Source organism: Kitasatospora sp. NPDC088779 (assembly GCF_040685395.1).
In the GTDB taxonomy this organism is placed as follows: domain Bacteria; phylum Actinomycetota; class Actinomycetes; order Streptomycetales; family Streptomycetaceae; genus Kitasatospora.
On sequence record NZ_JBFBHW010000060.1, the window covers coordinates 1 to 51,593 of the forward strand.

Consider the following 51,593-nt stretch of genomic DNA (forward strand, 5'->3'; position numbering starts at 1 on the left):
TGTTTTCCGCTCCGTTTCCGGCGCTTCGTTCATCCAACTCGCTGGTGTCTTCTGCGGCTTGACGCCCCGTCCGACGTTTCAAACTCTAGCCGATCTCCACTCCGAAAAGCGAATCGACCGCAATCCAATAAAACGAGCACACCGATATACACACCGGGCCTCGCTCGCACATGGCAAGCCGACCCGGCCCGAACCCGGGACGTGGTGTTTCGAAAGGATTGGCCGCCCCGGGACCGTCCGCGCCGATGCGTGTCCGGTGCTCCCTGCCGAGCGACTGGCTGACAGTACCCCTACTCAGCGCCCGAAACAAATGCCCAGCCCAGGGCGCGCCCGCCAAGGCGAGCACGGACAGACCGTGCTCGACCTCGGCGGACGCACCCCCTACGAAACGCGACGCGCAGGGTCAGCCGACGGCGCCGAGGATCGGCGCCCAGGCGGCACCGGTGAGTGCGGCCACCGCCTGCTGCTCGGAGAGCGGAGGAGCGGCACGGGTCGGCTTCGGCGTCTCGGCGCCGGTGCCGCCGCCGGTGCTGTTCCACTGCACCATCTGAAGCTGCGCGCCGGTCGACTTCAGGGTCACCGTCACCGTCCAGCGGCGGGCGGTGTCGGGACGGACCGGGTGCGCGGCCGCGTTCTGCTGGAACATCACCAGGGCCCCGCCGGGAATCTCGGCGCTGCTCGGCAGCTCGCTCATCTTGCAGGTGTCACCGTCACGCTTGGGCTGCCACTCGCAGCTCAGCCCGTCGCCGTCCTTGAGCGGCAGCTGGAGCCGCACGGCCGAGACACCGACGAAGGCGGCGCCGTGCCCGTCGTCGAGGACCAGTCCGCCGTTGGCGACGCGCCCGTTGGACGGATCCGAGGGGTTGTTGCTCTGCCCGCTCTCCGCGCTGAACCGGCCGCCGGGGAACGTCGCCTCCAGAGCCTGGATCATCTGGGTGTCGGTGATCGCGGAACGCGGCATCGCCATCGCCGCCACCCTGATGTCGGATCCTTCGGAGTGCATCCCGGCGAGCACGTCGGGGATCACCAGGCCGGCCGCCGCGATCACGGTGCAGGCGCCGACCCCGGCGATGACGCCGGCCGTGCGCCGACGCCGGCGGCTTCGCCCGCGCTGGACGGCTCCGCGCATGAGCGTGGTGAGGTCTGGTTCGAGGGAGTCGGTCGTGCGGTCCAGGGCGTGTGCGAGGTCTGCTTCGAACGGCATGCTGGCGTCACCTATTTCTGTCGCTGATGGGGGCTTCGTGGCGATTTCGACCTGCGCGCACCGATGTTCAGTGCGGAACCAGGTCGGACAGGCTGTCGCCGAGCAGGGCACGCACCCTGCCGAGCGCCCGGGTGCCCTGGGAGCGGACCGCGCTGCTGCTCAGCTTGAGCATCCGGGCGGTCTCCTCGATGCTGCGGTCCTCCCAGTAGCGCAGCAGCAGCACCGCCCGGTCGCGGGGCGGAAGTTGGCCGAGCGCGTCCAACAGGGTGAGTCGCAGTGCGGTGTCGGGGCCGGCCGCCGCGCTGTCGGGCATGTTCCCGATGGGGCGCTCGCCGCTGCTCCGTCGACGCCGCAGGCTGAGGAAGGTGCGGACCAGGACCGTCTGGGCGTAGGCGGCCGGGTTGTCCGCCTTGGCCACCCGCTTCCAGTGCACGTACACCCGGCTGAGGGTCTCCTGGACCAGGTCCTCGGCAAGATGCGCGTCGCCGGCCGCGAGGACGTACGCGGAGCGGTACAGCGCCTTCGCCCTCGCCGCCACGAACGCCAGGTACTCATCCTCCTGTGCTGATTTCACTCGGTTCCCGCCTGTTCCCTTGTCCTGTGATCCCCGTGCATACCCCTCATGACTACGTAAGGCGTCAGCATGTCGCGCGGGCGGGGCACCTTCTTTTTTTTCACCGCTGCCGCGTCGGCCGCCCTCTACGGACACCTTCGTCTCCCCTTCGTCTCCCCGCGGCCGACCCCGCGAGAAGCAGCCCCGGCCAGCGGTGATGCGGTCGGTATCATGCGCCCGGGGGTTCGTTTGCAGGCAGAGGGGAACGGTCGGTGGGTGGGTTGCGGTTCACGGTGCTGGGACCGATACGGGGGTGGCGGGACGGCGGCGAGCTCGCACTCGGGTCGCCGCAGCAGCGGAACCTGCTGCTCTCGCTGCTGCTGAGGGCCAACCACCCCGTGTCGACCGGTCAGCTCGTCGACGACCTGTGGGGCGAGGAGCCGCCCGCCAAGCCCGTAGCCGTGATCCGGACGTACGTCCACCGCCTGCGCCGCGTCCTCGGGCCCGCCCCGCTGACCTCGCTCAGCGGGGGCTACCTGCTCACCGTGGATCCCGGGGAGCTGGACACCCACCGCTGCGAGGAGCTCGTCGGCGCGGCGAAGGAGCTCAGCGGCGCCGGGGAGCACGCCCGCGCCGCCGCGACGCTGCGCCTGGCACTGGCCCTCTGGCAGGGCGAGCCGATGTCCGGACTCTCCGGCCCCTATGCCGAGCGGCAGCGCGGCGAGTGGACCGAACGCCGGGTGACCGTCCTGGAGTCGTGTCTGGAGGCCGAGATCGAGGCCGGACCGTCCGGCGAGGCCGTCGCCGAACTGACCGCGGTCGCGGCCGAGCACCCGCTCAGGGAACGGTTCTCCGAGCTGCTGATGCTCGCCCTCTACCGGGCCGGGCGGCAGGCCGAGGCCCTGAGCGTGTACCGCGACACGGACCGGCGGCTGCGGGCGCAGCTCGGCGTCGCCGCCGGGCCCGGTCTGCGCGAGTTGCAGCGCCGGATCCTGGTGGCCGACACCGCCCTCGTGGCGCCCGCGCCGCCCCGGCCCGACACCACCACCACGGCCCGCCCGCCGTACCACGCGCCGATCCGGCCGACCCAGGTACCGGCCGACCTCGCCGACTTCACCGGCCGCGAGGCGCAGACGGAAGCGGTGCGGGCCGTCCTGCTCGCGCCCCGCACCGTGCCCGTGGCGACGGTGTCGGGCCTGGGCGGCATGGGCAAGACGGCCCTGGCCGTCCATGTCGCGCACGGCCTGGCCGCCGACTTCCCCGACGGCCAGCTCTACGTCGACCTGCACGGGGCCGACGGCCGCCCGACCCCTCCCGAGGAGGTGCTGGGCGCCTTCCTCCGCGCCCTCGGCGTGCCGGCGGAGGCGCTGCCCGCCGGGCTCGCCGAACGCTCCGCCCAGTTCCGCTCGCTGCTCTCCGGCCGACGCGTGCTGATGGTCCTCGACAACGCCCGGGACGCCGAACAGATCAGGCCGCTGCTGCCCGGCCGGCCCGGTTGCGCCGTGCTCGTCACCAGCCGGGCCAGGCTCGGTTCACTTCCCAACGCGCACGTCGTCGAGCTGCCGGCCTTCGCCCCGGAGGAGGCCCTCGACCTGCTCGGCCAGGTGGTCGGCGGGCAGCGGTTGCGGGCCGAGGCGGACACGGCCCGGGAGCTCGTGCGGCTCTGCGGTCACCTCCCGTTGGCCGTGCGCATCCTCGCCGCCCGCCTCTCCTGCCGGCCGGGCTGGACCATGGCCCGGCTGCTCGACAAGCTGTCCGAGAATCGTCGCCGGCTGGACGTGCTGCGCACCGAGGACCTCGCCGTCGAGTCGGCGTTCCGCTTCGGCTACGACCAGCTGACGCCCGACCAGGCCCGGGCCTTCTGTCTGTTGGCGGTGCCGGACGTGCCCGACCTGTCGCCGGGCGCGGTCGCGGCGGTGCTCGACCTGCCCGAGCACGAGGCCGAGGAGCTGGCCGAGTCGCTGGTCGACTGCTCGATGCTGGAGACCGCGCCGCCGGACCGCTACCGGTACCACGACCTGCTGCGTGCCTTCGCCCAGCGGCTCGTCCCGGAGACAGCGGCCGACGTCGAGGCCGGCACGGGCTCGGCCCCGGAGGCGGACCGCCCGGCCGCCGTCCTCACCCGCCTGGTGATCCGCCAGCACGCCGAGACCGTCGCGGCCCTCGGCCCGGCCGCCACCCGCGCGGCCCTGACCGGCGCCGGTGCACCGTACGCTCCCGACTGCCGCGCGGTGGCCCGCGGTCGCGGCGAGTACCACGGCATCGGCGCTCTGGTCGGCCAGTACGCCGGGCTCCCCCGGCCACCCCGGCTCGATCTGGTGGCCGAACTGCTGCTCGGGGGCAGCCTGTTGTGCGAGACCGGCCAGGCCGCCCGGCCGCTGGGGCACGCGGCCAAGGTCCTGCTCCAGGCCGCCGTCCGGCAGGGCGACCGAACGGCCGAGGTCAGGGCCCGGCTGGTGCTCGGTCGGCTGCTGACCGAGGTCGGCTCCGAACCCGCGGCCCTCGGCGAGCTGATCAGGTCCCGCGACCTGTGCATCGCCCACGGCCTGCCGGGGCCGCTGCTCGCCCTGGCCCACGCCTCGCTGGCCGCCCTGTTCCTCCAGGTCGGTCGGCCGGGCGACGCGGTCGACGGCTTCGCGGCGGCGATCGCGGTCTGGGAACGGCTCGGCGACCGGCGCTCGGTGGCGGGCGAACTGCTCAACCTGGCCGGTGCGTTCACCGAGCTCGGCCGGCCCGAGGCGGCGGTCCGCGTCGTCGACCAGTCCCTGCTGATCTGCCACCAGCTCGCCGACCACGAGCTCCAGGCGCTCGCCCTCGACTCGTTGGGGACGATCGCCCACGATCGCGGCGAGTTCGAGCAGGCCCTGCGCCACCACCGCGGCGCCCTCGCCCTGCTGCGGCCGGACGACCGGCGCCGGACGGGCCGCATGCTCCTGCGGCTCACCGAGTCGCTGCGGGCCGTCGGCCGCGGCGACGAGGCGGTGGAGGCGGCCGACCGGGCGGTCGAGGTGCTGACGCTCGACGGCGACCGCCGCGGGCGGGGGCTGGCCCTGGCGGCGCTCGGTGACGCGCTCGCCGACCGCGGCGCCGCCGAGGACGCGGCCCGGGCGTGCCGGTCGGAGGCCTACGACATCCTGGCCTCCATCGGCTCCCCCGAAGCCGACCGGCTGCGCGCCCTGATCGGCCTCGGCGGGGCCGCCGACCGGCCCCGCCGGCAGTGGCCGTCCTGGCTGCCGGCGTGATCCTCCCCTCGCCCCGGGGGTGTTCGGCTGGCGGGCCGACGGCTCAGCGCAGCTCCCACACCTGGTTCTCCGCGTTCGAGCAGGCCGCCACCCTGACGTAGTAACCGGCTCCGTCGGACGTCAGGCAGCCCTTGGTGGCGCCGTTGACGATCTGGTAGCCGCCCCGAACCTGCGTGAAGGACCAGAGCTGGTTGTCGGTGAACGGCGGGCTCGTCCAGATCTGCACGCGCCCGTCGCCCGTGTCCAGGTCCAGCACCTTGGTGTAGTTGCTGGAGGCGTTGCGCAGGAAGTACTTCCCCTCGAAGACCTTCTCCAGCCGCCACACCTGGGCCGACGTGCCGTTGACGCTGAAGGTGCCGACTCGGTTGCCGTTCTGGTCTCCGGAGTAGGAGTTGTCCAGCGCGCCGCCGACGCTGGCGATCTGTGCCTGGGAGGGCAGCTGTGGCTGCGGTTTCGGCTCCGGTGTGGGCGGCGTGGGCGGCGCCGACGTCGCGGACGGTGTGGGCGTGGGCGGTTCGTGGGAAGCGGGCGGGGACGGGACGGCGGAGGTCGGCGCGGGCGGGGCGGGGTTCTGGCCGGCGGTGGGCCCCGTGGAGGCCGGAGCCGGCACACCGGGCTGGGACGGGGAGGCGGAGGTCGGCGCGGGCGGGGCCGGGTTCTGGCCGGCGGTGGGCGCGCCGGAGGCCGGAACCGGCACACCGGGCCGGACGGGCCCGGCGGAGGTCCGCCCGGCGACCGGCTCGGGCTCGGCGCCGGGCGTGGGGCTCCCGCCCGCTTCCGGTCCGGCCGACGGCACCGGGGCCGTCGGCTCGGCGGGCTGCTGTCCGGCGGGTTGGCGGTCGGCTGCCACCGCCGCGGGAACGGCCGGGCCCGAGAGGCCGGCCACCGGGCCCGCGACGGCGGCGGCGTCCGGCGCGCCGTCCTCGTCGGACCGGATCACCGTCGCGCCGGAGGCCCCGACCACGCAGAGCAGCGACAGCGCCGTCACCCCGATCAGCCCGCGCAGGCGGAACCTGGCCCACGGTGCGCGTCCGGCGACCGGCCGGGGCCCGACCGGAGCCGGCGGCGCCGTCTCCTCGGCCGGTGCGAGGGCGTCCCGTACCGCCGCGGCCATCGCCGCCGCGTCGGGCCAGCGCTCGCCGGGATCCTTGGCCATCGCCCGCTCGACCAGCGCCCACACCGGCGCGGGCACGTCCTCCGGAAGCGGCGGCACGGGCTCCGTCAGGTGCTTGAGGATCAGTTCGAGGGCGGTCTCCCCGTCGAAGGGGAGCTTGCCGGCGAGGCATTCGTAGAGGACGACGCCGAGCGCGTAGAGGTCCGCCGAGGCCGTGACCGTCCCGGTGGAGGCCTGTTCGGGCGCCTGGTAGGCGGCGGTGCCGAGCACCATGCCCGGTACGGTCAGCCGGGCGTCGCAGCCGGGCCGGGCGATGCCGAAGTCCGCGATCACCGTCCGGTCGCCGCGGACCATCAGGTTGGCCGGTTTGATGTCCCGGTGGACCACCCCGGACTCGTGCGCGGCCTCCAGCGCCTCCAGCACCTGGAGTGCCATCCGGAGGGTCTCCTCCACCGGCAGCGCGCCGCGGCGTTCCAGCACGGCGCTCAGCGGTTCCCCGTCGATCAGCTCCATGACCAGGTAGCCGACCGAGGGCCGCCCGTCCACGGCGCTGTGCCCGTAGTCGTAGACGCCGACGATGCCCGGGTGGCGCAGCTGCGCCATGACGCGGGCCTCGGCGTGGAAGCGTTCGGCGAAGCCGGATTCGTCCAGCAGGGCCGGCTTCACCACCTTGACCGCGACCCGGCGGCCCAGGACCTCGTCCTCGGCGAGCCACACGTCGCCCATCGACCCGCCGCCCAGCAGGTCCACCAGCCGGTAGCGGTCGGCGAGCACGGTGCCGCGCATGATACTCCCTGAATCAAGCCCGAGGACCGGAGCGAATCCGGAGACCGGCCCGGTTCCATGGGCGCACCTTGGTCCGGGGCGCCCTCCGAGGATCATGACACCGGCAAAACAACTACTGGCTGTCCATCATATGAATCACGATCGACTCAAGCCATTCCCGCCCCATGCCCCACCCCACGCCCCCGCGTCTCGACGGCCGCATTGACGCAGCCGACCGGGTGGGGTGTCAGGCACACTCCCCCGGCTGCGACCGGTCACCGGTCACCGGTCCACTCGAAGGAACGCCGTCGTCGAGCCTCGCGGAAGCCGTCGGCGGGGAGGCGGCTCGTCCTCGGTCCCGGACGGCCGCGGAGCAGGCCGTCAAGGCCTCCCGAAGCGCCGGACCGACTTCTCGCGCTTCTCGCGCCAAAGGTTCGTAGCAAAATTACCTGTCACTGGAATGCAGGTCACCAGGCCTTTTCGCATCGCGCCCCCGGACCGGCCGACCTAGCGTGGTTCGCGGCGCTCCTCCCCGACATTCCTCGCCGCACGCGAGCCATGGGACTGAGCCGCAGATCCGCCCGAGCACAGCTTCGGCGGCACACGAACAGATGAATTCAGAAAGGCTCACGCATGGGCTTCAACCGTGTCGACGCGGTGATGGCCGTTCCCGACAAGCCGAACCAGCTCTGGGTGTTCTCCAACACCGACTACCGGCGCGTCGAAATCACCGTGACGAGCAGCCACCCGTACCCGGACAAGCTCATCCTCAAGGGCACCATCCGCGAGGACTGGCCCAGCCTGTCGGACTTCGCGAAGATCGACGCCGTCATGAAGGTCCCGGACGGCAGCAACGAGTACTGGGTCTTCTCCGGCGACCGGTTCGTGCGGATCAACGTCGCCAACGGGGAGCCGCACAAGGACACCAAGACCTACGGTCCGGCGCCGCTGAGCGAGTGGGAAGGCCTCACCAAGGGCTGACGGCCGCCTCGGGTGCCCGGACCGCACCGGACCCGCCGCATCCCAGCGCTGGACGCCCGGCCGGGCCGCCCCCGGCCGGGCGTCTCACGTACCCGTACGTGCCCCGAGCCGTCGGTCCCTTCGTCCACCCCACCTCCCCCGCCCACGTTCGCCCGCTCCGATCGGAGACCTGCCCATGGGTCAGTTCGTCACAGACGTCAACGTCCTGGTCGCCTACGACGACCCGGTGCGAAGTCCGTTCCACACACCCACCGGGTGGGAGTGGATCGACGTCGACCTGAACAAGGGCGCGCACGGCGCCTACCTGTACCTCGTCTTCGAACGGTCCGCCGACGACCGGCCCGTCACCGGCATCCGCGTCCTGAAGGACGACGAGAAGCCGCCCGCCGGCTACCAGAAGCTGCCGGTCGACCTCAACAGGGGGACGCCCGTACACGGCACGGCCCTGTTCCTGGCCGTCACCCGCCAGGAAGGCGCAGGCCGGCCCGTCGTCGACCTCACCGTCACGCACTGGAAGGACGGATCGCAGGAGATCCCTCCCGAGACGGGCTACACCCGCGTCGACACCGATCTCAACAAGGGCGCCAAGGGCGACCTCATCTACCTCGACTACCTCCGGGCCACCGAGACCGCACCCTCCGGTTCGCCCGCCACGCCGGACCAGGAGAACGCGTGAACACTCCCCACTCCCCGCAGAGCGCTCCGTCGCTGCCGGACTCGCTGCTGAAGGCCCTCAAGCGCAAACCCCGCCCCGGCGGTCTGAAGGCCATCCGACACGTGGTCTTCCTGATGCAGGAGAACCGTTCCTTCGACCACTACTTCGGCAGCAACTTCCGAGGAGTGCGCGGGTACGACGACCGCAACCTCGTCACGTTCCCCGGGACCGACGGCCGCACCGTCCTCGACCAGCCCGACCCGGACCACCCGTCCACGCCCCGGAGGCCCTACCAGCTCAGACCGGACCAGGGTACGGCCGAGCCGGCGGCCCACACCTGGCCCACCGGCCACCAGGCGTGGAACAACGGCCGCTACGACCAGTGGATCAAGGCCAAGGGGACCGTCACGATGGGCTACTTCGACCAGCCGGAGGTCGTCGGCACCTACCGGGCGCTGGCCGAGCGGTTCACCGTGTGCGACGCCTACCACTGCTCGGTGATGAGCGAGACCACCTCGAACCGCAACTACCTCTTCAGCGGATTCGGCGGCTGGGAGCCCGACGGGTCGCGGGTCACCGGATCGGCCGCGCACGACCGCGAGAACCCCGATGCGACCTACGCGGGGGACCGGACGCCGGGCTACAACTGGTCCAGTTACCCCGAGATCCTGGAGGGCAACAACGACCCCTTCGGCTCCGACGGGATCAGCTGGCGCGTCTACCAGGGCTGGGACAACTACTACGACAACAACCTGGACTTCCACGCCGAGTTCAAGCGGATCTTCCAGACCGTGCTGAAGACGGCCAAGCTCGACTACCTGAGCCTGTACGACTTCTACAAGGATCCGAAGCGCGTGCGCCCGGAGGACGTGGAGGCCCTCGCCAAGGCGGTCGCCGACCTGCCGCCGGCCGACCGGAGCCTCTACGACCGCGGGCTCTTCCGCTGCCCGCCCCCGCCGGACTCGAAGCAGAACCCGAAGAACTACCGCGACTTCGTCTACGCGTTCGCCCAGGACGTGGCGGCGAAGAGGGTCCCCCGGGTCTCGTACCTGGTGCCCTCGGACGCGGACTCGGAGCACCCGGGCGACGGCGGTTCGGCCCCCATGACCGGCGAGGAGGTCGTCGCCCAGGTCCTGGACGTCATCGCCTCCGACGAGGACATGTGGGACTCCACCGTGCTGTTCATCAGCTACGACGAGAACGACGGCTTCTTCGACCACGTGCCGCCGCCGGTGCCCCCGCAGGGCGTCGACGACGAGTACGTCGGCAAGGAGCCCATCGGCCTGGGCATGCGCGTGCCGATGATCGTCGTCTCCCCGTGGACCGTGGGCGGCTACGTCAACTCCCAGGTCTTCGACCACACCTCACAAATCCGGTTCCTGGAGGAGTGGTTGGGCGTACGGCAGCCCGCCATCAGCCGCTGGCGGCGCACCGTGGCCGGCAACCTCACCTCGGTCTTCGACTTCGACCGCACCGGCGACCCGCCACCGCAACCCACCGACCCCACCCGGCGTCTGGCCCGCCCGCTGCCGTACCAGCCGGACGCCCACGGCGCCCTGGACCAGAAGCAGGGCGCGTTCGTCCTCCAGCCGACCAACACCGGCGCCGCCGCCGTCCACCTGACCCTGTACGACAACGTCGGCACGTCCGGCGCCTACGACGCCCCTCGGCACTTCGACGTGCTCGGCACCACCACGCCCGCCACCAAAGTGCCGGTGCGCGGAGGAAGTTACGACTTCTACCTCACCGGCCCCAACGGATTCCGCCGAGAGTTCGCCGGGAAGGCCGCCGGGGCCGCAGCCGAAACCTCCGTGGCCACCGCCATCGCCACCGCCCCGAAGCGCGTTCTCACCCTGACGATCACGTCGCCGAGCGCCACGCCGCAGACCGTCACCGTGGCGCCCCGGCACTACAGCACCGCGAAGGCGCTGACCGGGACCGTCGTCACGGGCAAACCCCTCGTCCTCGTCTGGGACACCGATGCCGCCGACGGCTGGTACGACCTGGACCTCGCGATCGCCGAGGACGCGTCCTTCCGCCGCCGCCTCATGGGCCACGTCGAGAACGGCCGGCCGAGCATCAGCGGCTGAACGGCGAAGAGGCCGGCGCCGGGGCGCGGCGCCGGCCTCTTCGGGTGTGAGGCGTCCTACCGGCGGCCGCGGGCCGGTGCGGGGTTGAGCTTGGCACTGAGCACCGACAGGAAGGTCGGGAGCCTGTCCACCGCGGTCTTGGGGACGGGGGTGACCTGGACGGTGTCCCGGACCACGTCCTGCACGACGAGCTTGTAGGTGCCGCCCTCCTCGACGAGTTCGGCGGCGTAGAGCAGTGTTTCTTCCACCAGTGATCCTCCGGTTGTCTGTCGTACGGCGGGTCAGGAGCCGTTGAGCCAGGCGTTCCACGCCTTGGTCGCCTGCTCCTCGTCCGCTCCCTCGGCGAACAGGTGGTGGCCCAGCCAGATCGGCCAGTTCCAGGTGCCGCCGTTGAAGAACCGGTACAGCGCGTCCGGGCCGCGCAGGCCGATGAAGTCGGGGCTGAGCCAGTCCACGACGACCGCCTCCGGGCCGCCGTCCGTACCGGGGACGTGGAGTTCGAGCCGGTCGCCGACGGCAGCGTCCTCGGCGAGGCCGAGGCGTCGGCGCAGGGCGGCGAAGTCGGCCGGGTCGGCGGTGGGTTCGGGGCGCTGGGCCTTGACGTAGACGGCGGGGCGGCCGCCGAAGTGCCGCAGGTACTCGGCGAGGCCGTGCTGGTAGAAGTGGACGTGCTTCTCGGCCGCGTCCGCCTTGGTGTCCCAGGTCGCGTCCCAGACGCCCTCGTGCACCCAGTGGATTCCCATCCGCAGGTGGCTCGTTCCGCTGTCCACCGGCTCGATCCGGTAGCTGAGCGTGTTGGAGAACTCGTCGCCCAGGGTCGCCCGGACGGCGAAGTGGCTCGGCGGCTCCCACACCACGACGGTGCTGTCGGACCGGGTGGCCTTTCCGCCGACGCGCGGCTCGACCTCCATCGGGTACAGCCAGCCCAGGTTGCCGGCGCCGGTGGCGACCGCGGCCCAGACCTGTTCGGGTGTCGCGGGCAGGTCCTGTTCCTTGCGGACCTCGAACTCTCGGGTCATGGTCGGTTCTCCTTCGTCGTCGGTCGGGTGTCAGTAGGTGAGCGGGAGGGCGCTCAGCCGCCGTTGCAGCGGGTTGGGCCGCCATTCGAGGGCCGCCCCGCCGGCGGCTTCGTCGGCCAGCCGCAGCTGCGGGAGCCGGCGGACCAGCGTGCTGACGGCCACCTCCACCTGGAGCTTGGCCAGCGGGCCGCCGAGGCAGAAGTGCGGTCCGTGGCCGAAGCTCAGGTGCCGGTTGCCGGGGCGGGTCAGGTCGAGCCGGTCGGGGTCCTCGAAGCGCTCGGGGTCGCGGTTGGTCGCGGCGAGGAACAGGTACACCAGCTCGCCCTCGCGCAGCGTCCGCCCGCCGATCTCGACGTCCTCCGCGACGACCCGGACGATCGCCTGGGTCGGCGTGTCGTAACGGGCCAGTTCGTCCACGGCGGTGCGGATCAGCGCCGGGTCCTCGCGCAGCCGGGCCAGCTGGCCGGGGTGGCGCAGCAGGGCGAGCACGCCGTTGCCGACCAGGTGGGTGGTGGTCTCGTCGCCCGCGGTGATCAGGACGAAGCAGGTGGACAGCAGTTCGGAGTCGGTGAGCCGGTCGTCCTGCGCCTGCGTCGCGACCAGGGCGCTGATCAGGTCGTCGCCCGGTTCGCGCCGGCGCTGCCGGATGAGCCCGGACAGGTACTCCTCGTACTGCCCGATCGCCTCCTCGGACTTGTCGATGTCCTCGCCCAGCCGGCCGAAGCGGCGGAACCAGGTCTTGACCTGCGGGCGGTCCTCGGGCGGGATGCCGAAGAGCTCACAGACGACGGACATCGGCAGTGGGGAGGCGACCGCCTCGATCAGGTCCATGGCCGGGCCCGCCGCGAGCGCCTCGTCGATGAGCCGGTCGACGATCCGCTGGATGCCGTCGCGCAGGGCTTCGACCCGCCGGGCGGTGAACGCGCGGTTGGCGAGCTTGCGCAGCCGGGCATGGTCCGGCGGGTCGGTGTTGGTCATCACCCGGCCGAGCCGGTCGGTGAGCCGGCTGAAGGCCTTCAGGTCGCCGCCGAGCGCGCCGTAGGCGCGGGTCATCCGGTCCCGGTCGTTGGACAGCCGCAGGTCTCCCAGGGCCGCCTCGACGTCGGCGTACCGGGTGAGGTGCCAGATGCCCTCGGCGCTGCGGTGGACCGGGCTCTCGCGCCGCATGCGGGCGTAGAACGGGTACGGGTCCCGCCGGGCCTCGGGGGTGAGCAGGTCCGCGGCGAAGTCGTGGGGCGGGGCGAGGCCCGCCGCGGGGCGGGCCTCGTCCGTGGTGTCGGTCGCATTCACAACGGGCCGCGTTACCGCTGGGCGTCCATGGCGTCGGCGAGGCTCCTGGGCCGCATGTCGGTCCAGGACTTCTCGACGTGCTCCAGGCAGGCGGCGTTGGTGTCGGGGCCGTGGGCGACGGTCCAGCCGTCGGGGACGTCCGCGAACTGGGGCCAGAGCGAGTGCTGGTTCTCGTCGTTGACGAGCACGAGGAAGGTGCCGTCCTGGTCGTCGAAGGGGTTGGTCATGGGTCAGTCCTCCTGGTGGGAAAGGGTGGTGGTGCCGTCGGTGTCGCCGGTCGTCTCGGTGATCCTGGCGGCCAGGATCGGCCCGATCTGGGCGAGCGAGCCGGCTTGGGTCATCCGGTCGTGCCGGGTGGTGATCTCGTGGGATTCGATCCGGCCGGCGACGTACGGGCGCCAGATTGCGGGCCCCGCGTTGTCCTCGGCCCGGTCGATCGTGGAGTTGAACAGCAGCAGGTCTCCGCCGAACCTGCCGGGGACGAAGTCGACCGCCAGCTTGGCGTTGTTGATCATGATCTCGACGATCACCTCGATCTGTCGCTCGTTCAGGCCGGCCAGCGCGCTGCCCCGCCGGTTCAGGACCTCGGCAACCTCGGCGTAGGTGATCTCCTGGTCGCCCAGCTCGTCCGGGTCGACGTCGAGCACCCCGACGAGCACGTCGCGCACGGTGGGCACCGGCACCTCCGCGAACTGCACGTCCTTCACCGGGTAGGCGTCGAGGATCGCCAGCAGTGCGGTCCGTTCGCCGCGCGACTGCAGCTCGCAGGCGAGCGCGTGGGCGATCAGCCCGCCGGCGGACCAACCGAGGAGCAGGTACGGGCCCTCCGGCTGGATCTTCTGGATCTGGTCGGCGTAGTCGGCCGCCATCTCCTCATAGGACGTCGGCAGGGGTTCGGGCCGGCCGAGGCCGCGTGCCTGGATGGCGTAGACCGGGTGCTGCGGGCCGAGGTGGTTCAGCAGTCCGCTGTACGACCAGCTGATGCCGCCGCCGGGGTGGACGCAGAACAGCGGTGTGCCGGTCCCGGTCGAACGCAGCGGCAGCACCACGTCCAACGCGTCGTCGGGATTGTCCATGACCAGGCGCTCGGTGAGACCGGCCACGGTCGGCGCCTCGAACAGCATGCGCAGGCCCAACTCCAGGCCGAGCGTCTCGCGGACGCGGGAGGCCAGGCGGGCGGCCAGCAGCGAGTGCCCGCCCAGGTCGAAGAAGTTGTCGTCGATGCTCACCTGCTCCCGGCCGAGGACCTCGGCGACGAGACCGCACAGCAGCTGCTCCTGCGGCGTCCGGGGTCCGCGCCCGGCATCCGAGGCCCCGTACTCGGGGGCGGGCAGGGCGGCCCGGTCGAGCTTGCCGTTGGCGGTCAGCGGCAGCGCGTCCAGGGTGACGAACGCCGCCGGCACCATGTAGTCGGGCAGGTCGCGGCGCAGCCGGCCGGACAGCTCGGCCGCCTCGGGCGCGCCCTCGGGGGCGGGCACCAGGTAGGCGACCAGGCGCTTGTCGCCCGGCCGGTCCTCGCGGGCGACCACGGCCGCCTGGACGACGCCCGGGCAGCCCGCCAGGACGGCCTCGATCTCGCCGGGCTCGATCCGCAGGCCGCGCAGCTTGACCTGGTGGTCGGCGCGTCCGGCGAAGTCCAGCGCGCCGTCGGTCCGCCACGACGCGAGGTCGCCGGTGCGGTACATCCGGCTGCCGGACGGCCCGTACGGGTCGGCGGTGAAGCGCTCCGCCGTCAGGCCGGCCCGCCCGAGGTAGCCGCGGGCCACGCCCGTCCCCGCGAGGTACAGCTCGCCGACCATGCCGGTCGGCATCGGGCGCAGCCGGTCGTCGAGCACGTAGGCGCGCGTGTTCGCCATCGGCCGGCCGATCGGCACGGTCGCGGCGTGTTCGGGGAGGTCGCCCACCGGGTGCCAGGTGGCCAGGGTGGTGGCCTCGGTGGGCCCGTAGCCGTTGACCACCGCGATGCCGGGGCAGGCCGCCAGCACCCGGGCGACGGCGGCCGGGGAGACCACGTCGCCGCCGGTCCACACCTCGCGCACCCCGGCGAGCAGGCCCGGGCGCTCCTCGGCGACCAGGCGGAACAGTCCGGCCGTGAGCCACAGTCCGGTCACCCCGTTCGAGGTGATCGTGTGCTGGAGCAGGTCGAGGTCGAGCTGCTCCGGCGGCGCCACCACGACCCGGCCGCCGTTGAGCAGCGGGACCCACAGCTCGTAGGTGGAGAGGTCGAAGGCCGTCGGGGAGTGCATCAGCACCCGCTCGTGTCCACCGCCCCGCCATTCGGGGGTGAGCGCGAGGCCCGCCACGTCACGGTGGGTGACGGCCACGCCCTTCGGTCGGCCGGTCGAGCCGGAGGTGTACATGATGTACGCCAACTGCCCGGGTTCACAGGGGACTTCGACGTCGGACGGATCGGCGGCCTCGGACTGCACCAGTGCGGTGAGCACCTCCCGGGTGAGCACCAGGGCGGCCCCGCTCTCCCGCAGGATCAGGTCGATCCGGGAGGAGGGGAAGCGCGAGTCCAGCGGCACGTAGGCGCCGCCGGCCTTGATGATCGCCAGGATCGCCACGACCAGCTCCGCCGAGCGGTCCAGCATGACCGCGACCGGCGTCTCCGGCCGTACGCCCTGGCGGATCAGCGCCCGCGCCAGGCGGCCGGCCCGCTGGTCGAGCTCCGCGTAGGTCAGCTCGGTGCCGCCGGCCACGACCGCGACCGCCTCCGGGGTGGCCCGCACCTGGCGGGCGAACAGCTCCGGCACCGCGGCCCGGGGCAGCTCGGCCGCGGCGCCGTTGGAGCCGGCGAGCAGTCGGCGGCGTTCCTCGACGGGCATGATGTCGATCCGGCTGATCGGCCGGTCGGGGTCGGCGACGGCCGCGCGCAGCAGACGGGCCAGGCGCTCGAACAGCAGCTCCACGGTGGGCGCGTCGAACAGGTCGGTGGCGTACTCCACGGCACCGACCAGGCCGTCGGGGGCCCCGTCCGGGCGGAACTGCTCGGCCAGGCTGAAGGTCAGGTCGACCCGCGCGGTCCCGGTCTGCGCCTCCAGGTGGCCGGTCTCCAGCCCCGGCAGCGCGAACTCGCCGAGCGGCGCGTTCTGCAGGGCCAGCATGATCTGGAACAGCGGGTGGTGGGCCAGCGACCGCGCGGGGTTGACCACCTCGACCAGGTACTCGAACGGCACGTCCTGGTGGTCGTACGCGGCGAGCGCCTTCTGCCGGACCCGGCCGAGCAGTTCGGCGAAGCCGGGGTCGCCGGTCGTGTCGGTGCGCAGCACCAGGGTGTTGACGAAGAAGCCGACGAGCTCGTCCAGCGCCTCGTCGGTACGGCCGGCGATCGGACTGCCGACCGGGATGTCCGTGCCGGCGCCGAGCCGGGTGAGCAGGGCCGCGAGTCCGGCCTGGAGCACCATGAACATGCTGGCGCCGCGCGCGGCGGCCAGGTCCCGCAGGGCCTGGTGCAGGTCGGCGTCCAGCCGGACCGCGACCCGGTCGCCCCGCTGGGAGGCCACCGGCGGACGCGGCCGGTCGGCGGGCAGCTGCAGCTGTTGCGGGACGCCGGCCAGCTCGTCCTTCCAGTAGGCCAGTTGCCGGGCGAACAGGCTGTCCGGGTCGGCGGCGTCCCCGAGCAGGTCGCGCTGCCAGGCGCTGTAGTCGGCGTACTGCACCGGCAACGGGGACCACTGCGGGGCCTCGCCCCGGCAGCGGGCCGCGTAGGCCGCGGCGAGGTCACCGGAGAGCGGGCCCATCGACCAGCCGTCGGCGGCGATGTGGTGCACCACGACCAGCAGCGCGTGCCGGTCGGGGGCGAGCGCGTACAGCTCCGCCCGGACGGGCGGCTCCGCGGCCAGGTCGAAGCCGCGCCGGGCCGTCTCCGCCAGCCGTTCGGCCAGTGCGCTCTCGTCGATCTCCATCACCGGCAGTGCGGGGCGCGCCTGAGCGGCGCTCAGCACGACCTGGTACGGCACGCCGTCGATCTCGCGGAAGACCGTCCGCAGGCTCTCGTGCCGGGCGACCACGTCCGCGAGCGCGGCGTGCAGGGCCGGGCGGTCCAGTTCGCCGGTCAGGCTGAGCGCGAGCGGCATGTTGTAGGTGGCGCTCGGCCCGTCCATCCGGTGCAGGAACCACAGGCGGCGCTGGGCGAAGGAGAGCGGCACCCGGTCGGGGCGGGCCTGGGCGGTCAGTGCGGGCCGCGCAGCTCCGGAGCCCTCCAGGCCGGCGGCCAGCCCGGCCACGGTCGGGGTCTCGAACAGCGTCCGGACCTCCAGCTCCGCGCCGAGGACCGCCCGGACCCGGGAGGCCAGGCGGGTCGCCAGCAGCGAGTGCCCGCCCAGGTCGAAGAAGCTGTCGTCGACGCCGACCTGGGCCAGGCCGAGCACCTCGGCGAACAGCTCGGCGAGGAGTTGCTCCTGCGGGGTGCGCGGCGCCCGTCCGGCCGCGACCGGGCCGAGGTCCGGTGCGGGCAGCGCGCGGCGGTCGAGCTTGCCGTTGGCCGTCAGCGGCAGCGCCTCCAGCGCCACGAACGCCGAGGGGACCAGGTAGTCGGGCAGCCGGTCCCGCAGCCAGTCGCGGAGTTCGCCCAGGAGGGCGCCGGCGCCCCGGTTGCCGGTCGGGCGGTTGGTCAGCGAGGACAGCGACGATCCCGTGGCCCGGGCCGGCCGGTACGCCTCGACCGGGGAGCCGTGGAGCGCCCGGGGGTCGGTGAAGACGACGTCCACGGCGTCCGCCGCGGTGGCCGACCAGGTGACGGCCGTCGAGCGGCCGAACTCCGACCCGAGGACGTGGAAGTCCTCCGGATCGGGGAGGCCGCCGTCCTCCGGGGCGTGCATCCGTTCCAGCAGCTCGGCGAGCGAGCCGTCCCCGTTCTGCACGGCCCGGGCCAGAGCGGCCTCCCGCGTCACGCGGCGGTTCGGCACCCCCGTGATCCGCAGCACGCCGCCGGACGGCCGGGCGAGCAGCTCGCGCAGTTCGGCCGGCCCGGCGACCTGCCGCCCCCACGCCAGCTCGACGGACCGCTCCGGAGCCGTCGGGGTGACCGGCGGCTTGTGCAGCGTCACGTCGTAGCGGTAGCGGGTCAGCTCGTTGTGGTGGCGGCCGCGCTTGACCTCGACGGCCGTCGTACCGATGTCCGTACCGTGCTCCCGCAGGGCGGTGAAGAAGTCCGGGTCGACCAGGAGCTCCTTCTCCACCCGCAGGGCCTGCTCCACCGTGCGGCGCACCGCCGTGAGGTCCGCACCTTCGCCGACCCGGTGGAGCTGGACGGCGGTGGCCAGCGGACGCAGCAGCCGCAGGTTGCGGACGTCGCCGACGAAGAGCGCGCCGCCGGGGGCGAGCAGCCCCATCAGCTTCCCGATCACGTCGGCCAGGTACTCGGCGGACGGGAAGTACTGCACCACCGAGTTGATCACGATGGTGTCGAACTCCCCGGCCGGGAGCCCGTCGGTGTCGTGCGCCGGGCGGGTCTGCAGCACCACGCGCCCGGCCAGGTCCTCCTGCCCGGCCACCTGGGCGGTGAGCGCCTCGATCGCGGTGGCGGAGAAGTCGGTCGCCCAGTACGTCTCGCAGTGCGGTGCGATCTGCGAGAGCAGCAGACCGGTGCCGACGCCGACCTCCAGCACCCGGCGGGGGCGCAGGGCCAGGATGCGGGCGACGGTCGCGTCCCGCCACTCCCGCATCTGCTCGACGGGGATCGGGCTCGCGTCGTAACTGCTGTTCCAGCCCACGAAGTTCTGGCCGAAGCCGGCGTCCTCGGGAGCGATGGGCAGGGCGTCGTAGATGTCCTGCCACTCGCCCACATGGTCCGCTTCCAGGGCGCTGTCGCGGGCCTCCTCCTGGCGGGGGACGACGTAGCCGATGAGCCGGTCGTCCTGGGCGAGGACCGCGGCCCGGGCGACGGCCGGGTGCTCGGCCAGGGCCGTCTCGACCTCGCCGGGCTCGACCCGGAAGCCGCGCACCTTCACCTGGTCGTCCGCACGGCCGACGTACTCCAGCTGCCCGTCGCCGAGCCAGCGGACCAGGTCGCCGGTGCGGTACATCTGAGCACCGGCTGGGCCGAACGGGCAGGCGACGAACCGTCCGGCCGTCAGGCGCGGCCGGTTCAGGTAACCGCGGGCCAGACCCGCGCCCGCGACGTAGAGCTCGCCGGGAACGCCGGGCGGTACCGGCCGCAGCCGGTCGTCCAGCACGTACACCCGGGCGTTGGCGATCGGCCGACCGATCGGCGGTACGCCCGCCCCCGGGGACAGCGGATCGCTCATGGTCGCGCACACCGTCGTCTCGGTCGGACCGTACGCGTTGATCATCCGCCGGCCCGGCGCCCACCGGGCCACCAGCTCCGGCGGGCAGGCCTCCCCCGCCACGACCAGTGTCGACACCGCCACCGAGCGTTCCGGCACGGCGGCCAGGACGGACGGCGGCACGGTCGCGTGGGTGGCCGCCAGGCCCGGGTCGGTCAGCGCGGCCACCGGGTCCGCCGCCGGGGGCAGTACCAGGGCCGCGCCGCGCAGCAGCGCGGTGTAGATCTCCGACACCGAGGCGTCGAAGCTGGGCGAGGCGAACTGGAGCACCCTGCTGCCGGGTTCGATCGCGAACCGCTCGATCTGGGCGGCGACCAGGCTCGCGACACCGCCGTGGGGGACCACGACACCCTTGGGGCGGCCGGTCGAGCCCGAGGTGTAGATCACGTAGGCCGGGTGCCGGACGTCGAGTGCGACGTCGGGGTCGGTGTCCGGCCAGTCGCCCTCGGCCACCATGGCGGCGTCGTCGACCATCAGCGCCGGGCGGGCGTCCGCCAGCATGAAGTCGATCCGCGCCTGCGGGTACACCGGATCCACCGGCAGGTACGCCGCCCCGGCCTTCAGGACGCCCAGGACCGCGACCACCGCCTCCACCGAGCGCGGCAGGGCCACCGCCACCAGCTGCTCCGGGCCCACCCCCCGGGCGATCAGCGCGTGAGCGAACCGGTTCGCCCGCGCGTTCAACTCCCGGTACGTCAACTCGACGTCGCCGCGGACGAGGGCGACCGCGTTCGGCGTCGCCGCCACCTGCGCCGCGAAGGCCTGCGGCACCGGGACGGCGCCCACCTCGCGGGCGGTCGCGTTGCCCCGTTCCAGCAGCCGGTGCCGCTCGTCGGAGTCGAGGAGGTCGATCCCCCCGATCGACCGGTCCGGGTCGGCGGTGACCGCCTCCAGCAGGAGCGTCCAGCGCCGCACGAGGGCCTCGACCGTCGAGCGGTCGAACAGGTCGGTGGCGTACTCCGCCGCGCCGACGATCCCGTCCGGGCTGCCGTCGGGGCCGAACCGCTCGACGAGGCTCACCCCGAGGTCGAACTTGGCGGTTCCGGTGGCCACCGCGTAGGTGGCCACCTCCAGGCCCGGCAGCGAGAACCGGCCCATCGGGGCGTTCTGCACGGCCAGGATGGTCTGGAACAGGGGGTGGTGGGACAGCGAGCGGGACGGGTTCAGCGCCTCCACCAGGTGCTCGAAGGGCACGTCCTGGTGGGCGTACGCCGACAGCGCCGTCTCCCGCACCCGCCCGAGCAGTTCGGCGAAGCTCGGATCACCGCTGGTGTCGGTGCGCAGCACCAGCGTGTTCACGAAGAACCCGACCAGGTCGTCCAACCCCTCGTCGGTACGGCCCGCGATCGGACTCCCGATCGGGATGTCCGTCCCCGCACCCAGCCGCGTGTACAGCGCCGCCAGCGCCGCCTGCAGCACCATGAACAGACTGGTGCCGGTGTTCCGCGCCAGCTCGGTCAGAGCGGCGTGCAGTTCGGGGCTCAGCTCCAGGCCGACGTGGTCCCCGTGCCAGCCCGCGACGGCCGGCCGCGGCCGGTCGGCGGGCAGCCGGAGCAGCTCCGGCAGGTCGGACAGCTGGCGCTTCCAGTAGCCGAGCTGCTCGGCGAACCGGCTCTGCGGGTCGGCTGCGTCGCCGAGCAGGTCGCGCTGCCAGAGCGTGTAGTCGGCGTACTGCACCGGCAGGTTCGACCGACTCGGCGCGCGGCCCTCGCTCCGGGCGGCGTACGCCTCGGCCAGGTCGCGGGCCAGCGGGCCGGTCGACCAGCCGTCACCGGCGATGTGGTGCATCACCAGCAGCAGCACGTGCTCGTCCGGCGCCACCGCGAACAGCTCCGCCCGCAGCGGCGGCTCCGCCGCCAGGTCGAAGGGCCGCCGGGCGAACTCGGCGAGCCGGTGGTGCAGCTCGGCCTGCGAGACCTCGGTCAACCCGGCCCGGGGCCGGGCCTCGGCCGGGTCCAGGACCCGCTGGCACGGGACGCCGCCCACCTCCGGGAACACCGTCCGCAGGCTCTCGTGCCGGGCCACCACGTCGGCCAGCGCCTCGTCCAGCGCCGCCCGGTCGAGCGTCCCGGTCAGCTGGAGCGCCAGCGGGATGTGGTAGGTCGCGGCCGCACCGTCCATGCGGTGCAGGAACCAGAGCCGACGCTGGGCGAAGGACAGCGGTACGGCCTCCGGCCGCTCCCGCGCGGTCAGCGCCGGGCGGGCGTTGCCGGCCTCCATCAACGACCCGGCCAGACCCGCCACCGTGGGCTCCTGGAACAGCGCGCGCAGCCCCAGCTCCACGCCGAGCACCGAGCGCACCCTGGCGGCCAGCCGGGTGGCGAGCAGCGAGTGCCCGCCGAGGTCGAAGAAGTCGTCGTCGACCCCGACCTGCGGGCGACCCAGCACCTCGGCGAACAGCTCGCACAGGATCTGCTCCTGCGGGGTGCGCGGTGCCCGTCCCACAGCCGTGGTCACGTCCTCGGGCGCGGGCAGCGCGGCCCGGTCCAACTTCCCGTTCGGCGTCAGCGGCAGCGCCTCCAGCAGCACGAACGCCGACGGCACCAGGTAGTCCGGCAGGCGCTCACGCAGGTACGCCGCCAACTCCGCCGGACGGACGGTCGTGTCCGGACGAGCCGTGACGTAGCCGACGAGCCGGTCGTCCTGGGCCAGGACCGCGGACCGCGCGACGGCGGAGTGCCCCGCCAGCTCCGCCTCGATCTCGCCGAGCTCGACCCGGAAGCCGCGCACCTTCACCTGGTCGTCGGCGCGGCCGACGTACTCCAGCTCACCGTCGGCGCGCCGGCGCACCACGTCCCCGGTGCGGTACATCCGCTCGCCGACCGCCCCGAACGGGCAGGCGACGAACCGCCCCGCCGTCAGGCCCGGCCGGTCCAGATAGCCGCGCGCCAGCCCCGGCCCCGCGACGTACAGCTCCCCCGCCACGCCCGGCGGCACCAGGCAGAGCCGCTCGTCCAGCACGTACACCCGGAAGCCCGCGACCGGCCGGCCGATCGGCGGCACGCCCGAGCCCGCCGCCAGCGGGGCGCTCATCGTCGCGCACACCGTCGTCTCCGTCGGACCGTACGCGTTGACCATCCGCCGGCCGGGCGCCCACCGCGCCACCAGCTCCGGCGGGCAGGCCTCGCCCGCCACCACCAGGGTGGTGGCCGTGAGGTCGGCGCCGTCCAGCGCGGCCAGGGCCGAGGGCGGCAGCGTCACATGGGTGACGTCGAGCCGGCGGTCCGTCAGGGCCTCCAGCGGGGCCTCGGCCGGGGCCAGGACGAGGGTGGCGCCGGTCAGCAGGGCGCTGCACAGGTCCCAGAACGACGCGTCGAAGCTGGGCGAGGCGAACTGGAGCACCCGGCTGCCGGGCACCACGCCGAGCCGCTCGACCTGCGCCGCCACCAGGCCCGACACGCCGCTGTGGCTCACCACCACGCCCTTGGGGCGGCCGGTCGAGCCCGAGGTGTAGATCACGTACGCCGGGTGCCGGACGTCGGGCACGACCACCGGATCGGTGTCCGGCCAGTCGCCCTCGGCCACCAGGGCCGGATCGTCGACCACCAGCGCCGGACGGGCGTCCTCCAGCATGAACGCGATCCGCGCCTTCGGGTACGTCGGATCCACCGGCAGGTACGCCGCCCCGGCCTTCAGCACGCCCAGGACGGCCACCACCGACTCCACCGACCGCGGCAGCGCCACCGCCACCAGCTGCTCCGCACCCACACCCCGGGCGATCAGGGCATGCGCGAACCGGTTCGCCCGGGAGTCCAACTGACGATACGTCAGTTCGGTACCGCCGGAGACCAGCGCGACCGCGTCCGGTGCCGCCGCCACCCGCGCCGCGAACAGCGCCGGCAGGCTCGCCGCGGCCTCCCCTTCCTCCACGGCGGGGAGCAGGTCACCGCTCTCCTCGGCGGACAGCAGGTCGATCCCGCCGATCCGCCGGTCCGGAGCCGCGGCGACCGCGGCCAGCAACCTGGTCCAGCGGGCGACCAACGTCTCGACCGTCGCGCGGTCGAACAGGTCGGTGCTGTACTCGACCGCGCCGCTGAGCCCGGCCGGCGCACCGCCGGGCCCGTACTCCTCCGCGAGGCCGAAGGTCAGGTCGAGCCGCGAAGTCCCGGTGGGCACCGCCACTCCGGAGACCCGGAGGCCGGGGAGTTCGAAGTCGCCGCCCGGTGCGTTCTGCACGACCAGCCCGGTCTGGAACAGCGGGTGGTACGACAGCGACCGGGACGGGTTCAGTGCCTCCACCAGGTGCTCGAACGGCACGTCCTGGTGCCCGAACGCCTCCAGCGCCGCCTCCCGCACCCGCCCCACCAGCTCGGCGAACGACGGATCACCGCCGGTGTCCGTGCGCAGCACCAGCGTGTTGACGAAGAACCCGACGAGGTCGTCCAGCGCCTCGTCCGTACGCCCCGCGATCGGGCTCCCGATCGCGATGTCCGTCCCCGCGCCCAACCGCGTGTACAGCGCGGCGAGCGCCGCCTGCAGCACCATGAACAGCGTCGCACCCGATCGCCGCGCCAACTCCACCAGGGCGGCGTGCAGTTCGGCGTCGATCCGGATGTCCAGCAGGTCGCCGCCGTACGACATGGCGGCCGGGCGCGGCCGGTCGGCGGGCAGTTGCAGCTGGTCGGGCAGCCCGGCCAGCGCCTCGGTCCAGTAGCCGATCTGGCGGGCGAACACGCTGCCCGCGTCGTGCTCGTCGCCGAGGATCTCGCGCTGCCACAGGGTGTAGTCGCCGTAGGTCACCGGCAGCGGCGGCCACGCGGGTGTCCCGCCGCGCTGCCGGGTGGCGTAGGCGGTGGCGAGGTCGTGGGCCAGCGGGTCCATCGACCAGCCGTCGCCGGCGATGTGGTGCATCACCAGCAGCAGCACGTGCTCGTCCGGCGCCACCGCGAACAGCTCGGCCCGCAGCGGCACGTCCGAGGTCAGGTCGAAGCCGCGCACCGCCGCCTCGCGCAGCAGGGCCGGCAGCTCCGCCTCGCCGGCCGCGCGCGCCGTCAGCGGGACGACGGCCTCGGCGGCCTCCAGCACCCGCTGGTGCGGGACTCCGCCGGTGTGCGGGAAGACCGTACGCAGGGTCTCGTGCCGGGCCACCACGTCCACCAGCGCGGCGCTCAGGGCGGCCCGGTCGAGGCGGCCGGACAGCCGCAGGGCCAGCGGCAGGTGGTAGGTGGCACTCGGTGCGCCGAACTGCTGGAGGAACCAGAGCCGGCGCTGGGCGAACGACAGCGGCATCGGCTCACGGCGCGGCCGGGGCACCAGGGCCTGCCGCGCGGTGCCCGCGCCGTTCAGCCCGGCCGCGAGCCCGGCGGGCGTCGGCGTCCGGAACAGGCTGCGCAGCTCCAGCTCGACGCCGAGGGTCGCCCGGACCCGCGACATCAGGCGGGTGGCGAGCAGGGAGTGCCCGCCCAGGTCGAAGAAGTCGTCGTCGACCCCGACCCGCGGCACGCCCAGGACCTCGGCGAACAGCTCGCACAGGATCTGCTCCTGCGGGGTGCGCGGCGCGCGCCCGGCTCCGGCCGGGCCGAGGTCGGGGGCGGGCAGCGCCGCGCGGTCCAGCTTCCCGTTCGGCGTCAGCGGCAGTGCGTCCAGGAGCACGAAGGCCGACGGCACCAGGTGCTCCGGCAGCCGCTCGCGCAGGTACGCCGCCAGTGCCGCCGCGGTGGCCGGGTCCTGCGTCGAGGCCACCGCGTACGCGACGATCCGGGTCTCGCCCGGCCGGTCCTCGCGGGCGATCACCGCGACCTGGGCCACGCCCGGGTGCGCGGCCAGCTCCGCCTCGATCTCGCCGGGCTCGACCCGGAAGCCGCGCACCTTCACCTGGTGGTCCACCCGGCCCGCGAACTCCAGCTCGCCGTCGGCCGACCACCTGACCAGGTCACCGGTGCGGTACATCAGCGCGCCCGCCGGGCCGTACGGGTTCGCGACGAACCGCGTGGCGGTGAGCCCGGGCCGGTTCAGGTAGCCGCGGGCCAGCCCCGCCCCGGCCAGGTACAGCTCACCCGTCACGCCGGGGGCGACCGGCCGCAGGGCCGGATCCAGCACGTACGCCCGGCAGTTGTCGATCGGACGGCCGATCGGCACCGGAAGCGGGCAGTCGGCGGGGTCGGCCGGCAGCGGGAAAGCGGTGATCACATGGGTCTCGGCAGGCCCGTAGTGGTTGTGCAGCGTCCGGCCCGGGCGACGGGCCTGGAAGCGGCGCACCGCGCCGCCGAGCCGCATCGCCTCGCCGGCCTGCGCGACCAGCCGCAGACTCGGCAGCTCCAGCCCGGCCTCCTCGGCGGCCTCGGCCAGCGCCTCGACCACCAGGTTGGGTGCGAACAGCTCGGCGACCCGGTGCCGGTCGAGCCAGTGCGCGAACAGCTCGGCGCTGCGGCGCTGCTCCTCGGTCGGCACGACCAGGGTCTTGCCGTACAGCAGCGCGGAGAGCACCTCCTGCACCGAGACGTCGAAGCTGATCGCGGTGAACTGCGCGGTGCGGGTGCCGGGTTCGCCGCCGACGGCCTCGTGGTGCCACGCCAGCAGGTTCAGCAGCCCTGCGGCGGGCATCACCACGGCCTTGGGCCGGCCGGTGGAGCCGGAGGTGTAGATGACGTAGGCCGGGTGCCGGGCGTCCACGGCGACGGCCGGGTCGTGCTCCGGCCGCTCCTCTGCCGGGGTGACGGCCGCGAGGTCGTCCAGGACGACGACCGGCCGGGCGTCCTCCAGCATGTACGCGATGCGGGCGGCCGGGTAGTCCGGGTCGATCGGCAGGTACGCCGCGCCCGTCTTGAGCACGGCGAGGACGGCGACCACCAGCTCGGCGGAGCGCGGCAGCCGCAGGGCGACGACCTGCTCCGGCCCCACCCCGCGCGCGATCAGCGCGTGCGCCAGGCGGTTGGCCCGGCGGTTCAGCTCGCGGTACGTCAGCACGGTGTCCTCGAACACCACCGCCGGGGCCTGCGGGGTCGCCCGGACCTGCGCCTCGAAGAGGGCCGGCAGGCCGTCTGCGGGAACCGGTCGGGCGGTGTCGTTGCGCGCCACCAGCAGCTCGTGCCGCTCCTCGGCGGTGAGGACGTCGATCCGGCTCAGCGGCCGGTCCGGCTCGGCGACCACCGCCGCCAGCAGGCGCAGCCACCGGGCGACCAGCGCCTCCACCGTGGTGTGCTCGAACAGGTCGGTGCTGTACTCGACCCGCCCGACGATGCCCTCGGCCGGCCCGCCGGTGCCGCCGCGCTCCAGCAGGTGGAAGCCGAGGTCGAACATCGCCGTGGGCGTGCGGACCAGGAGGATCTCGGCGCCCAGACCGCTCAGCTCGAACTCCGTGCGGGGCACGTTCTGCAGCGCGAGCAGCACCTGGAACAGCGGCTGACGGGCGAGCGACCGGGACGGGTTGAGGGCCTCGACGACGTGCTCGAACGGCAGGTCCTGGTGGGCGTACGCGCCGAGCGCGTCCTCCCGGACCCGGCCCAGCAGCTCGGCGAACGACGGGTCGCCCGAGGTGTCGGTCCGCAGCACCAGGGTGTTGACGAAGAAGCCGACGAGGTCGTCCAGCGCCTGGTCCGTCCGGCCGGCGATCAGGCTGCCGACCGGGATGTCGTCGCCCGCGCCGAGCTTGTCCAGCACCGCCGCCAGCGCGGCCTGCAGCACCATGTAGACGCTGGCCCCGTGCTCCCGGCCCAGGCGCACCAGTGCGCCGTGCAGTTCCGCGTCCAGGTCGATCGCGAGGTGGCCGCCGGCATATGAGGGTGCGGAGGGGCGGTGGCGGTCGACGGGAAGCCGGATCTGCTCGGGCAGGTCCGCCAGCGTCCGTGTCCAGTAGGCCGTCTGGCGGGCGAACAGGCTGTCCTGGTCGGCCGCGTCGCCAAGCAGCTGGTGGTGCCACAGGGTGTAGTCGGCGTACTGGACGGGCAGCGGCGCCCACTGCGGTTCCTCGCCCCGGCAGCGCGCCGCGTACGCGGTGGCCAGGTCGGTCGACAACGGGCCCAGCGACCAGCCGTCACCGGCGATGTGGTGGACCACCACCAGCAGCACGTGCTCGTCCGGTGCCGTCTCGAACAGCTCGGCACGCAGGGGTGGTTCGGTGGCGAGGTCGAATCCGCGCGCCGCGGCCGCCACCAGCAGCTCCGGCAGGTCCGTCCCGCCGGTCCTGGTGACCGGCAGCTGCGGCCGGACCGTCCGCGCGTCCAGCACGTCCTGGTACGGCACCCCGTCGACCTGCGGGTAGACCGTGCGCAGGCTCTCGTGCCGGTTGACGACGTCAGCCAGCGCCTCCTCCAGGGCCGCCCGGTCCAGTGGGCCGGAGAGCCGCCACGCCAGCGGCATGTTGTAGACCGAACCGGCGCCCTCCAACTGGTCCAGGAACCACAGCCGGCGCTGCGCGAAGGACAGCGGGACCCGGTCGGGCCGGTCAGCGCGGCGCAGCGCGAGCCGCGCCTGGCCGGCTCGGCCGAGTCCGGCGGCCAGCCCGGCCACCGTCGGCGTCTCGAACAGGCTGCGCAGTTCCAGTTCCACGCCCAGGGTGGCACGCGCCCGGGCCACCAGCCGAGTCGCCAGCAGCGAGTGTCCGCCGAGCTCGAAGAAGTCGTCGTCGACCCCGACCTCGGCCACGCCCAGCACCTCGGCGAACACCTCTGCGAGGACGTGTTCCTCCAGTGTGCGCGGGGCCCTGCCGGTCCTCGGCGCGGTGTGGACGGGTGCGGGCAGCGCGCGCCGGTCCAGCTTGCCGGTGGCGGTCAGCGGCAGGCTCCCCAGGGGCACGAAGGCAGCCGGGACCATGTAGTCCGGCAGTCGCTCGCGCAGGTGGGCCCGCAGCTCGTCCGGCCGGAGTTCCGCCCCGGCGACGGCCACCGGGTAGGCGACCAGCCGCACGTCCCCTGCGCGGTCCTCCCGGACGGTCACCGCGACCTGGGCGACCTGCGGATGTTCCGCCAATGCCGCCTCGATCTCGCCGAGTTCGATCCGGAAGCCGCGCACCTTGACCTGGTCGTCGGTCCGGCCGAGGAACTCCAGGTTCCGGTCGGCGCCCCAGCGCACCAGGTCGCCGGTGCGGTACATCTGCGCACCGCGCGGACCGAACGGGTCCGCCACGAACCGTGCCGCGGTGAGCGCCGGCCGGTTCAGGTAGCCGCGGGCCAGGCCCGCGCCGGCGAGGTACAGCTCACCCGCCACGCCCGCGGGCACGGGCTGCAGCGTGCTGTCGAGGACGTACAGCCGGATACCCCCGAGCGGCCGGCCGATCACCGGGCGCGGACTCGATTCCAGCGGTGCGACGACGGCGTCCACCGTGCATTCGGACGGCCCGTAGTAGTTCAGGCAGGACACGCGGTCGACGGCCCGCAGCCGCTCCCACAGCTGGTCCGGAACGGCCTCCCCGCCCATCGAGACCACCGCGGGACGGCGCCCCGGGTCGTCCAGGAGCCCCCGTCCGACGAGCACTTGCAGATAGGACGGGGTGGCGTTGACGTAGTCCAGGCCGGCGCGCTTGACGTAGTCGACGAAGGCGTCCGGGTCGGACCAGGTCGCCTCGTCCAGGACGTGCAGCTCGTGGCCCGCGTACAGGCTGGACAGCTGGTCGCAAGAGGCGTCGAAGGACACCGAGGTGGTCAGCCCGATCCGCAGCCGCTCCTTCGTCCCCCGGGGGAACAGCAGCGGACGCTGGCTGACGAACAGGTTGAGCAGGCCGCCGTGGGTCGACACCACGCCCTTGGGCCGGCCGGTGGAGCCGGAGGTGTAGATCACGTAGGCCGGGTGCCTCGGTTCGACGGCCACCAGGGGGTCCGTCGCGGGGCAGCCGGCCACCAGCGCGGCTGTCGCCGGGTCGTCGAGCACCAGCCACCCGGCCGGGCGGGCCTCCGGCAGCCGGTCCCGGGTCCGGGCATCCGTCACCACCAGGACCGGGCCGGCGTCGTCCATCATGTGCCCGATCCGCGTGGCCGGGTACTCGGGATCGACCGGGACGTAGGCCGCCCCGGTCTTGAGCACCGCGAGGATCGCCACCACCAGCTCGGCCGACCTCGGCAGGGCCACCGCCACCAGCCTCTCCGGCCCCGCGCCCCGCACGATCAGGGCGTGCGCCAACCGGTTCGCCCGCTCGTCCAACTGCTCGTACGTCAGCGAGACGTCACCGCACACCAAGGCCACCAGGTCCGGCGTCGCCCGCACCTGTGCCCGGAACAGCTCCGGCACGCTCGCGGCCGGAAGCTCCACCTCCGGTCCGGTGCCCAGTGCCGTCAGCTCATCGCGCTCCTCCGCGGAGAGAAGGCCGTACCGGCTCAGCCGCCGCTGCGGGTCGGCGACCGCGGCGCGGAGAAGTCGCTCCAGGCGCCCGAACATCGTCTCGACGGTGGCCGGGTCGTAGAGGTCGTCGGCGTACTCGACGATCCCGTCGATTCCCTCCGGGGAACCGTCCCGCGCCTGCCGCTCGGACATGGTGAAGATCAGGTCGAGTTTGGCGGTGGTCGTCGCCAGGGGCATGTCGTCGACGTGCAGCCCGGGCGGGGCGAAGTCGGCCCGGGGCGCGTTCTGCAGCGCCAGCATCACCTGGAACAGCGGGTGGTGCGCCAGCGACCGCGCCGGGTTGAGGGCTTCGACCAGGTGCTCGAACGGCAGGTCCTGGTGGGCGTACCCGGCCAGCGAGGTGTCCCGGACCCGCGCAAGCAGCTCGGCGAAGGTCGGATCGCCCGAGGTGTCGGTGCGGAAGACCAGGGTGTTGACGAAGTAGCCGACCAGCTCGTCCAGTGCCTGGTCGGTCCGGCCGGCGACCGGGCTGCCGACCGGGATGTCGTCGCCCGCGCCGAGCTTGCTCAGCAGTGTCGCCAGTCCGGCCTGGAGGACCATGAACAGACTGGTGCCGTGTTCCCGGGCGAGCTCGCGCAGACCGCGGTGCAGCTCCGCGTCCAGTCCGACGTGCACGAAGCCGCCCCGGTGCGAGGCGACCGCCGGGCGGGGCCGGTCGGCGGGCAGCTGGATCCGCTCCGGGAGATCGGCCAACTGCCGTGTCCAGTAGGCCGCCTGGCGGGCGAGCAGGCTGTCCGGCTCGGCGGATCCACCGAGCAGCTCGTGCTGCCAGAGGGTGTAGTCGGCGTACTGGACCTGCAGTTCCTCCCACTGCGGTTCCTCGCCGCGGCAGCGCGCGGCGTAGGCGGCGGTCAGGTCCTGCGTGAGCGGGCCCAGCGACCAGCCGTCACCCGCGATGTGGTGGAGCACCAGCTGGAGCACGTGCTCGTCCGGCGCCAGCTCGAACAGGTCGACCCGCAGCGGCGCATCGCCCGCCAGGTCGAACGGCCGGTCCTTCGCCGCCGCCATCAGGGCGGGCAGCTCGGCCTCGGTGGTCCGGCTCACGAGCAGCCGCGGGCGGGCCGCCGCGACGTCCAGCACCTGCTGGTACGGGACGCCGTCGACGGCCGGGAAGACGGTCCGCAGGCTCTCGTGCCGCCCGGCCACGTCCGCCAGGGCGGCCTCCAGGGCCCGCCGGTCCAGGGCCCCGGACAGCCGCCAGGCCAGGGAGATGTGGTAGTTGGCGCCGGCGCCCTCCAGCTGGTGCAGGAACCACAGCCGCCGCTGCGCGAACGACAGCGGGATCAGCTCGGGGCGCTCGCGCCGTACCAGGGCGGCCTGAGCCGGTCCGGCCGCCGCCAGGGCGGCGGCCAGGCCGGCCGGGGTCGGCGCCTCGAACAGGGTCCGCAGCGGCATCTCCACGCCGAGCGTGGCACGGATCCGGGCGGCCAGGCGGGTCGCCAGCAGCGAGTGCCCGCCCAGGTCGAAGAAGCCGTCCTCGACGCCGACCGAGGTCGCGCCGAGGACCTCGGCGAACAGCTCGCACAGGACCTGCTCCTGCGGGGTACGCGGCGCGCGGCCGGTGCCCGCGGTGGCGAGGTCGGGAGCGGGCAGGGCCCGGCGGTCCAGCTTGCCGTTGGCGGTCAGCGGCAGCGCGTCCAGCACCACGAAGGCCGACGGCAGCATGTGCTCGGGCAGCCGCCCGGCCAGGTGCGCGCGCAGGTCGGCCGCGCGCGGTGCGGTGCCGGTGGCGGGCACCAGGTAGGCGACCAGCCGGGTGTCATCGGCGCGGTCCTGCCGGGCCAGCACGGCGACCTGGGCGACGCCGGGGTGCGCGGCGAGGGCCGCCTCGATCTCGCCGAGCTCGATCCGGAAGCCGCGCACCTTCACCTGCTGGTCGGCCCGGCCGACGTAGCGCAGGCTGCCGTCCGCCGCCCGGCGCACCACGTCGCCGCTGCGGTACATCCGGGAGCCGGCCGGCCCGAACGGGTCGGCCACGAACCGCCCGGACGTCAGACCCGGCCGGTTCAGGTAGCCGCGCGCCAGGCCCGCGCCCGCGACGTACAGCTCGCCGGGCACGCCCGGGGCGACCGGGCACAGGCCGCCGTCGAGCACGTACGCCCGCAGGTCCGGGATCGCCGTGCCGATCTGGCCGGCCGGGGTACCGGACCGGTCGAGTGCCGCGTGGGTGACGTGCACCGTGGTCTCGGTGATGCCGTACATGTTGACCAGCCGCGGCGCGTCGTCCGGGTGCCGCTCGTACCAGCTCGCGAGGCGGGCGGGCTCCAGCGCCTCGCCGCCGAACACCACCGTGCGCAGGGCGAGTTCACGGCCGGTCCCGGGCGCCTCGGCGTCCGCCTGGATCAGCTGGTGGAAGGCGGACGGCGTCTGGTTGAGCACGGTCACCCGCTCGCGGGCGAGCAGTTCCAGGAAGCGGCCGGGCGAGCGGCTGGTCTCGTGGTCCACGACCACCAGCCGGCCGCCGTGCAACAGCGCGCCCCACAGCTCCCACACCGAGAAGTCGAAGGCGTAGGAGTGGAAGAGCGTCCAGACGTCCTCGGCGGAGAAGCCGAACAGTTCCCGGGTGGTGTCGAACAGCCGCACCACGTTCCGGTGCGGGACCACGACGCCCTTGGGGTCGCCGGTGGAGCCGGAGGTGTGGATGACGTAGGCGGGGTGGGCGGGGTCGACCGCGACCTCCGGGTCGGTGTCCGGCTGTCCGTCCAGGTCGGCGGTGTCCAGCAGCAGCCGGTCCACGCCGTCCGCTCCGGGCAGGTCGCCGGTCCGGCCGGTCGTCACGAGCAGCGCGGGCCGGGCGTCCTGGAGCAGGTAGGAGATCCGGGCCGCGGGGTACTCCGGGTCCACCGGCACGTACGCGGCGCCGGCCTTGAGCACCGCGAGGATCGCGACCACCAGCTCGGCCGAGCGCGGCAGCGCCACCGCCACCAGCCGCTCCGGCCCCACGCCCCGGCCGATCAGGGCGTGCGCGAGCCGGTTGGCCCGGGCGTTCAACTCGCCGTAGGTCAGGGCGACTTCGCCGTCCTTGAGGGCGACGGCGGCCGGGTTCGCCCGGACCTGCCGCTCGAACAGCGCGGTGATGCTGCTCTCCGGCGCCTGCGCGCCGAGGCCTCCGCCGTCCGGGAGCAGCGCGCTCAGCTCGTCGGCGGACAGCACGTCCACCCGGCCGATCCGCCGGCCGGGGTCGGCGGCCACGGCCCGCAGCAGTCGCAGCCACCGCTCGACGATCCCGGCGGCGGTGGCCCCGTCGAACAGGTCGGTGCTGTACTCCAGGACGCCCGAGAGGCCGTCGGGCTGTTCGGCCAGGACGAAGGTCAGGTCGCACTTGGCCGTCCCGGTCTGGACCAGATCGGTCGCCACCCGCAGCCCCGGCAGCTCGAACGCGCCGAGCGGAGCGTTCTGCAGGGCGAGCATGGTCTGGAACAGCGGGTGGTGCGCCAGCGTCCGGGACGGGTTCAGTGCCTCCACCAGCTGCTCGAACGGCACGTCCTGGTGCGCGTACGCGGCGAGCGCGTCGGCGCGCACCCGGCCGAGCAGTTCGGTGAAGGACGGGTCGCCCGACAGGTCGGTGCGCAGCACCAGGGTGTTGACGAAGAAGCCGACCAGGTCGTCCAGCGCCTCGTCGGTGCGTCCGGCGATCGGCGTTCCGATCGGGACATCGGTACCGGCGCCGAGCTTGCCCAGCAGCGCGGCCAGCCCGGCCTGGAGCACCATGAACAGGCTGGCCCCGCCGTCCCGGGCGAGCGCGCGCAGGCCCTGGTGCAGCTCGGCGTCGATCCGCACCGGCAGCTGGGCGCCCCGGTAGGACATCGCCGTCGGCCGGGGCCGGTCGAACGGCAGCTCCACCTGCTCGGGCAGGTCCGCCAGCTGCTCGCGCCAGTAGGCGAGTTGGCCGTTCAACAGGCTGTCCGGGTCCGAGCCGTCGCCGAGCAGGTCCCGCTGCCACAGGGCGTAGTCGGCGTACTGGACGGTCAGCGGCGCCCAGTCCGGTTTCGCGCCCTCGGCGCGGGCCGCGTAGGCGGTCGTCAGGTCCTGCGAGAGCGGCCCCGTCGACCAGCCGTCACCGGCGATGTGGTGCACCACCAGGAGGAGCACGTGCTCCTCCCGTCCCAGCCGGAACAGTTCGGCGTGCAGCGGCGGCTCCGCGGCGAGGTCGAATGCGCGCCGGGCCGCCTCGGCCAGCCGGTCCGGCAGGTCACGCTCGCCGACCTCGGTCATCCGCAGCCGCGGCCGGGCCGCGTCGGGGTCCAGCACCCGCTGGTACGGCACGCCGTCGACCGCCGGAAACACCGTGCGCAGGCTCTCGTGCCGCTCGACCAGGTCCGCGAGGGCGTCCGCCAGGGCCCGCTGGTCCAGCTCTCCGGACAGCCGCAGCGTCAGCGGGATGTTGTACGTGGCGCTCGGGCCCTCCATGCGGTGCAGGAACCAGAGCCGGCGCTGCGCGAAGGACAGCGGGACCGTCCCCGGCCGCTCCCGCCGTCCCAGGGCCGGCCGTGCCCGGCCGGCGGCGCCCACCGCCGCCGCCAGCTCCGCCACCGTCGGCGCGTCGAACAGGTCGCCCAGCCGCAGTTCCACGCCGAGGGTCGTCCGCGCCCGGGCGACCAGCCGGGTGGCCAGCAGCGAGTGCCCGCCGAGGTCGAAGAAGCTGTCGTCCAAGCCGGGCTCGGACACCCCGAGGACCTCGGCGAACAGCCCGACGAGCAGGTGCTCGGTCGCGGTGCGCGGGGCGCGGCCCGGCGTGGCGGGCTGTGACTCGGGCGCGGGGAGGGCCCGCCGGTCGAGCTTGCCGTTCGGCGTCAGCGGCAGTGCGTCCAGGACCACGAACGCCGACGGCACCATGTACTCCGGCAGCCGCTCGCGCAGCCGGGCCCGCAGGTCGTCCGGCTGGACGACCTGCCCCGCCGCGGGAACGGCGTAGGCGACCAGCCGGGGTTCCTCCTCGTTGCGCACCGTCACGGCGGCCCGGGCGACCTGGGGGTGTTCGGCGAGCGCGGCCTCGATCTCGCCGAGCTCGACCCGGAAGCCGCGAATCTTGACCTGGTCGTCGGTCCGGCCGAGGAACTCCAGGTTCCCGTCCGGGTTCCAGCACACCAGGTCCCCGGTGCGGTACATCCGCGATCCGGACGGCCCGAAGGGGTCCGCCACGAAGCGCCCGGCCGTCAGCACCGGCCGGTTCAGGTAGCCCCGGGCCAGTCCGGCACCCGCGATGTACAGCTCACCCGGCACGCCGGTCGGCAGCGGCCGCAGGGCGCCGTCGAGCACGTGCAGCCGGGCGTTGGTGACGGGTCGGCCGATGACCGGGCGCGGGCTCGAACCCACCGGCGCGACCACCGAGTTGACCGTGCACTCGGACGGCCCGTAGAGGTTGAGTCCGCGAACCCCTCCGGCCTCCCGCAGGTCCGCCCAGAGCTGCTCGGGGACGGCCTCGCCGCCCGCCGCGACCAGCGTCGGCCGCCACTGCGGATCGCTCAACAGCCCGTGCGTGACCAGGACCCGGAGGTAGGACGGGGTGGCCTCGATGTAGTCGAGCCCGCAGCGCGCGGCGTAGCCGACGAAGGCGTCCGGGTCGGTCCAGGTCGCGTGGTCCAGGACGTGCAGCTCGTGGCCCCCGAACAGGGCGAGCAGCTGGTTCAGGGAGGCGTCGAAGGACACCGACGTGGTCAGCGCGACCCGCAGCCGCTGCCGTCCGTCGAGCACCGGCCGGAACATGGCCTGCCGGTGGTCGGTGAGCAGGTTCAGCAGGCCGCCGTACGTCGGCAGCACGCCCTTGGGCCGCCCGGTGGAGCCGGAGGTGTAGATGACGTACGCCGGGTGTGCCGGATCGACGGCCACCCTCGGGTCCGTATCCGGCAGCGCGTCCAGGTCGGCGGTGTCAAGCACCAGCCGGTCGACGGAGCCCGCCTCGGGCAGCCGCTCGCCGCTGCGGGCGTCGGTCACCAGCAGCGTCGGCCGCGCGTCGTCGAGCAGGTACCCGATCCGGGCGGCCGGGTACTCCGGGTCGACCGGGACGTACGCCGCGCCGGTCTTCAGTACCGCGAGGATGGCCACCACCAGCTCGGCCGAGCGCGGCAGGGCCACCGCCACCAGCCGCTCCGGTCCGGCGCCGCGGGCGATCAGGGCGTGCGCCAGCCGGTTCGCGCGCGCGTCCAGCTCCGCGTACGTCAGCGAGACGTCCCCGCAGACCAGCGCGACGAGGTCCGGGGTCGCCCGCACGTGCTCCCGGAACAGCTCCGGCAGGCTCGCGGCCGGGACCGCCGCCGCCGGCCCGCTGCCGACGGCCGCCAGCTCGCCGTGTTCCTCGGCCGTGAGCAGCTCGATCCGGCCCACCAGGCCGTCCGGGTCGCAGTCCGCGAGGGTGTCGAGCAGCAGGAGCAGCCGCTGCCGGTGCGCGGCGAGGTCGTCGTCGCCGTACGCCTGCGGTGCTCCGTGGAGCCTGAGGAGCGGGGGGTTGCCGTCCCGGTAGTCGAACACCCAGACCGCCAGGTCGGTGGTCGAGCCCGACACGAAGTGGTGCACGGAGGCGGGGTGCCCGGCGAAGCTCGGCCTGGAGTTGAAGGCCATGATATTGACGATCAGCGGGAACGCCGTCCCGATGCCGCCGGGCGCGCCGAGGTCGCGCAGCAGGTCCTCACTGCGGTAGCGCTCGTGCGCGACGGCCGCCTCGACCTCCCGTGCCGTCTGGGCGACGAGCTCGCGCCACGACATGTCCGGCCGCACCGTCATCCGCAGCGGCACCACGTTGGACATCGTGCCGGGCACGGCCATCAGGTCGCGGTCGGCGCCCCGGCGGGCGGTGACGGGCAGGGCGAGCACCACGTCCTGGGCGCCGGTCAGCCGGTGAGCGTAGAGCGCCGTCGCCGCGATCAGCAGCCGGGACCACCGGACGCCGACCCGGCCGGCCGCCGCCCGCAGGGCGTCCGGGCGCCGCAGTTCCCGTTCCTCGGCCAGCCGGAGGGCGAGGTTGGGGTCGGTCGGGGAGGCGCCGGTGAGCCGGGTGGGGGCGGGCCGGTCCGCGAAGCGCTCCGTCCAGTAGGCGCGGTCGGCGGCGAAGTCGGTGGACGAGCGGTAGGCGGCGTCGCTGTCGACCAGGTCCCGCAGGGAACCGAACGGGCACGGCGGCTCGGCGCCGCCCCCGGCCAGCGCCGAGTACACCTCGCCGACCCGCTGCCGGACCAGCGAGCTGCTCAGCGCGTCCAGCACCACGTGGTGGTAGTTCAGGTACCAGAGGTACTCGGTCGGTGACAGCCGGATCAGCGCGTGCCCGAACAGCGGGTCGCGGGAGAGGTCCAGCGGGCGCAGCAGGTCACGTTCCATCCACTCCCGGGCCGCCGCACGGGGGTCGGGCTCCCCGCTGAGGTCGAGGTGCGCCGGCGCCCAGTCCCAACTCTCCCGGAGGACCTGGCGCGGGCCCTCGCCGTCGTCGAGGAAGCTCACGTGCAGGGCGTCGACCTCGTCGACCACCCGGCGCACCGCGGTCTCGAACAGCTCCCGGTCCACCGGCCCGTGGATCTCCAGGCACTCACCGACGCGGTAGCCCGGGATCGGGTTCCGGGACCGCTGTTCGGCGAGCCAGATCTCGCGCTGGGCCGCTGTCAGGGGAAGGGTGTCGCCATCGCGACGGGACATGGGGGTACCTCCGAGAGTGTGGGCAGGCGTGGTCGCAGGGCGCGCCGGAGCACACCGATCGCGGTGACGTCACGCGGTGGGTGCTCGGGTGGCGCGGCTGCTGCGGTCAGGCGGCGAGTTCGCCGGCCTGGAGCTGCCAGAGGGATGCGTAGAGTCCGTGCTGGGCGAGGAGTTCGTCGTGGGTGCCCTGTTCGGCCACGACGCCGCCCTTGTCCATGACGTAGATCCGGTCGGCGTGGCGGACGGTGGAGAGCCGGTGGGCGATCACGACCATGGTCCGCTCGGCGGCGAACCTCCGGAGCGTGCGCTGGATGGCGGCCTCGGTCTCGTTGTCCACGGCGGAGGTGGCCTCGTCGAGGATCACGACCGGCGCGTCCTTGAGGATCGCCCGCGCCAGGGCGATCCGCTGCCGCTGGCCGCCCGAGAGCGCGGCGCCGCGTTCGCCGATCAGGGTGTCGTAGCCGTCCGGCAGCGTCGCGACGAAGGCGTGCGCCTCGGCCATCATGGCCGCCTTGACCACGGCCTCGTCCGAGGCGCCGAAGCTGCCGTAGCGGATGTTGTCGGCGATGCTGCCGTCGAAGAGGAACGGGTCCTGGGCGACGAACCCGACCGCGTCCCGCAGGTCCCGGCGCGGCAGGTCGCGCACGTCGCGCCCGTCGAGCAGCACGGCACCGGACTCCGCGTCCTGGAAGCGCATCAGCAGCTTGGCGACGGTCGTCTTGCCGGAGCCGGTGGCGCCGACGAGGGCGGTGACCTGGCCTGCGGGAATGGTCAGCGAGAGGTCCTCCAGCACCGGCGGGCGGCCGGGGTAGGCGAAGGTCACTCCGTCGAGGACGATCTCGCCCCGCACCTTCCCGGTGTCGAGCGGTCCTCCGGTGCCCTCTGCCTCGACGGGCAGGGCCCGCAGGTGGTGGACCCGGTCGTAGGCGGCGAGCGTGCGCTGGTACTGGTCGACGATGCCGCCGAGTCGGTTCATCCGCAGCAGCACCATCTGGGGCAGCCCGATCAGCGGGCTGAACACCTCGAACGGCAGGCTGCCGTTGAGCACCGACCGGCCGCCGATCAGCAGGGTGCCGGCCATCGAGCTGGTCGTGCAGACCCGGACGGTCTCGGCGTGGCGGATCGTGCTCCGGTCGGTCCGCTCGTTGCTCTCCTGGGCCACCGCGCTCAGCCGGTCGATGCGCTCGGCCTCGTAGTCCTCGGTGCAGAAGCTCTTGACGGTGGCGCCGGCCTCCAGGCTGTTGACCAGCTGGCTGTGCAGCCTGGCCCGGTTCTCACCGGAGACGGCGTAGTCGGCCGTGACCTTCTCCTGGTAACGGAGCGACAGCCAGGCGATGACCGGGATGGGCAGGAACGCGATCCAGGCGATCTGCGGTGCCAGCAGCAGGAACACCGGCACCAGGATGGCCAGGCTGGTGCCCAGCTGGAGCACGTCGTTGGCCGAGGTGGTGAAGAAGGCGCCCAGCTGGCGGACGTCGTCGGTGAGCACGCCGGCGATCCGGGTGGTCCGTTCGCCTTCCAGGTGCCGCAGTTCGAGGTGCTGGACGTGGTCGTACGTGCGGCTCCGCCAGTCGTGCTCGATGTCCTGGCCGAGTCGGCGCCACTGGAGGTTCGAGGAGTAGGAGAGGCCCGCGACGGCGGCACAAGCGACGGCCACCAGCCCTGCCAGGCCCCAGAGTTGGGCGGACGCGGTGGTCAGACCGATGCGGACCAACGGCGCGGCCTCGCCCTTGATGAGGACCAGAGCCGTCCAGCCGAGGAAGGTGGCGAGCGCCATCTCCGAGACCTGGCAGGCGACCGAGAGCGCGGAGGCGCGGAAGAGGCGGCGGCGGTGCGGTCCGACGACCTCCAGCAGGCGGTGGCGTTCGGTTCCGGTCCCGGCCGGCTCGCCGGCCGTGTCGGCCGTTCCGCGCCAGGCCTTCCGAAGGACGGCCACGGTCGCGGTCGCGACCCCGCCGAGTGCCACCAGTTGCCTGCTCAGCGCCGACCCCCGGATCAGCGCGACGCCGGCCGCAACCCCGCCGCCGACGGCGAGGACCGGTCGCACGACGAGGCCGCGGTCCGGGCGCGGGGCCGGTGCGGCGGGCCGCGCCGACGCCGGACTCACCGTCCCGGTCGGCCCCTGCGCGACCAGGGCGACGGCCCTGCGGACGATCCGGCCGACGTCCGCGGCGCGCACCCGTGCGTCGTGCCGGACGAGGACTCCACCGGTGACCGGACTCGCCTGTGCCTCGGTGATCCCGGGGACGCGCCGCAGGGCGGCGGCGAGGATCTCGGCCGTCCGGGGCCGTCCGAGGACCGGCTTGACGTCCCAGCGCTGGCGCCCCGGGATGACCGAGCGCGGGCGCACGTCCGAATCCACGGGAAGGTTCCCGGCTGCTGCGGCCAGCAGAGATGGCATGTGTACGATCACCTGTTTGCGGAGGTCACGGATGGACCGTCATTGGGCATGACGGAGCACCGCGACAAATGGAAAGTCTGAAGGGGAAAGCGATACGGCCGACAGGGCGGCGGTAGCTGCTCGGGCACATCTTCCGAGACCGGTCGAAACATGCGCCCGAGCGACTGATCGGTCCGCGGGGCGGAGCGTCAGGGAGTCTTGCCGGCGCCGACGGTCGCGGTCGCGCGGATCTTCGGGGCCCTCGACTCGTGCTCGACCCGGTGGACGGGCTCGGTCTTCTCCTTGTGCGGGACGGGGCCCTCGGCGGCCCGGTGGTGCTCGTCGGAGGTGATCTGCGCGGCCACCATGTCGGCGGCCACCTCGGCCGCGAGGTCGTGGATTCCCTCTCCGGCCTCATGGGCCGCCTTCTTCACCTCCATGGCGATGCCGACGGACGTCTTGACGACGCCACGGACCAGCGGCTTGAGGAGCCGCTTGGCCAGCGGCGCGACGATGAGGCCGATCAGGAAGGGCGGTACTACGGGCGGCATGATGCTCCAACCTCTCTACGCAGACGGATGACAGGGGACCCCGGGGGCACTGCGAACTCCGGAGCACACACAACAGGGCGGACGGAAGCACCCATGTCCGAAATTCTTCGTTCCCGTGCCGGATTCCCTGCTGGGCCGAAAATTCCTCTGGGGTCCACCGCCCGCTCTCTGGCCACCGTAGTCGAGCCAGGTCCACCGAGAGCAAACGTCCTTGGCGGAATTCACCCGTGCGAGTGCTTTAAATCCAATCCGCCTCCACGGGTTGGAATATGCATACTCACCAAATAAGCCAATTATCCTATTTAAATATCAGGTCCCGTCCTGGGCCCCTCGTTCCACCCGTCGGCGCAACACGGGGAACGGCAGCCCGCCACCACCCAGCACGGCCTCGTGGAAGGTCCGCACCTCGAAACCGGCCCCCTTCTCGGCCTCCGCCCGGGCCCGCAACCGAACGAACTCCAGGTAGCCCGCACGGTAGGACAGCGCCTGCCCGGGCAGGTCCGTCGAGTACCGCAGCAGGTCCGAGGCGATCTGGCCGTCCGCCTCGGTGGAGTTGGCACGCATGAAGTCCCGGGCCTGCTCCAGGCTCATCGTCCCGAGGTTGAGCCCGGTGTCCACGACGAGGCGCTGCGCGGTGAATCGCTCCTGCGCAAGGCGCCCGTAGGCGTCCCAGGGGTCGTCGTAGAGGCCCATCTCCCAGCCGAGGCCCGCCGCGTACTCGGCCCAGCCCTCGTTGAAGGCGCCGAACTCGGCCACCTCACGACGCAGTTGCGGCAGCACGCGGTTCTCGGCCTGCCGGGCGAGGTGGAAGTGGTGCCCGGGGGCCAGCTCGTGGTGGATCAGGGAGGCCGCGCCGATCAGCGAGCGCCCTTCCAGACCGGAACCGTTGTAGCGGTAGCGCCCGATCGGGGCGGCCGGAGTGGGCAGCTCGTAGTACCCGAAGGTCATCCCCGCCTCCAGCGCCGGATCCAGCCGCGCCAGTCCGTACGGCGCGGCCGGCAGCACCGCGAACCAGCGCGGCAACAGCGGGGCGAGCCGGTCGAGGTAGCCGCGGTAGCGGGCCTCGACCTCCTCGGGAGTCCGCGCGTAGAGCCGGGGCTCGGTGCGCAGCCGCTCGTGGAACTCCCCCTCCGGGCCGTGGAATCCGAGGGCGGCTCGGGCCTCCCGCATCCGCTCGGCGAGCTCCCGGCACTGCTCCCGGCCGAGCTCGTGGAGCCGCTCGGGCGGCGTGTCGCCCCCGCTGTGGATCCGGACGAACTCCCGGTACGCCTCCTCCCCGCCTTCGTACCGGGCCCAGCCGACGGCCCGCGGCGCCTCGCGCAGGTAGCCCGGGTCGTCGAGGACGGCGAGCAGGCCGTCGAAGGCCGGCAGCAACTCGGCTTCCACCAGCCGCCGCACGCCGCTCCGGACCCGTCCGCGCTCGGCCGGCCCGAACTCACCGAGCCGGGCCTCGTCCACCTCCACGCGCTCCGCCACCGACGCCCGCAGGCCCGCGAGGGTGGCGCGCACCCCGGGCAGGGCCGGAGCGGGCACCCGGAAGCCGCGCGCGGCCTGCCCCGCCGCCTTGTCACCGATCGAGCCGACCACCCGGGCCAGCTCGCGTACCAGCACCAAGTACCGTTCGGCGTCCGCTGGTTCGCCGAACCGGTGGCCCCGCAGGACCACGTCGACGTACTGCGACAGCGGGAACAGCCGGTACGGCGTGGCCGCGGGCGTCAGCCAGTAGCAGCGGTGGGCGCGCACCTCCTGCTCGGCCAACCCCGCGAGGAATCCGACGGTGTCGGCATCGGTACCGGACAGCTCCGCGCCGTCGAGCGCCCGCACCCGGGCCAGCACCTCCTCGGCGAACCGCGCCCGCTCCTCGGCCTCGGCGGGCGACGCTCCGGGGAGCGTCTCGACCGGGAGCCCCTGGCGGACTCTCAGCAGTGGATCGCGCTCCAGCAGGAACTCCCAGTAGCGGTCCGCCAGATGGCTCGCCGCCCGGCCCGGCTCGTTCGTCCTCGCGCTCATGCGGCCAGTGTGGCGGTGCCGGGCCTGCCGCCCTGCCCGGTCGCCCGAAACAGCGGCCTCGGTATCCCCCGAACGGATGAGGCGGCTGGTTTCGCCCCCGGCCCGTGCGGAAGGCGACCGCATCAACCGGAGCCCCGGGATGTCACCGTGCGCACGGACGTTCTGATGAGCTTACTTGTCCCCGGTCGGCGCGCCGGGAGGGTCGGCTGTGCGTGCGCCGCAGCCGGTTCCCGGGATCGCGGCGCCCTCACCCCCCGGACCGCCCGCCGTAGCGTGCTCGGCGACCCCTGCGCCTCCGGCCGCCGCCACACCGCCCCGGAGGTCCTGATCGCGCCCGAGCGGAGCACCGTCGCATGACCGTCACCCAGGACAAGCCCCTGCACCACCACACCGGCGCGGGGTTACCCGCCCCGTTCGCCGTCGCGGGGACCGGGGTGCACCTGCCCCCGACCGTCGTCACCAACGAGCAACTGACCCGCTCCCTCGACACCAGCGACGCATGGATCACCAGCCGCACCGGCATCCGTGAACGCCGCCGCCTGGCCCCGGACCTGGCCACCTCCGACATGTGCGTCGACGCCGCGCACCAGGCCCTGGACGCGGCGGGCACCGCCCCCGCCCAGTTGGACGCGGTGATCGTCGCCACCTACACCTGGGACCAGCCCCTGCCCTCCACCGCGCTGATCGTCAAGGACGCCCTGGGCGCCCACCGAGCCCTGTCCCTGGACGTCACCCAGGCGGCCTGCGCATCCGGCGTCCAGGCCGTACTGATCGCCGCCCACCTCCTCCAGAACCCTTCCATCACCACCATCCTGGTCCTCGCCGCCGACTGCGCCTCCAGGATCACCGACCCCACGGACCGCACCACCGGCGTCTTCTTCGGCGACGCCGCGGCCGCCGTCGTGCTCACCCGCTCCGAGACCGCGGGCGCGGGCCTGCTCTCCTACGACCTGGGCTCCCAGCTCTCCTACGACGTCCAGGTCCCGGCCGGCGGCTCCCGGCTGCCCACCAGCGCATCCACCCTGGCCGCCGGCGCCCACTACCTGCGCATGGACGGCCGCTCCGTCTGGAACACCGCCACCACCCGCCTGCCCGAGAGCATCACCAGCGCCGCCCGGCAGGCCGGCGTGCCGCTCGACGAGATCCGGCACTTCTTCCTGCACCAGGCCAACCTGAACCTCCTCACCGAAACCGTGAAGGCCATGGGCGTCCCTCAGGACCGCGTCCCCGTCACCGTCGACCGGCTCGGCAACACCGGATCGGCCGGCCTGTTCACCGCACTCCACTCCACCGTCGCCGCGGGCGGCCTGCGACCGGGCGACACCTACGTCCTGTCCGGGATCGGCGCGGGCTTCCAGTGGGGCACCCTCTGCCTCCGGCACGCCTGACCCCGACCACCGTGTCACATTCGAACACTCTTACCGGGCAAGCGAGTTGACTCGCCAGTGGCGGAACTCGGTGGCACCATGACGGCCATGCCCCGTCGTACCCCGCCGCCCTTCCGGACGGCCGCCGCCACCGTCCTGGCCGCCGCACTGACCGTCGCGGTGGCCGGCTGCGGGGGCGCGGCCCGTCCCTCGACGAGCACCCCGCTCGTCGAACACGGGACCGTCCGGATCGCCGCGTCCAGCGAGACGCCGAGCTTCGACCCGTACACGGCCTTCGGCGCGGCCCAGGCCCGCTACGCCTACGACTCGCTGGTCAACGTCTCCGCCGACGCCACCCTGGTCTCCGGCCTGGCCTCCTCCTGGGAGGCCACCACCACCACGGCCGTCTTCACCCTCCGCCCGGGGATCACCTGCTCCGACGGCACCCCCCTCACCGCCACGGCCGTCGCCCGCGCACTCACCTACGCCGGAGACCCGGCCAACCAGCTCGCCGGCGCCCAGACCGTCCTGCCCAGCGTCCCGTACACCGCGAGCGCCGACGACGCGACCGGCACCGTGACGGCGACCACCACCACCCCCTTCCCGTTCCTCACCCGCACCCTCGGCCTGCTGCCGATCGTCTGCCCCGCCGGCCTCGACCGGCCCCGGACGCTGGACCGCTCCACCCGGGGCACCGGACCGTACGTGCTGACCCACTACACCCCGGGCGGGCCGTACGAGTTCACCGTCCGCGAGGGCTACACCTGGGGCCCGGCCGGCGCGACCACCGCGGAGCCCGGCCTGCCGGCCCGCCTCGTCATCTCGGTGGTGCCCCAGGCCTCCACCACCGCGAACCTGCTGCTCACCGGGGGCGTCGACATCGCGGACGTGAACGGGCCGGACCGCACCCGGCTCACCGGCCACGGCCTGTCCACCACCGACGTGGCGACCGTCGTCGGGATGACCTTCTTCAACCAGCGCCCCGGCCGGCCGCTGGCCGAACCGGCCCTGCGCCGGGCCCTGGTGTCCGCGCTCGACCGCCAGGGCCTCGCCAACGTCGCCGTCGGCGGCACCGGCACGCCCGCCACCGACTTCGGCGCCGAGGGCGCCGTCTGCCACGCCGACCTCGCGGCCGCGAACCTGCCCGCGCAGGACGCCACCGAGGCACTGCGCGCCGCCGGCTGGACCCGTGGCCCGGACGGCCGGCTGACCAAGGACGGCAAGCCGCTCCGGCTGCGCCTGATCACCAGCCCCGACCTCGGCCCCACGCTGTCACCCGTCGCCGAGCTGATGGCCCGGACCTGGACGGTGCTGGGCGCGGACGTCAAGCTGGTCACCGAGAGCCTGCCCGCGCTCGTCAACGCCATGTACCAGACCGGCGACTTCGACGTCGTGGTCGGCACCTCCCCCGGCTTCGCCCTGCCCGTCGGCTTCATCCCCTTCTTCTCCGGCCCGCCCCCCGCCCAGGGCCTCAACTTCGCGGGCGTGGCCAACCCCGAATACGACGCCCTGGTCGCCCAGGCCCTCCGGGAACCGGACACCGAAGGCTGCGCCACCTGGAACCGGGCCGCCGCCGCCCTCTTCCGATCGGCCGACGCCCTGCCGATCGCCGACGGCCGGAGCAGCGTGTACGGGCGCAGCACCACCTTCGCCACCACCTTCGGCGGCCAGCTCGTCCCCACCAGCATCCGCCTGCACCGATGACCGGGGGAACCCGCGTGACCGTACCCCGCCGTTCGCCGCCTCTGCCGCATCTGCCGCGTCTGCCGCGGCACCTCATGCCCCGCCTCCTGCGGCACCCGTGGACGGCGTTCCTCGGCCGGCGCACCGCCCGGCTGCTCCTCTCGCTCGGGGTCGTGCTCACCGCATCGTTCGCGATGATCCGCCTGGTGCCCGGAGACCCGGTCCGCGCGGCGCTCGGCGTCGACGCCTCCCCCGCCCTGGTGGCCGCACGCCGGCACCAACTCGGGCTCGACGAACCCTTCCTGGCCCAGTACCGGCACTATGTCGACGGCCTCGTGCACGGCGACCTCGGCACCTCGCTGGTCACCTCGACACCGGTCGCGGAGCTCGTCCGCACCCGGCTGCCGGCCACCCTGGAGATCGCCGGCCTGGCCTTCCTCGTCACCCTCGCCGTCGCCCTGCCCGGCGGCCTGCTCGCCGCCGTCCGCACCCGGGACGGCCGGCATCCGCGCAGCGAACTGGCGTTCACCACGCTCACCGCCGGCCTGGCCGGGATCCCCGACTTCGTCCTGGCCGCCGGGCTCACCGCGCTGCTGGCCGTCGGCCTCCAACTGCTGCCGGTGGCCGGCACGGCGGGCGCCGGGTCCTTCGTCCTGCCGGTCCTCGCGCTCTCCGTGGCGCCCACCGCCGTCCTGGTGCGCATCGTCCGGGTGGAGGCGCTGAAGGTGCTGTCCGAGGACTACCTGCGCACCGCCCGCGGAAAGCGGCTGTCACCGCTACGCCGTTACCTGCGGCACGCGGCGCCGAACATGGCCACCGCCGCGCTCACCGTCGCCGGAGGCCTGCTGCCCGCCCTGATCGCCGGCACCGTGCTGGTGGAGAAGGTCTTCGCCTGGCCCGGCATCGGTTCGGCCCTGGCGCAGTCCGTGAGCTCGCAGGACTACCCGGTGATCCAGGCGATGGTCCTGATCCTGGGCACGACCGTCCTGCTCGCCGCGCTCCTGGTCGACGTGCTGCTGGCGCTGCTCGACCCGCGCTCGACGATCCGGGAGAGCTGAGGTGCCGATGCCCCTTCCCACCAGGTACCTCCGCTCGCCCATGGCCTGGGCCGCCACCGCCATGCTGGCCTCTCTGGTCGTGCTCGCGCTGGCGGGCCCGCTCGTCTGGGGCGCGGCGGCCGACCTGCCCGACCCCTCGGCGGTGCTCCAAGGCCCCTCCACTGCCCACCCCTTCGGCACCGACAACCTCGGACGGGACCTGCTCGCCCGGGTCCTGACCGCCACCCGGCCCTCCCTGCTGCTCGCGCTGGCCGCGACCGCGATCGGCGCGAGCACGGGCATCCTCCTCGGCGCGTCCACCGCCGTCGTCGGCCCCCGCGCCCGCCGCCTGCTCGCGGCACTGATCAACCTCCTGCTCGCCTTCCCCGCGCTCCTGGTCGCGCTCTTCCTCGCGGTCGTGTTCGGCGCGGGCGCGGCCGGGGCGATGCTCGCCCTCGCCGTCGCCGGTGTACCCGGCTTCGCCCGGCTCGCCCAGACCCTCGCCGCCGCCGTCGCGGGCACCGACCACCTGGCCTCCGCCCGGGTCCTCGGCCTGCGCCGGCACCGGCTGCTGTGGCGGCACGTCCTGCCCAACATCGCCGAACCGCTGCTGCTGAGCGCGACCACGGCGGCGGGCACCTCCCTGGTCGCGCTCTCCGGGCTGAGCTTCCTCGGCCTGGGCGTCCAACCGCCCGGCTACGACTGGGGGCAACTGCTCAACCAGGGGCTCGACCGGATCTACGCACAGCCGCTGCCCGCCCTCGCCCCCGGCCTGGCCATCCTCTACGCGGCGGTGACGTTCCAACTGCTCGGCGAGGTCCTGGCCGGAGGCGCCGCCCGGCGCGACCCGGCGGACCGTACGGACCGTACGCCCCGGCGACGGATTGCGCCGAGTGCACCGAGTGGGCCGAGTGGGCCGAGTGCGCCGAGCGGGCCGAGCGGGCCCGCCGAGGACGGCCTCGTCCTCCAGGTCGAGGAGCTGAGCGTCGAACTCCCCACCCCGGACGGCGTGATCCGGCCGGTCCGCGGCGTGAGCCTCTCCCTGCGGCCGGGCGAGATCGTCGGACTCGTCGGCGAGTCCGGCTCCGGCAAGTCGCTCACCGCGCTCGCGATCGCCGACCTGCTCCCCGAACGCGCCCGGGTCTCCCACCGCACCCTCCGGCTGCTCGGCGCCGACCTGGACGCCATGACGCCGAAGCAGCGCGACCAGCACCTCGCGACCGGCCTGGCGATGGTCTTCCAGAACCCGGCCACGGCACTCAACCCGTCACTCCGGATCGCCACCCAGCTCACCGAGGCACCCCGCACCCATCTCGGCACGAGCCGCACCCAGGCCCTGCGCGATGCCGCGGACGCCCTGCAACGGGTGGCCCTGCCCCCCGCCCTGCTACGGTCACGCCCCCACCAGCTCTCCGGCGGCCAGCGCCAGCGCGTGATGATCGCCGCCGGCCTGATGATGCGGCCCGGCCTGATCATCGCCGACGAACCGACGACCGCCCTCGACACCACCGTGCAGCGGCAGATCACCGAACTGCTCTCCGACCTGCGGCGGGACACCTCCGCCGCCGTCCTGTTCATCAGCCACGACATCGCGCTCGTGAGCGGATTCTGCGAACGCGTCCTGGTGATGTACGCGGGCTCCGTCGTCGAAACCCTCCCCGCCGACCGGCTCGCCACCGCCGCCCGGCACCCCTACACCCGGGCCCTGGTCGCCTCGGTACCGGACCTCACCGTGGACCGCGACCGGCCGCTGCCCACCGTGGCGGGCGCGCCGCCCGACCCGATCGCACCCGCCCCGGGCTGCCCGTTCGAGCCCCGCTGCCCGTACCGGCAGGACCGCTGCGCCCGGGAGGCTCCGCAGCTGGACGACGTCGACGCGCTCCAGCGGGTCGCCTGCTGGTACCCCCCGCCGGCGCCGGCAGAGACGGACCGGGCGACGGAACATACGGAACATCAGGTGGAGGCGGACCCGTCATGACCAGCCTGCGGCTCTGCGACCTCACCGTCCGCCACCACGGCCCGCGCGGCCCCGTCACCGCCGTGGACCGCGTCTCACTGGAGGTCCCGGCCGGCACCACGCTCGGGCTCGTCGGCGAGTCCGGCTCGGGGAAGTCGACCCTGGCCCGCGCGATCGTCGGGCTCGCCCCCGTGCACGGGGGCCGGGTCCTCGTCGACGACCAGGACGTCCGGGTCCGTACCGTCCGTGCCCGGCGCCGGCTCGGCCGCCTGGTCCAGATCGTCCTCCAGGACCCGGACACCGCGCTCGACCCCCGGATGACCGTCCGCCAGACCCTCGTCGAGGCCGCCACCGTCTTCCAGTGGCTCGACCGGCACGCCCGTACCGAGCGCGTCGCCGCGCTGCTCGACCTCGTCGGACTGGACCCCCGGCTCGCCGGCCGCCTGCCCCGGCAGCTGTCCGGCGGCCAGCGCCAACGGGTCGCCGTCGCCCGCGCCCTGGCCGTCGGACCCGGACTCCTGATCGCCGACGAGATCACCTCGGCACTCGACGTCTCGGTACAGGCGTCCGTCCTCAACACGATCCGCGAACTCCGGCAACGGCTCGGCCTGTCCATGCTGTTCATCGGCCACAACCTGCCCGCGGTCTGCTACGTCTCCGATACGGTGGCGGTGATGCAGCGCGGCCGGATCGTCGAAACGGGCCCCACCGACGCCCTCCTGCGCGACCCGCAGCACCCCTACACGCGCGAGCTCCTCGCCGCCGTCCCCCGCCTGTCCGGCCCACCGCCCTCCCGGAGGTCCCGATGACCGTCGACCGACCCGACGCGGTGGTGGTCGGGGCCGGGGTGATCGGCACCGCCGTCGCCCTCGAACTCGCCCGCACCGGACGGCAGGTGGTCGTGGTGGACAAGGCCGGCGCGGCCGGCCACGGATCGACCGGCGCGTCCAGCGCGATCGTCCGGTTCAACTACTCCACCTTCGACGGCGTCGCCACGGCCTGGGAGTCCCTCCACCTGTGGGCGTCCTGGCCCGAGCACCTCGGGCTCACCACCGACCGCCGCCCGCTCGCGGCCTTCCGCCGCACCGGCGCCGTGCTGCTCGACGCGCCCTTCCCCGAACCCGCCGACACCGCGGCCCTGTTCGACCTGGCCGGCGTCCCGTACGAACGGTGGGACACCGCGACCCTGCGCGGGCGCCTGCCCGGGATCGACGCCGGGCGGTACTGGCCGCCGAAGCCCGTGGACGACGACGCCTTCTTCGACGGCCCGGCCGGTGAGCTCGGTGCCCTGTTCACCCCGGACGCCGGGTTCGTCGACGACCCGCAGCTCGCGGCCCAGAACCTCGCCGACGCGGCGGGCGAGCTGGGTGCGCGCTTCCTGTTCCACCGCACCGTGGTGGCCGTCGACCGGCACGCGGACCGCGTGGCAGGCCTCCATCTGGCCGACGGGGCCCGGATCGCCGCGCCGGTCGTGGTCAACGCCGCCGGCCCGTGGTCGGGAGGCCTCAACCGGCTGGCGGGTGTCGGCAGCGACTTCACCGTCGGTGTACGCCCCCTGCGCGAGGAGGTCCACCAGATCGCCGCGCCCGACAGCTCCACCACCCGCCTCACCAGCGGCCCCACCGCCCGCCCCGGGCCGGTTCCGGTCGTCGCCGACCTCGACCTCGGCACCTACCTGCGCCCGGTTGCCGGGGGCCGCCTGCTCATCGGCGGCACCCAGCCGGCCTGCGACCCACCGGAGTGGATCGACGACCCGGACGAAGCCGACCCGCGCCCCACCGCCCACCGCTTCCGGACCCAGGTGACCCGTGCGGCCCGCCGCTTCCCCGGGATCACGGTCCCCAGCCGGCCCGTCGGCGTCGCGGGCGTGTACGACGTCGCCGACGACTGGACCCCGATCTACGACCGCACCGCCCTCGACGGCTACTACGTCGCCATGGGCACGAGCGGCAACCAGTTCAAGAACGCACCGCTGGTGGGCCGCTACCTCGCGTCCCTGATCGACCTGGTCGAGGCCGGCCACGACCATGACGGCGACCCGGTCCGCTACCGCTGCGAGCACACCGGCAACGTCGTGGACCTGGGCGCGTTCTCCCGCCGCCGCCCGGTCCGGACCGGCTCCGCCCGCACGGTCATGGGCTGAGGGTGCGCAGTTCGCTCACCAGATCCGAGACCACCCCGACCACGAACCCGGGCTCCTCGGTCGGGAAGTCATGGCCGGTTCCCGTCGGCGTGTGCACCACCCGGGAAGCGGTCGACGCCGCCAGGTAGCGGGTTCGGGCCCCGAGGTAGAAGCGGGCCATCCGCTCGGTCTCGGCGGCGTCCCCGGCGGCGGCCAGCACCGTCTCCCCTCCCGTGAGGTCGCGGGGTATGACCAGCACCAGCGGCAGGTCGCCGAGGTCCCCGTCGTAGACCACGGTCTCCCAACCCACCTCCGCCAGGCCGACGGGCGAGAGCTCCGCGAAGATCGACGCGGCGGCGCAGTACTGGCCGGTCCGACTGTCCCGGCCCCGGCCCCGGCCCCGGTGAACACCGAACAGGTGCCGCACCGCCGTCAGCAGGAACTCCCGGCGCATGCCCGCGACCAGCCGATTGGGCGGCGCGAAGGCGATGACCTCCAGGGGCGTCGGATCCAGCAGCACGAGTCCGGCCACCACGTCCGGCCGCCGCCTGGCGGCATTCGCGACCAGCAGCCCGCCGAAGGAATGGCCGACGAACACGTACGGGGCCCGCTCCCCCGCCGCCTCCAGCGCGGCCACCAGCTCCTCCGCCTCGGCCGCCGTCGTCCTCGGGAAGGGCCCGACGTCACTCCAGCCCGAGCCGAACCGGTCGACCAGCACCGAGCGGGTCCGGGCCGCCATCATCGCGTGCAACTGCCCGAACTCCTCGCCCGGCGCGTGCCCGCCCGGCATCCAGACCACCGTCGGCCCATCCCCGGCAACCCCCTCGGCGAGGACGTGCATCCGGCGTCCGCCCACCCCCACCAGCCGCCCCGGCGCCCCGCCCGCCCCCGCGCCCCGGCCGACCAGCACCAGATGCCGCACCGCGCCGACCGCCAGCACCACACCCACAGTCACCACTAAGCACCCGAGCGCCACCACCCATCCCGCACCGCCCCCGACCAGCCCGACCCCCACACCCACCACCAGCACCGCGACCGGCACTCCCGCCCAGTCCCGGCTCAGCGACGCGAGCAGGGCATCCGCCACCCGTCCGTTCCGGCGCATCGGTCCTCCACGGCATCCGAGAGGCGACCTCTCCCCTTGTTCTTCCCCCAGCCGCCCACCCCGACGCGCCCCCACGAACACACCTTCGACACAGCAGGCCCTGCCCGCCCTGCGCCACACCCACCGCGCGCCCCGCCGCCGTGTCGCTGCCCATCGGAGAGGAGCCGGCCACCAGGCCACATCTCCACAAATGCAGAGAACCCCCATCCGGTTTCCCGGATGGGGGTTCTCTGTGAATGATTGTTCGGCGGCGTCCTACTCTCCCACAGGGTCCCCCCTGCAG

General features: G+C 73.8%; 22 protein-coding genes. 10 read left to right on the forward strand and 12 right to left on the reverse strand.

Annotated features, from left to right (window positions below; translation table 11 throughout):
- Window positions 1–403: 403 nt before the first annotated feature.
- Together AB0P03_RS35295 and AB0P03_RS35300 are read right to left on the reverse strand one after the other, a co-directional pair.
- Window positions 404–1,204 (reverse strand): hypothetical protein, encoded by an 801-nt coding sequence (locus tag AB0P03_RS35295; protein WP_363632660.1) that lies wholly within the window; start codon window positions 1,202–1,204, stop codon window positions 404–406.
- A 67-nt stretch (window positions 1,205–1,271) separates the two neighbouring features.
- Window positions 1,272–1,778 (reverse strand): SigE family RNA polymerase sigma factor, encoded by a 507-nt coding sequence (locus tag AB0P03_RS35300; RefSeq protein WP_363587258.1) that lies wholly within the window; start codon window positions 1,776–1,778, stop codon window positions 1,272–1,274.
- Between the two features lie 272 nt (window positions 1,779–2,050).
- On the opposite strand from AB0P03_RS35300, the gene AB0P03_RS35305 reads away from it, so the two are divergent.
- A complete protein-coding gene (locus AB0P03_RS35305; RefSeq protein ID WP_363632662.1) occupies window positions 2,051–4,999 on the forward strand; it encodes a BTAD domain-containing putative transcriptional regulator in 2,949 nt (982 codons plus the stop codon).
- Between the two features lie 43 nt (window positions 5,000–5,042).
- Here the strand turns inward: AB0P03_RS35305 and AB0P03_RS35310 are convergent, their stop codons facing one another.
- Complete coding sequence (locus tag AB0P03_RS35310) at window positions 5,043–6,899, reverse strand: protein kinase (RefSeq protein ID WP_363632664.1); 1,857 nt, start codon at window positions 6,897–6,899, stop codon at window positions 5,043–5,045.
- A gap of 612 nt (window positions 6,900–7,511) precedes the next feature.
- Here AB0P03_RS35310 and AB0P03_RS35315 point away from each other — a divergent pair.
- From AB0P03_RS35315 to AB0P03_RS35325, 3 genes are all read left to right on the forward strand, one after another.
- Window positions 7,512–7,859 (forward strand): hypothetical protein, encoded by a 348-nt coding sequence (locus AB0P03_RS35315; protein ID WP_363587261.1) that lies wholly within the window; start codon window positions 7,512–7,514, stop codon window positions 7,857–7,859.
- 175 nt (window positions 7,860–8,034) lie between these two features.
- Window positions 8,035–8,535, forward strand: a complete 501-nt coding sequence (locus AB0P03_RS35320) for a hypothetical protein (protein WP_363632666.1) — start codon at window positions 8,035–8,037, stop codon at window positions 8,533–8,535.
- Window positions 8,532–10,604, forward strand: a complete 2,073-nt coding sequence (locus tag AB0P03_RS35325; RefSeq protein ID WP_363632668.1) for an alkaline phosphatase family protein — start codon at window positions 8,532–8,534, stop codon at window positions 10,602–10,604. Before AB0P03_RS35320 ends, AB0P03_RS35325 begins: the two co-directional genes overlap by 4 nt.
- Window positions 10,605–10,660: 56 nt before the next feature.
- Here the strand turns inward: AB0P03_RS35325 and AB0P03_RS35330 are convergent, their stop codons facing one another.
- The 8 genes from AB0P03_RS35330 to AB0P03_RS35365 all read right to left on the reverse strand — a co-directional run bounded on the left by AB0P03_RS35330 (window position 10,661) and on the right by AB0P03_RS35365 (window position 42,039).
- Window positions 10,661–10,852 carry a hypothetical protein gene (locus AB0P03_RS35330; protein WP_244293816.1) on the reverse strand — a complete coding sequence of 64 codons (192 nt, stop codon included), beginning with the start codon at window positions 10,850–10,852 and terminating at the stop codon, window positions 10,661–10,663.
- A 33-nt stretch (window positions 10,853–10,885) separates the two neighbouring features.
- Complete coding sequence (locus tag AB0P03_RS35335; RefSeq protein WP_363632670.1) at window positions 10,886–11,623, reverse strand: SRPBCC domain-containing protein; 738 nt, start codon at window positions 11,621–11,623, stop codon at window positions 10,886–10,888.
- Window positions 11,624–11,653: 30 nt separating this feature from the next.
- Entirely contained in the window at window positions 11,654–12,913 is a 1,260-nt protein-coding gene (locus AB0P03_RS35340; protein WP_363632671.1) for a cytochrome P450, read from the reverse strand.
- A gap of 11 nt (window positions 12,914–12,924) precedes the next feature.
- Window positions 12,925–13,140: an MbtH family protein gene (locus AB0P03_RS35345; protein ID WP_363632673.1), complete on the reverse strand. Its 216-nt coding sequence runs from the start codon at window positions 13,138–13,140 to the stop codon at window positions 12,925–12,927.
- 3 nt (window positions 13,141–13,143) lie between these two features.
- On the reverse strand, window positions 13,144–37,098 hold the full coding sequence (locus AB0P03_RS35350) for a non-ribosomal peptide synthase/polyketide synthase (protein ID WP_363632675.1): 23,955 nt from the start codon (window positions 37,096–37,098) through the stop codon (window positions 13,144–13,146).
- A gap of 106 nt (window positions 37,099–37,204) precedes the next feature.
- The gene (locus tag AB0P03_RS35355) at window positions 37,205–39,499 is read right to left on the reverse strand and encodes an ATP-binding cassette domain-containing protein (protein ID WP_363632677.1); all 2,295 of its coding nucleotides are present in this window, start codon (window positions 39,497–39,499) and stop codon (window positions 37,205–37,207) included.
- Between the two features lie 188 nt (window positions 39,500–39,687).
- Window positions 39,688–40,029: a DUF5132 domain-containing protein gene (locus tag AB0P03_RS35360; protein WP_363625554.1), complete on the reverse strand. Its 342-nt coding sequence runs from the start codon at window positions 40,027–40,029 to the stop codon at window positions 39,688–39,690.
- A gap of 309 nt (window positions 40,030–40,338) precedes the next feature.
- Window positions 40,339–42,039 carry a DUF885 domain-containing protein gene (locus tag AB0P03_RS35365; RefSeq protein ID WP_363632679.1) on the reverse strand — a complete coding sequence of 567 codons (1,701 nt, stop codon included), beginning with the start codon at window positions 42,037–42,039 and terminating at the stop codon, window positions 40,339–40,341.
- Window positions 42,040–42,392: 353 nt separating this feature from the next.
- On the opposite strand from AB0P03_RS35365, the gene AB0P03_RS35370 reads away from it, so the two are divergent.
- From AB0P03_RS35370 to AB0P03_RS35395, 6 genes are all read left to right on the forward strand, one after another.
- The gene (locus AB0P03_RS35370) at window positions 42,393–43,427 is read left to right on the forward strand and encodes a beta-ketoacyl-ACP synthase 3 (RefSeq protein WP_363587271.1); all 1,035 of its coding nucleotides are present in this window, start codon (window positions 42,393–42,395) and stop codon (window positions 43,425–43,427) included.
- A gap of 87 nt (window positions 43,428–43,514) precedes the next feature.
- Window positions 43,515–45,110, forward strand: a complete 1,596-nt coding sequence (locus AB0P03_RS35375) for an ABC transporter substrate-binding protein (protein WP_363632681.1) — start codon at window positions 43,515–43,517, stop codon at window positions 45,108–45,110.
- A gap of 74 nt (window positions 45,111–45,184) precedes the next feature.
- A complete protein-coding gene (locus AB0P03_RS35380; RefSeq protein WP_363587273.1) occupies window positions 45,185–46,147 on the forward strand; it encodes an ABC transporter permease in 963 nt (320 codons plus the stop codon).
- Window positions 46,148–46,154: 7 nt separating this feature from the next.
- Entirely contained in the window at window positions 46,155–48,104 is a 1,950-nt protein-coding gene (locus AB0P03_RS35385; RefSeq protein WP_363632683.1) for a dipeptide/oligopeptide/nickel ABC transporter permease/ATP-binding protein, read from the forward strand.
- Window positions 48,101–48,892, forward strand: a complete 792-nt coding sequence (locus tag AB0P03_RS35390) for an ATP-binding cassette domain-containing protein (protein ID WP_363587275.1) — start codon at window positions 48,101–48,103, stop codon at window positions 48,890–48,892. Before AB0P03_RS35385 ends, AB0P03_RS35390 begins: the two co-directional genes overlap by 4 nt.
- The gene (locus tag AB0P03_RS35395; protein ID WP_363632685.1) at window positions 48,889–50,226 is read left to right on the forward strand and encodes an FAD-dependent oxidoreductase; all 1,338 of its coding nucleotides are present in this window, start codon (window positions 48,889–48,891) and stop codon (window positions 50,224–50,226) included. The genes AB0P03_RS35390 and AB0P03_RS35395 overlap by 4 nt, the downstream gene beginning before the upstream one ends.
- Here AB0P03_RS35395 and AB0P03_RS35400 read toward each other — a convergent pair.
- Window positions 50,216–51,310 carry an alpha/beta hydrolase gene (locus AB0P03_RS35400; RefSeq protein ID WP_363632687.1) on the reverse strand — a complete coding sequence of 365 codons (1,095 nt, stop codon included), beginning with the start codon at window positions 51,308–51,310 and terminating at the stop codon, window positions 50,216–50,218. The genes AB0P03_RS35395 and AB0P03_RS35400 overlap by 11 nt on opposite strands.
- Between the last annotated feature and the right edge of the window lie 283 nt (window positions 51,311–51,593).

Coding starts and splice junctions, on each gene's coding strand:
- AB0P03_RS35295 (WP_363632660.1), bottom strand. CDS start 1,204: ATGCCGTTCGAAGCAGACCTCGCACACGCCCTGGACCGCACGACCGAC.
- AB0P03_RS35310 (WP_363632664.1), bottom strand. CDS start 6,899: ATGCGCGGCACCGTGCTCGCCGACCGCTACCGGCTGGTGGACCTGCTG.
- AB0P03_RS35315 (WP_363587261.1), top strand. CDS start 7,512: ATGGGCTTCAACCGTGTCGACGCGGTGATGGCCGTTCCCGACAAGCCG.
- AB0P03_RS35320 (WP_363632666.1), top strand. CDS start 8,035: ATGGGTCAGTTCGTCACAGACGTCAACGTCCTGGTCGCCTACGACGAC.
- AB0P03_RS35335 (WP_363632670.1), bottom strand. CDS start 11,623: ATGACCCGAGAGTTCGAGGTCCGCAAGGAACAGGACCTGCCCGCGACA.
- AB0P03_RS35345 (WP_363632673.1), bottom strand. CDS start 13,140: ATGACCAACCCCTTCGACGACCAGGACGGCACCTTCCTCGTGCTCGTC.
- AB0P03_RS35350 (WP_363632675.1), bottom strand. CDS start 37,098: ATGTCCCGTCGCGATGGCGACACCCTTCCCCTGACAGCGGCCCAGCGC.
- AB0P03_RS35355 (WP_363632677.1), bottom strand. CDS start 39,499: ATGCCATCTCTGCTGGCCGCAGCAGCCGGGAACCTTCCCGTGGATTCG.
- AB0P03_RS35360 (WP_363625554.1), bottom strand. CDS start 40,029: ATGCCGCCCGTAGTACCGCCCTTCCTGATCGGCCTCATCGTCGCGCCG.
- AB0P03_RS35365 (WP_363632679.1), bottom strand. CDS start 42,039: ATGAGCGCGAGGACGAACGAGCCGGGCCGGGCGGCGAGCCATCTGGCG.
- AB0P03_RS35370 (WP_363587271.1), top strand. CDS start 42,393: ATGACCGTCACCCAGGACAAGCCCCTGCACCACCACACCGGCGCGGGG.
- AB0P03_RS35375 (WP_363632681.1), top strand. CDS start 43,515: ATGCCCCGTCGTACCCCGCCGCCCTTCCGGACGGCCGCCGCCACCGTC.
- AB0P03_RS35380 (WP_363587273.1), top strand. CDS start 45,185: ATGCCCCGCCTCCTGCGGCACCCGTGGACGGCGTTCCTCGGCCGGCGC.
- AB0P03_RS35385 (WP_363632683.1), top strand. CDS start 46,155: ATGCCCCTTCCCACCAGGTACCTCCGCTCGCCCATGGCCTGGGCCGCC.
- AB0P03_RS35390 (WP_363587275.1), top strand. CDS start 48,101: ATGACCAGCCTGCGGCTCTGCGACCTCACCGTCCGCCACCACGGCCCG.
- AB0P03_RS35395 (WP_363632685.1), top strand. CDS start 48,889: ATGACCGTCGACCGACCCGACGCGGTGGTGGTCGGGGCCGGGGTGATC.
- AB0P03_RS35400 (WP_363632687.1), bottom strand. CDS start 51,310: ATGCGCCGGAACGGACGGGTGGCGGATGCCCTGCTCGCGTCGCTGAGC.